The sequence below is a fragment of the Zobellia barbeyronii genome (assembly GCF_018603515.1).
In the GTDB taxonomy this organism is placed as follows: domain Bacteria; phylum Bacteroidota; class Bacteroidia; order Flavobacteriales; family Flavobacteriaceae; genus Zobellia; species Zobellia barbeyronii.
Genome location: NZ_JACATN010000005.1, coordinates 230,686 through 288,356 on the forward strand (window position 1 = coordinate 230,686; position 57,671 = coordinate 288,356).

Here is a 57,671-nt window from a genome sequence, read left to right on the forward strand (position 1 = left end):
TCCTTGTAAAACTTATATTATAGAAGGTACTTTAAAGGATAAAGAAGCTGTTCTAAGAATTAAAAACTGCAGAGAAAAAGCTCTTATAGAATCCATTACTTATTAAAAAAAAACGCCCAAAACAGTTGTTCCGGGCGTCATTTATATTAAATTTTTCTTCGCTGTCTTTCCTTTTTCAATAAAGACAACTCTCTTGTCGTTTGCCCTGCTACGGATGTATTCTCTTCTGCACGACGTATTAAATAAGGCATTACATCCCTTACCGGACCAAAAGGCAAATACTTAGCAACATTATAACCTTTATCTGCAAGATTAAACGAAATATGGTCGCTCATACCAAATAATTGCCCAAACCAAACACGATTGTCATTATTAGCTATTCCTTTCTCCGTCATAAGGTCCATTAACTTATAAGAACTATCCTCATTATGAGTTCCCGAGAATATTGAAACTGTATCTAAATGATTCACTATATAAGTTACAGCATTATCAAAGTTTTCGTCGGTTTCTTGTTTTGAAACACAAATAGGTGACTTATACCCATTTTCTTCGGCTCTATCATTTTCCTTTTCCATATAAGCGCCGCGAACAACTTTCATTCCAATCCTAAAATCGTCTTTATTGGCACGTACCTGCAGTTCTTTTAGATAATCTAGCCTGTCCCAACGGTACATTTGCAATGTATTAAATACAATTGCTTTTTTCTTGTTATACTTTCGCATCATGTCTTCAACGAGTTGATCAGCAGCACCCTGCATCCAACTTTCTTCCGCATCAATTAGCAACGAAACATCTAAATCATGTGCTTTTTTGCAAGTTTTATCAAAACGAGCTACTACTCTTTGCCACTCCTCCTGTTCCTTTTCTGTCAATGATTTTCCTTCACTCAGCTTTTGAAAAAGCGAAAATCTACCATAACCAGTAGGTTTGAAGACCGCAAAAGGAATAGCATCCTTTTCCTTAACAAAGTCTAGCACTTTTAAAATCATAGCCATTGCATCATCAAAAGGGTCTTCTGTATCTTTCCCTTCCACTGAATAATCCAAAACAGAGCATACGTTTTTAGTATACATGCGATCAACAACTGGCATACAATCTTTCTCATTTACGCCACCACAGAAATGATCAAACACGGTTGCCCTAATTAACCCTTCCACAGGAAGATGCGCCTTAATAGCAAAATTCGTCATTGCTGTGCCAATTCTTACGAGAGGTTCATTCGCAATCATTCGGAATAAAAAATAAGCTCGCTCAAGTTCTGAGTCGGTTTTCAAGGCAAAAGCCGTTGCGGTATCTTCAAAAATTCGTTTCATTTAATGTGATTTCTAGTGGTACCAAATATAAAGACACAAATTCTATTCTTTAGAAAAAAAATATGCTTTATTTTGTGGCTAGTCGTTAAAAAACATTCCGCGCAAGCGAAACCAAAATAATCTATTAATGCAGTCTATAACAACTTCTTCTTACGCCGTACATTTTAACCAAAGAGCTTACGATGCTTTAAACGTTCATTTATCCAACAAGGCGTATTCCAAAATTTTTATTCTCGTAGACGAAAACACTCATGAAAATTGTCTGCCGGCATTTATGTCTCAAATACAAGGTGACTATGATTTTGAGATTATTGAAATAGAATCTGGAGAAGAAAATAAAAATATAGAAACCTGTACAGGCGTTTGGAGTGCATTATCTGAACTTGATGGTGACCGCAAGAGCATTGTTCTTAACCTAGGTGGTGGCGTTCTTACAGATCTAGGAGGATTTGTAGCTTCAACCTTTAAAAGAGGCATAGACTTCATAAACGTACCCACTACCCTATTATCTATGGTAGATGCTTCCGTAGGAGGGAAAACTGGCGTAGATCTTGGACCTTTAAAAAATCAGATTGGTGTTATTAACCAACCAGAAATGGTTCTTATTGTTACTAGCTTCTTAAAAACATTAGAAGAAAGACAATTGCGCAGTGGTTTTGCCGAGATGCTAAAACACGGCCTCATACAAAGTAATACATACTGGGAAACCCTAAAAAAAGTTACAGAGTTTTTACATATTGATGATTTAATCTATGACTCCGTTGTTATTAAAAACGAAGTGGTACGCCAAGACCCAACGGAACAACACTTAAGGAAAATATTGAATTACGGTCACACTTTAGGCCACGCTATTGAATCTTATTTTCTTGAAAGCAAAATACACAAAACCTTGCTACATGGTGAAGCCATTGGCATAGGAATGATTCTTGAAGCATACTTATCTAAAGAACTTCTTGGTTTATCAGATGTTGAATTGGCAGATATAAAAACCACGTTCCTTTCTTACTACGAAAAGGTAAGTTTCACAAAAGAGGACATTATTACTATTCTATCTTTATTGAAGTTCGATAAGAAAAACTCTCACGGCAACATCAACTTTGTCCTCATTTCAGCTATTGGCAAACCAGAAATAGACATTCAAATTCCCGATGAAATGTATCAAGATGCTTTTGCATACTACGCTGAACAATAGTTACAGATACTAATTTCTCTAGTTTGACAACTCTTTAGAGTATTTGATCGCAAAAAATACATAGTTTAGGTAAAAGATTTCTAACCCAAATCAATAACCTACCCATATCTAATGGGGCTAAAACCAACCTACTATGTTACGTAAATTAGTCGATTACAAAAAGTTAGACCACAAACTTGGTGCATTATTAATTGAAACGTATTCCGATGGCTACGGAGATGATGACATCATCGTTTTCAAAAATCTTAAGGGAGAAACTATTGAGGCCGTTGAGCTAAAAACGGAGGATACCATCTACCTCGTAAAAATTAGCAAGAGCCTTTCTAATTTCATCGCCAATTTTGAAGAAAACATTGAAAAGGAATTAGAAAAGGTACCACAACCTGTAGATGCAGAAAATCCAAATTACCAAACAGATGACGAACGGAAGTTTGATTCTGAAGACCAGGACTAATACTGCATATTTCTAAATAATAAATTTTACAAAAGATAACGTTCTCGCAATATATTGCGGTGATGCTTTTGGTGTCCACAAATAACAAAACCCAATATAGCTGCATTCCAAGGCAAATTACTGGCTACACCCTCTTTTTGTAGAGTTTCTACATTAAAGCTTTTGTAGAGTGTAATAGTTGAATGCCTTACTGCTTTGTATTCATCTATAATACTCTGTTTTGAGCGTGTTTCAGCTCTGGAGTTTGGAGCATACAAATCTTGTTCAAATCCCGGTAAAGGAGTTTTGTCACCTCTTGAAAATCGTAATGAACGGTATTGAAAAACACGTTCAGAGTCTATAATATGAAGGAGCACCTGAGCAATAGTCCACTTTCCTGGTTCATAGCAATGTCCTAGCTTGTTTTCAGGAATACTCTCTATAAAATTAGGAAAATTCTTTATTTGGCTCTCTAGGATTTCCAACAATTCAACATCACCTAAAACATCTATATAGGCTTTATAAAAAGGAATAGGTTCGGAAATAATAAGTTCTGAGGTTCTCATATGATTTAAAACAAAAAATCCTAAGCAGAATAACTACCCAGGATTTTATATTACTATTTAAAGGTTTTTTTTACAATTCGTTGAAAATTGTATGCATTAACCTCTTTTTATCATTAATGCTTTCCTCTAGTGAAATCATAGTTTCCGTACGGCTAATACCATCTATATCATCAATCCTAAAAATAATATTTTTAGCATGATTGGTATCTTTTGCTCTAATTTTACAGAAAATATTAAATTTTCCTGTTGTAATATGCGCTACAGTAACATTTGGAATTTGCTCCAAACGCTCTAAAACGAATTTTGTTTGGTGTGTCTTTTCTAAGAATATACCAACATAAGCAATAAAAGCGTAGCCAAGTTTTACATAATCTAATGTAAGTGATGATCCTTTTATAATACCAGCTTCTTCCATTTTCTTAACACGAACATGAACAGTTCCTGCAGAAATCAAGAGTTTCTTAGCTATATCAGTAAATGGAGTTCTGGTGTTATCAATTAACATATCCAGAATCTGGTGATCAATCTCGTCTAATTTTACTTTTCCCATTATGATTGTGTTTTCGGCAAAAATAAATAATTATAGCATAATATGCATTAAAAGTTGTATTTTTTTAACAAAAACGTAAGGATTCAATGATTTTAAAAAATAAAGCTCAAAGATTCAACCTTTAATCATCTGATAAAAAGACTGTTGCCTTAGTTCATTCAAATTGGCTTCATTAAGACAGTCATAAGTTATATGACCATAGCATTCGACAAGAGCACCCTTTTTATCGACTAAAGGTTCAAAAGCAATCACACCCGCTTTTAACGTCTCTTTATAAAGTACACCTATAGCCTCGCCATTTTTTAAACTTGAATCAATTACATGTGCATTTTTTATCAGCACATCAACAAAGAGTTTTCCGTTTTCAGGGATTTTAAAATAGTCATCCTGTTGAAAATTGTCTATTGTATTTTTAGCTATAACAGTTACTCCTTGTAAAATGGCATGAAAAATATACTCTCTGGTATACTCCCGTTCGTAATCTTCCGTATAGTGACCAGATTCAAATAATATAGTAGGCACATTAAGCATCTGAAAGCTATCACCTACACAATTAGCATTAAATCCATCATCATATCTACCTACTTGACCTGGAATCACCTCTTGTAAAACCTGATTCATAGCAACTATCAACTGCATACTAATACCTCTGGTTCTTGAGATACTCCTTTCTGGATCATGAGCAGGTGCCAAGAATGATACCGTTGCCGGTCTAGGAGTTCTGCCAACATTAAAAATAGTACGTTGGTCATGAAGGTTAAAACAATAATTGGGTTTAAACCCGTCAAAGACATTTTTCAACACTACACTTTCTGGCTGAGTCCTATTTTGAGCATCTCTGTTCAAATCTACCTCATTTGCATTAATTCTAGTATAAACCGCAGCACCATCAGGATTTAATATTGGAATGATTAAAAGTGTGCATTGTTCCAAAATAAGTTTCGCAGAAGCTGAACCAGCATTTAGAAAATTCACAAAATCCAAGACAGCCTTAGTGGTTGTAGATTCATTACCGTGCATTTGTGACCACATCAGAATTTTAATTGGTCCATTACCTAATTGCAGACTTTTTATCTCACGATCTTGAACAGATTTACCAACTGTTTTTATGAGGAGTTGCTCCTCGTTCTTTTCCAGAAATTCTAGAATTTGTTCATTAACTACATAACGTCCGCTAACGGATTTTTCCTTTATAGATCTATACTCAGATTGTGAAATACTCATTTGGTCATTATTTTGAGTTACAAAAATAACTCCTTAATAATTTACAATTGTAATCAACAAAATACACATTTGTAAACAATAAATTTAATAACTAATCATTGATTGGATACAATTGTAACCGTAAAATCATGTTAAAAACTGGTTAAATCTAAAAACCGAATTAATTGACTTTAAATCAGCGATTTATATAATTTTATTTAAACTTAAAAATGTAACAATTTGACCCGCAAATCATATTTTAAACAGAATATTCATGTCTTTTCACTACTTTTACTCTAATATTAATTACAATGGTAAACACATCGGATTTTATTAAGCGTCTGGAGCATCTTCTGCAGTATTATGGGCTATCAGCTTCTAGCTTTGCCGATAAAATTAACGTGCAGCGCTCAAGTATTTCGCACCTTCTATCTGGTAGAAATAAACCTAGCCTAGACTTTGTTCTTAAAGTAGTGAATGTGTTTCCTGATGTAAATCTGTATTGGCTATTGAACGGAAAAGGCTCGTTCCCTTCCGATGCCGAAAAAGCAACAACAAACACAACATCCCCGCCCATACCAAAAGCTGCTCTAGAAGAATCTCCCGTAAAAACGTTGCCAAAATCTAAAAAGACAATAGAGAAAATTATTATTTTTTATTCTGACGGAAGTTTTGAAGCTTATAACAATTAATAGGCTTTAATTTCTTTATTTTGTATTGATGATACAGAAAACACTCCCTATACTCACCGCATTAGTTTTGATGACTTCTTGCTATGAACCAGAAAGAAAGTGCACAGACTTTAAAGACGGCAAATTTGCTTTTACAACCACAATAGAGGACGAAGAAAAGACTACTATTTTTCTGCGTAAAGGCGACTTAGAGGTCGATTATTTTGACGGCAAGGCCGATTCTTCTTCTGTTCGATGGATTAACGACTGTGAATACGTGGTAAAAAAACTCAATCCAAAGAACAAGTCCGAAGAGAAGTCCGTTCACATGAAAATACTGTCTACAACAGCTGATTCTTATATTTTTGAATACAACATCGTAGGCGAAGCCAAACACGATAGAGGAACCGCTATTAGAACTAAATAATAGCACAAGACCCTTTTAGCACTATTGCTTTACAAAAGAATAAGTGACAACAAGCTGAAATTAGCCATTATGAGTTGATTTAAGCTTAAACGAAACACATTAAAAGCAATTACCCCACTACAGACAATAAAGTGCTTTATATACGTGATTTTAGAGAAAAAATCAAAACTCCTAAAACCAAAAGCCCGACTTAATTAAGTCGGGCTTTTTTATATAATTCTATATAAATCATCATTTAGTTAGGCCTGCTGAACGCGACATCAGGACTTTTCTCCTTGTGCTCCCTAGATAGACGCTGCTGTTGCTTGACCGTAAGCGTACTACCATCAGGACTCCATCCTGGAGGTCCAAAAATATAAATCAGTTTATGAGAAAACTTTTTAGCCTTTTTTACATCGGCCCAAATATCCTTGAACTCATGAGTTAAAATCACAATTGGATTATAAGATTTTGGCGCATGAATAACTCCAAACTTAACTTCAACATCATCATCCAACTCTTTCCAAGTCCCAAAAACCTTATCAAAGATATTTAAGAAACCACCGTGGTTCTTATCTAAATACTCCACATTCTGCGCATGATGCACTTGGTGCATGGTGTGCGTATTAAAAATCTTTTCTACCCATCCCATTTTAGGTACATACTGCGAATGCAGCTGAAACTGCCAGAAAGACTCAATAGCCAATGCGAAAATTACAACTTCAACAGGAAAACCTATTGCTGGCATCCACATGTAAAAGAAAGGCTTGTAAAGCAACGTGAACCAACCGTTACGGATAGCTGTACCTAGATTAAAATGATCTGATGAGTGATGTACAATATGAGCTGCCCAAAGTATTCTTACTTCATGGTTTGCTCTGTGAAACCAATAATACGTAAAATCATCCGCTAGTTGACATGCTACAAATACATACCATGCATAACCAAAAGATTCATAGCCCATAATGTTAGTTCTTACCCCATCTACAATAGGGTTAAAAAACTCATAGGTATAGGTGAAAACGGTAATTAGAACGGTGATTTTTATAAGCGGACCTAAAATTGCCGAACCCACACCCATTGCACCACTAGCAAAAAAGTCTTTCCACACATAGAGATCTTTATCTCCGTGAGTGTGGCTATAAGAGATTTCCAGCAATATAAATGCTAAAAAGCAAGGTACGCCATAAATTAGGGGGTTCGTCAAGTCCATATTTCAACAATTTTTTTTGCAAAGATAGCATTATTAAGACCTACATTTATACTAAGACCATTAATTAAGACTATTCTAACATAGCTAATACAGATACTATATTCTGAAGTAATTACATTTTTTTATCTCGAAGCAACGTGTTCTGCTCTTGCATTAACTTCTCTAAGCTAGCTAACAATTCAATATTCTTTGGTGTCTCAACTTCTTTGTTTTGAGGGTCTTCCGCCTTTGACTTAAAGCTATGAAACCCCTTTATAACCACGAATATTGTCAATGCTATAATGAGAAAATCGATTAACGCCTCTAGCATTTCACCATAACCTATTGCTACCTCCTGCGCAGTACCAAGTGCTTCGCGAAGCACATATTTCTTGCTACTAAGATTAACATCGTCCGTCATTAAGGATAAAGGTGGCATGATAATTTTCTTAACCAATGTATTGATGACATTGTTAAAAGCTGTACCAATAATAATACCGATTGCCATATCAATCATATTACCTTTTATGGCAAAATTCTTGAAATCTTGTATAAAGTTTTTCATAGTAGACTTTATGCTTTATTCGAACAATGAGGTCTGAGTTTCATCATCATCATCGTCGTCTATTTTTCCATTTTCACCATCCGCCCCGTCTGTTCCTTCGGTTTTTTGTGGTTCAGGCTCTTCATGAGGTAATGGCTCTAACATATTAATCTCCAATACTTTGTCTTTAGTCAACTGGTTACCCATTGCCCCTATTCCTTTTACAGAAATAAATTCCTCCAGGTTCAGCTCTAAGTTATCTTTTCGGTCTTGCCCACGCTTCTTACCAAAGACCAATTCAATCATTGGCCTGTAGTCTGTACTAATGATTTCTACATGCGATTTTGGGTGATCCGTAAGAACATTTTCCTCTTTGTCCGGATGATCTATCAAGAAACGTTTTACGTAAAACAATTCTTTCTCACCCTCCCAGTAAACTACCGATAGTGGTTTTTTAGGATTCCATTTTTCCAGAACCACCAAGTCTTCATCAAAATGAAGGGTAAGCTCAGGAATAACCGTTTTGACTAATCCATTTTGATTTATAATCAACAAACGATTTTCACTAGTGAATTCACCTAAAAACTCACCTCTGTTATCAATATTCAACCGTTGAACCGTATCGTCAAACCATAACTTCCTAGGTTTCAAGGTAGATAGCCCCTTTTCCTTTAAATCAATGCGCTTCACGGAATATTTGGTGACTACATTCCCTTTAGAAGAACGCCCTTTAATCATGATTTTAGCGAAATCAATATCCCACTTCAATTTTTTAATACTTCCTACCTGACGTAAGCTCACAGACACTACTTCTGCCTCTCCATTAGGATTTCCTGAGAAATAATGCACGAAGGTTCCAGGCAAACCACTACCCATATCATAATGCTTATCTCGAGTAATACTAGTTACGTTAAAACGCTTAATGTAAGTGGCTCCTCCTTTACCGTCCCTATAAATCATATTATAGACGGTACGTTTATCTTTTTTCTTGAAAACAGCCACATATATAATGCCTTTGCCCACAAAAGTTTTTGAATCGACTTTAAACACCATCATTTTACCGTCTTGGGTAAATGCGATAACATCATCAATATCACTACAATCCGTGATGTATTCATCACGTTTCAAAGACGTGCCTACAAAGCCTTCTTCACGGTTCACATATAACTTGGTGTTCCGTATAATAACTTTGGTAGCCTCTATATCATCAAAAAGACGTATTTCAGATTTACGCTCACGACCTTTACCATACGTATCTTTCAATCTTTGGAAATAAGCAATAGCATAATCAATAAGGTTTGCCAAATGATGCTTAACCTCTGCTATCTTTTCCTCTAGATTGTCAAGGTATTGCTGTGCTTTATCTAAATCGAATTTTGAAATACGCTTGATCCGTATCTCCGTAAGACGAACAATATCTTCTTCCGTAACCGCACGTCTTAAATGCTTGGTAAATGGAGCTAACCCCTTATCAATAGCAGCGATTACACCTTCCCAGGTTTCCTCATCTTCTATATCACGATAGATACGGTTTTCTATAAATATTCTTTCCAGCGAAGCAAAATGCCATTGCTCCTCAAGTTCTGCTAATTGAATCTCAAGTTCCTGACGAAGTAATTCTACCGTAGCATCCGTAGACCGGCGCAACATATCAATCACTCCAATAAAGAGCGGTTTGTTATCTTCAATAATGCAACCCAATGGTGAAATAGAAGATTCACAAGCTGTAAATGCATATAGTGCATCAATCGTTTTGTCTGGAGAAATACCCGCTGGCAGATGCACTAAAATCTCTACATCAGCAGCTGTATTATCTTCAATTTTTTTAATTTTTATCTTCCCTTTGTCGTTTGCTTTAAGGATAGAATCTATTAAAGAAGAAGTGTTAGTGCCATACGGTATCTCACTTATAATCAAGGTGGTCTTAGAATGTTGTGCTATTCTTGCGCGTACTCTAATTTTTCCTCCACGAAGTCCTTCATTATAATTAGACACATCAATAATTCCCGAAGTAGGGAAATCAGGAAACAACTTAAAACGCTGTCCTTTTAAATGCTTAATGGAAGCATCTATGACCTCAATAAAGTTGTGCGGCATTATCTTGGTAGAAAGACCAACCGCAATACCCTCTGCTCCTTGTGTTAAAAGCAACGGAAACTTAACAGGGAGATTAACCGGCTCCTTCTTACGACCATCATAAGACTGTTGCCACTCTGTAATTTTTGGACTAAAAACTACGTCTAAGGCAAATTTTGAAAGTCGCGCTTCAATATATCTTGAAGCCGCCGCACGGTCACCCGTTAATATGTTACCCCAGTTACCTTGGGTATCAATCAATAAATCTTTTTGACCAATTTGCACCATGGCATCCGCAATACTGGCATCACCATGTGGGTGATACTGCATGGTATGCCCAACAACATTCGCTACTTTATTATAACGCCCATCATCAAGATCTTTAAGCGAATGCATAATACGGCGTTGCACAGGCTTAAACCCATCCTCTATCGCAGGCACTGCTCGTTCCAAGATTACATAAGATGCATAATCAAGGAACCAGTCCTTATACATTCCCGTTACACGGGTTAACGCATCATCTGGTGCTTGTTCTTCGCCATCCGTCGCCTCAACACCTTCTTTTTGTTCTTGCTGCTCTTCAGCAGATTCCCCAGATTGGTCGTCAGGTGTATTCTGATTTTCCGCTTCGTTCAGTTCGTCATTTTCCTCCATTCAGAAAAATTCTGTATTTCTTTGGTTTATAATTTGTTTTCTTCTACCAAGTCTATCTCTACTTTAAGATTTTCTATGATAAATTTTTGGCGGTCTGGTGTATTCTTGCCCATATAAAAACTTAACAACGCCTCTATTGACATTGCCTTATCTAACATTACAGGTTCTAACCGAATATCAGCACCTATAAAATGTTGAAACTCATCTGGTGAAATTTCACCTAAACCTTTAAAGCGTGTTATCTCTGGTTTACCAGATAGTTTTTCCATCGCATTTCTTCGCTCCTCTTCACTATAACAGTAAATGGTTTCTTTTTTATTCCGCACCCGGAATAATGGCGTTTGCAAAATATATAAATGATTCTCTTTTATCAATTCAGGAAAGAATTGCAAGAAGAATGTAATCAACAACAACCTAATATGCATACCATCAACATCCGCATCAGTTGCAATTACTACATTGTTGTAACGCAAGTCTTCCATAGACTCTTCAATGTTCAAAGCCGCCTGGAGCAGGTTGAATTCTTCGTTTTCGTATACGATTTTTTTGGACATACCGTAAGAGTTCAACGGCTTTCCACGGAGACTAAATACAGCTTGCGTGTTCACATCACGTGACTTCGTAATAGAACCGGAAGCAGAATCTCCTTCAGTAATAAACAAAGTACTATCCAAACGACGGTCATGCTTCATATCACCTAAATGCACACGACAATCCCTCAATTTCTTATTATGAAGATTTGATTTCTTAGCGCGATCACGAGCGAGTTTACGAATACCGGAAAGATCTTTTCTTTCCCTTTCGGCCATCATAATTTTACGCTGTAACTTTTCTGCAGTTTCAGGATTCTTATGTAGATAATTATCTAAATACTTTCCTATAAAGTCGTTAATATATGTTCGTACTGTAGGGAACTTACCTCCCATTTCTGTAGAACCTAACTTGGTTTTAGTCTGACTTTCAAAAACAGGCTCCATCACCTTAATGGCAATCGCGGAAATAATAGATTTCCGAACATCCGAGGCATCGTAGTTCTTTCCGTAAAAATCACGGATAGTCTTAACCAAAGCTTCACGAAATGCCGCCTGGTGTGTACCACCGTGCGTAGTATGCTGTCCGTTTACAAAGGAGTGATATTCCTCACTATACTGCGTTTTACTGTGCGTAATAGCAACCTCAATATCATCACCTTTTAAATGGATGACTGGATAAAGAATATCTTCAGCGTTATTATTATCCTCCAATAAATCCTTTAATCCGTTCTCCGAATAAAACTTTTCGCCGTTAAAAACGATAGTCAATCCCGGATTTAGATATACATAGTTTTTGAGCATACGTTCCACATACTCGTTTCTATACTTAAATTTCTTAAAAATAGCTTCATCAGGGGTGAAACTAACTTTTGTCCCCCTACGCCTTGTAGTTTCATCAAGTAGCTCTTCTTTTTGAAGTTCACCAATTTGAAATTCGGCGGACTTAGATTTACCATCTCTGGTACTTTCCACACGGAAAAAGCTAGAAAGAGCATTCACGGCCTTGGTACCCACACCGTTTAAACCAACAGACTTCTTAAACGCACGCGAGTCATACTTACCTCCCGTGTTCATTTTTGAAACCACATCTACCACCTTTCCCAAAGGAATACCACGACCATAATCGCGCACAATGACACGGTCCCCATGAATTGAGATTTCAATGGTCTTACCAGCACCCATCACAAACTCATCAATACAGTTATCAATGGTTTCTTTTAACAAGATATAGATACCATCATCGGCCGAAGAACCATCACCCAACTTACCGATATACATACCGGGACGCAGCCGAATGTGCTCTTTCCAATCGAGTGAACGTATATTATCTTCTGTATATTGACTTTCCTCAGACATAAATCAGGGGTTTGGAACTAAACTAACGCTAAAGATAAGACGACAATTAAAAAGATGAAACCCCAAACTGTTAAAGTAATTAACAATGAATTTATCCATTTTGTTGATATATTCGCTTAATATGCTAAATTTTACCCTCATAACACACCAATTTCCACAAAAAAGCTAAAAATTTGTAATTCAGGTGATTTTTTCAGACCAAAGCATCGGTTTAAAATAATCTGAGGTCAGCATATTTACATCAATTAACACGCTACTTAATGAAAAAACTATTGTTATGTATTCTAATTTCCACTGGAAGCATTACTTCTATTCTAGCTCAAGATTTTGAAAAAGAGTACAAGGCTATTGAACCTAAAGTTATAGAATGGAGAAGGGAAATACATCAAAACCCAGAACTATCTAACCGTGAATTTAAAACAGCAGAAAAGATTGCCAAACACCTTACTTCTTTAGGAATAGAAGTCCAAACTGGTGTAGCCCATACAGGTGTGGTTGGGATTTTAAAAGGAAAAAAGCCCGGTAAGGTCATTGCTTTGCGAGCAGACATTGACGCATTGCCCGTTTTTGAACGAAACGACCTTCCGTTTAAATCTACAGTAGTAACAAATTACAAAGGAGAAGAAGTGCCCGTTATGCATGCTTGCGGACACGATACACATACCGCTATTCTTATGGGGGTTGCCGAGATTCTTTCTAAACACACCGATAAGATAAAAGGCACGGTAAAATTCATTTTTCAACCAGCTGAAGAAGGTCCTCCGGAAGGCGAAGAAGGCGGTGCACTACTCATGGTAAAAGAAGGTGTCCTCAAAAACCCTGACGTAGATGCTATTTTCGGGCTTCATATCAATTCACAGACACTAGTAGGTGTAATTCGTTACAAATCTGGCGGCACCATGGCCGCTGCCCAGAAATTTATCATCAACGTAAAAGGAAAACAAAGTCACGGCGCAAGACCTTGGTCCGGAGTTGACCCAATTTTAATTAGCGCTAAAATTATTGATGGCTTACAAACTATTATCAGTAGAGAGGTAGAATTGACTAATGAAGCCGCAGTGATTACCGTTGGAAAAATCACAAGTGGTGTGCGGTTTAACATCATACCGGAAAGTGCAGAAATGATTGGCACCATCCGTACTTTAGATTATGACATGAAGGCACTTATCAATAGGCGAATGGAGGAGATGGTTCCCGCCCTTGCTAAAGCTTATGGCGGTGAAGCTACAATTGAAATAAAAGACGCTACAGACATCACATATAACGACCCAGACTTGGTGACACAAATGCTACCTTCGTTAAACAAAGTCGCAGGAGAGAACAATGTGCAAACACAAAAAGCCGTTACAGGAGCGGAGGACTTCTCTTATTTTCAGAAAGAAGTACCCGGTTTTTTCTTCTTTTTAGGAGGAATGACACCCGGAAATACAGCGTCTTTTCCGCACCATACACCAGATTTCATTATAGATGATAGCGGTCTATTATTGGGCGTAAAAGCTTTAACGGAAATGAGCATTGATTACCTTAATAAATAGGTGATTAAAATAAATAACCTTAACAATTAGTTTAAATAGTTCTAAACATCTTTATGGACCAAATAATTTCAATTTTTCAGAGTATTTCGTGGTGGATTTGGGTTTTGATTTTTCTTTTAATCGTTGCCATAAGAGATATCTTTTTTCAACGGTCACATACCATATCACATAACTTCCCTCTAGTAGGTCACTTACGTTATTGGCTAGAAAGTATAGGCCCAGAAATGCGTCAGTATTTTGTAGCGAACAATCGTGAAGAACTCCCTTTTAACCGTATTGAAAGAGGTTGGATTTATGCTTCCGCTAAAAAGGAAAACAACTACGAAGGTTTTGGAACTGACCGAGACATTTATGCACATCAACACATATTTGTAAAGAATCAAATGATGGCATATAAGCTACCTGAAAATCACATTAATACAACGGATAAAACGTTTATTCCCTGTGCTAAAGTTATGGGCGCTTTTAATGAACGAAGAAAACCATTTCGCCCTAGTTCTATTATTAATGTATCTGCTATGAGTTTTGGCTCGTTATCAGCTGCGGCAGTAGAAGCTATGAATAAAGGGGTTGCTAAAGCAGACGCTTATCATAATACAGGTGAAGGTGGACTTTCTAAATACCACAAACAAGGAGGAGATGTCATTTTCCATTTTGGAACAGGTTATTTTGGAGTTCGCACGCCGGATGGGAATTTCTCCATGGAAAAAATGAAAAAGCTCGTTGAGGAAAACCCTACGGTAAAAGCAATAGAGATTAAATTATCACAAGGAGCAAAACCAGGAAAAGGAGGCGTTCTACCAGGAGCTAAAATAACCCCAGAACTAGCTGAAATACGTGGTGTTGAAGTGGGTAAAGATGTATTATCCCCAGCAACTCACAAAGCTTTTAACAATGTAAAGGAACTTTTAGAGCTTATAGAGAACATAGCTCAAGAAACTGGATTACCAGTAGGAATTAAAGGAGCAATTGGTAAATTAGACCAATGGGAAGAACTTGCTGATTTAATGGTTAAAACAGGTAAAGGTCCCGATTTTATTACCGTAGACGGTGGTGAAGGAGGTACTGGTGCTGCTCCCCCATCATTTGCAGATCATGTTTCATTACCATGGGTATATGGCTTCTCTAGCCTGTACAAAGTTTTTCTAGATAGAAAATTGACCGATCGCATTGTTTTTATAGGTAGCGGTAAATTAGGTTTTCCCGCAAAGGCAGCCATGGCTTTCGCTATGGGCGTTGACTGCATTAATGTTGCCCGTGAGGCAATGATGAGTATAGGATGTATTCAAGCCCAAGTTTGTCATACCAATCGTTGTCCTGCTGGAGTAGCTACACAAAATAAGTGGCTACAAAAAGGTATAGACGTCCCTTTAAAATCTGACCGCTTGGCACAGTATTTTATGACCTTTAGAAAAGAACTTTTAGAAATCACACATGCTTCCGGGTATGAACACCCTTGTCAGTACACTATGGATGATATCCAACTGAACGTGGATGACAACGACCTGAATCGTAGTTTAGCCTCTTCTTATGGCTACAACAAAGCCAAAGTGCCTTTTATAAATATGCAAAAACTGTATGATTGCATCCACTTGGGAGGAAAGCATTGTGAAAACAGCTAAGAATAATATACATTTGTTTAACGTTATTAGTAATTTCCAAATCATATAACAAGAATTTAATCTGAGTAATTTATGAAATACCCCATACTTACATTTGGTCTTATCCTTTTCGCTAGCTTATCTATGCAAGCCCAACGCAAAAGCGACCTTTTAGAAGAAATAGCCCAATTAAAAATGCAACTAGATTCAGTAAACGCTGAAGTTTTTGATGCAAGAAAGAATGAAAAAGTAGCCGTAACCAAAGCAGAATCTTACGGAACTCAAGTTACAGAGCTTCAAAGTGCTAACAATACTTTAATGAAGAACCTGAATAATTTCGCAGAGGTTTCCAATAAGAACTCCAGCATGGTATCTACTGCCATGGCCAATCTTGCTAACAAAGAAGATCAACTTAAAGCAATAAAAGGAGCCATCGCAACCAATGATTCGATTACCATAGCTGTTTTAACTAATGTGAAGCAGACCATGGGTGAGAATGCCAAAATAGGAGTTTCTGAAGGTGCCGTTGTTGTTTCTTCAGACTTGTCAAGTTTATACGGAAGTGATACTGGAACTACTCTTACTCCTGAAGCAGAAGCCTGGACAGAGAAAATTGCAAATATTTTAAATGCAAACCCTAGCACAGCTATTACCATAGAAGGTCTTAGCATGACTGGAGATTTAGAGACACCTGCAAAACAGGCTATGGCAATTGCCACAGTTCTACAAAACAAATTTACAATAGCTCCTGAACGCATTGCGGCCTTAGGAAGGGACGGAAACTTAAAAGAAGGTATTCAAGTGAACATTCACCCTGATTTTAATAAATTCTACCTCATGGTTAGAGAGCAAATGAAGAACTAAAAGTTATCCCATTTTTTGTATACTTTTTGATAAAATCCCCCGTTCTAGTATCCAAATAAACCAAATACCAAAAAAATGTCTGGAGAAGGAATTTTACAAATGTTCGGCTTTTTATTGCCTGCAGTAGTTACAGGAGTCGTTGCCTTTTACTTTTTTAAGTTACATACAAAAAACGAGGACGGGCGCAGACGTTTCCTGCTGCATAAAGACTCACAAAAGAATACCATACCGGTTCGTTTACAAGCCTACGAGCGCATGGCACTTTTTCTTGAGCGAATAGCCATACCTAGCCTAGTTGTTAGGGTAGCACCAAAATCTGCCGATAAAAACGCATATGAAAGTCTTTTGATAAAAAGTGTTGAAACAGAGTTTGAGCACAATCTCTCACAACAAATTTATATGACGGACGAATGTTGGAATGTTATAAAAGCGGCTAAGAGTGCTACCATTCAAATGATTCGCAAAGCAGCCATGAGTGAAACAGATTCTGCAGATAAATTACGTGAAGACATCCTAACGGAAACCATGGAGAAGCAATCGCCTTCATCAACAGCATTAACTTATATCAAAAGAGAAATAGGTTATCTCTGGCAGTAAATAAATAAAAGTATATATTAAACTTAACCAGTTTAGATAAACCGTGCCAACTTTAAATAGTTAGTGCGGTTTTTTATTTTATAGTACTTCGCCCTTTTCCGGTTCTATCTGGTTGAGTTCGGCATTTTTATATTTGGCAAAGTTATAACCACTCTCCCACCAGACCGTCATTTTTTCCTTATCAAAAATCAAGGAATTGGTAGTGAGGACCGTTGGTGTGTAATAAAAGTTAATAATAGCATCATTGTGTTTCGCTACATACTTACCAATTCTAATGTTTTGATGCTCTATACGATCTAACATATACTCAAACATAGTAGTGAGTAATGAGAAGGCATTTCGCGAAGGCAACCGGTTTAAATGGCTTACTTCGGTCTGTAAAACAATAACGTCTACTTCTGTAGCTCCTCGTTTTATAGCTTCCTCTATAGGTACCATGTTTCCTAACCCGCCATCTGCATATTCACAGCCGTTTTTGCGGACTAAACTCATAAAAGGTGTATAGTTGCATGAAATCCATATCCACTCACAAAACTCGTCATAAGTGCAATCGTTAATGCTTTTGTATTCTACCTGATTTAAGGATAGGTTTGAAACCGTTGCAATAATCTCTTTTGGTCCCTTTTTTAAATTTTCAAACTCTTCTACCGTTAACGTATTTCTTATCAATTTTAGAAGATTTCTGCTTTCACCAAAGGTCTTTCTTCCTTTGTAAAAATTCTTCAACACGTTCCAGTGGTCTATACCAATGGTATGAACGCCATGTTTCTTTTGTATGGTAAAAGGGCAATTACTGAAAATACTATGCTGATTCACATTCGTATAAACCTCTTTTATTTTTTCAATTTTAGCAAGAGCTAAGTGAGAAATAAGCAAACTACCTGTAGAGGTGCCAAGAAAAAAATCGTATTCATGATGGAGTTCTTCCATTAGGTATTGCGCAACGCCGCCTGCAAAAGCGCCTTTACTACCTCCACCTGATATGACTAATGCCCTCATTATTAATTAAGTTTTGTATTCATATAACGTGATTCGTCTTCGTTTAGTTTCTCAACCAGTTTCTGGATACGAATTTTATAATCTTCATCTTCTAAAAGTTCATCTATTAAACTTCTGGCGAATTTCTTAAACTGCCATGAATGGTGATTTGTAGCGTAGATAAGATTAAGGAGTCCACCATCTGTAAAACCTATTTCGCGCAAGTATTGAAATGCGGACATACGAACCTCCCATCCATATTCCGGAGAAGTGTACCCACTTAATTCCGCAAAATACTTTGTAGTATTTTCAGCTTCATAGTCATTAGTGGCAACCGCTAGCAACAACCACAATAACCGCACATTTTTGTTTGGTAAACCAATAACACCTTTAGTGGCATCTAAATACACCTTTTGACTTTCAGGAAAAGTTGACCATAGTTTATACAAAGCTAGTTCTTGAGTCACATAACTTTTATCTGTCAACAATTTCGCCACTACTTCCTTTTTATCAATTGGAATTTCATTAATAAGCTGAAGCCCTTTTTGACGGACTTCTAAATAAGGACTTTCGATGAGTGTCATTTGCAATCCACTTGCCACTATCCCTTTCTCAAGTTTATCTATTAATGCATCTTTATATTGTACGGGATGTTTTTCATGTAACCAAACACTAAGGTCTTTTTCAGAATGATTAGAAACAAAAAAGGTCTCGATAGATTCGTTTTCCGCCATTAGATAAGTTTTTACTTCTTCATATGGAAACTCGGTAGACAGCAACCACTTTATTTTAAAATCATCTAAATTTAAAGTTGACGCTAGTTCAATCTCTTTAATGAAATCATCAATCGTTACATTCTTAAACTGATGTTTTTTCAAATAAGCTGAAACTCCTTTTTTAAATGCCTCATCCCCCACTTTATCTTTTAGCATAACCAAGGCCCATGCCCCTTTTTCATAAAAAGTAGCACTACTAGCTTTGGGGTCTACCAAAGCTTGCCCTTTGCCTTCCTCAGATATTTCCTGAAGATCTTTTGCGGTTTCAAACAACTTCCAGTAGAAATGGTCGTCCCCAAAAATTTCTTTTTCTGCTAAATAAGCATAATAAGTTGCGAATCCTTCATGCAGCCAATGGTGGTTTCCATCTTTTTCAGTAACCAAATTACCAAACCACTGGTGCGCCAATTCATGGGCATTCACATTTACAAAGTTCTTATCCATGAAAGCAGTGGAGTCTATAACATATCCATCAGAAAAAATAGTAGTTCCCGTATTCTCCATTCCTGCGTATAAAAAGTCGCGAACGGGAATCTGTTTATAATTCTGCCATGGGTAAGAAATTCCAATTTCATCTTCTAGAAAATCAAAAATTTGTTGTGTATAACGGTACGTTGGCTCTACCCTTGCACTATCTTGAGGATAATAATAATTTTCAATGGGCACGCCACTAGAAGAAACTAATTCCTGTTTACTGTAATCACCAATAGTAAAAGCCAACAGATAACTGCTCATGGGCTTCTTCATATTAAATAGCCAAACTGGGTTATCATCTATCTGAGGAGGAGTCACAGCCAACTTACCATTTGCTATTACATCAAATTTTCTGCCGGCCTGAATAAATAAATCAAACTCAACTTTTTCGTTCATATCATCAAAGCTAGGTAACCAATGACTGGTATACTTGCCTTGACCTTGCGTCCAAATCTGTTCGTTTCCTTCTATATTATCACCCCAACCTAAGAAATAAACGGTTTGCTTTGGTTTGGCCAAATACTCAATAGTGAGTTTATGTGATTTGTCTTTTTTAAACTTTTTATAAATTGAAATGGTTTTATCCGTTTTAGTAAAGTCCACTTTCTTACCGTCCATTTCAACTTTTGTAAATGCCATATCTTTAGCATCAAGGAAAACGGAATCAACATTTTGAAGTACGTTAAACCGATAAATTACACCACCTTTTATCTCCTTATTTAAAGGAATAGGTTCAATAAATACATCGGCTTGAATAAAGTCGACTTTATCTTGATGTTGACCAAAAAAAGAACATATCGAAAAGAAAAAAAGGAGTGCAAAAAGGTTTCTCATGAAGTCTTAGGAACAAATAGTAGACCAAATTTAACGTTTTAGTTTGTGGCAATTGTACCTATCACCTAATTTAGTCCCATGAACGCTAATTCACTTCAGACTCCTATCGTATACTTAAAAGGTGTAGGACCCAACAGGGCCGAAACTTTACAGTCTGAACTAGGCATACATACATTTCAGGATTTACTAAACCTTTTCCCTAATAGATACATAGATAAAACCCAATATTATAAGATAGGGCAACTACAACGTAATTCTGCCGATGTGCAGATTGTAGGCAAAATAGTGCACCTTAAATCCGTGGAGCAAAAGAAAGGGAAGCGCCTTGTAGCTAGTTTTGTTGATGAAACAGGTGAAATGGAGCTGGTTTGGTTTAGAGGTCAAAAATGGATTCGCGAGAACATAAAGATTAATACGCCTTATGTAATTTTTAGTAAGTGTAATTGGTTCAATGGTAAGTTTTCAATGCCTCACCCAGAAATGGAACTCCAAAAAGACCACGAACAAGGCCTTAAAGTAGCCATGCAACCCGTTTACCCCTCCACGGAAAAACTCAGCAACAAAGGTATTTCTAATAGGGTGATAAGTAAATTGGTTCAGCAAATATTTATTGAAACTAAAGGCCGGTTCACAGAAACCCTTTCTGAAAAATTATTATTTGAATTAAAGTTACTGCCCAAAAGCGAGTCACTTTTCAACATACATTTCCCCAAAAATCAAGAGCTCTTAGCTAAAGCCCAATTCAGACTAAAATTTGAAGAACTCTTTTATATTCAAATGCAGCTGATTGCGAAGAACATGCTTCACAAGAAGAAAATTAAAGGATTTAATTTTGACCAAGTTGGCATACTCTTTAATGACTTCTATAAAAATCATTTGCCTTTCGAACTTACAGGCGCCCAAAAAAGGGTTATCAAAGAGATAAGGGGCGATTTGGGCAGTAATGCCCAAATGAACCGATTGCTTCAAGGCGATGTGGGTTCCGGAAAAACTATTGTTGCGGTTATGGCAATGCTGCTAGCTATTGATAATGGCTTCCAAGCTTGCTTAATGGCTCCTACAGAAATTTTAGCTAATCAACATTACACTGGAATTTCAGAACTTCTAGAAGGCACAGGTATTACCTGTTCTCTTTTAACCGGTTCTGTAAAAAAATCTGCTCGTCGCCCTATTCATGAACAACTGGAAAGCGGAGAACTTCAAATTCTAATAGGTACCCACGCACTTTTAGAAGATAAGGTGAAATTTAAAAATTTAGGCTTGGCCATAGTGGATGAGCAACACCGTTTTGGCGTAGCCCAGCGCTCTAAACTCTGGCACAAAAACGATATTCCTCCTCATATTTTGGTAATGACGGCAACGCCCATTCCGCGAACATTGGCAATGAGTTTATATGGCGATTTGGATGTTTCTACCATTGATGAGCTTCCTCCCGGAAGAAAACCAATTAAAACAGTACATAGGTTTGATAGCAACCGTTTAAAAGTATTTCAATTTATACGAGACGAAATAAAGAAAGGGCGACAGATTTACATTGTTTATCCTCTTATACAGGAATCAGAAGCATTAGATTATAAAGATTTAATGGACGGTTATGAAAGCATCTCTCGTGACTTTCCCTTACCGGACTTTCAGATATCCATTGTACATGGCCAGATGAAACCAGCAGACAAAGAATATGAAATGTCCCGGTTTGTAAAAGGAGAAACCCAAATAATGGTAGCCACAACGGTAATTGAAGTGGGCGTAAATGTCCCCAATGCATCTGTAATGATTATAGAAAGTGCGGAGCGTTTCGGCCTATCTCAACTGCATCAGCTTCGTGGGCGTGTAGGCCGTGGTGCCGACCAGAGTTTTTGTATATTAATGACAGGCAACAAACTCTCCACCGAAGCAAAAACCAGACTGCAAACCATGGTGCACACCAACGATGGTTTTGAAATTGCAGAAGTCGATTTAAAACTACGAGGCCCAGGTGATATTATGGGAACACAGCAAAGCGGTGTGCTTAACCTAAAGATCGCTGATATCGTGAAAGACAACGATATTCTAAAGACTGCGCGTTACCATGCCATGCAACTTTTAAAAGACGACCCTTCTCTTGAAAAACCAGAAAACTTGGTCATAAGACATGCTTATTCTCAACTTGTGAAGTATAAGAATATTTGGAATTACATAAGTTGAACGTCGTAATTTTCAACTGCAATAGTTTCTTAATAACGCCCACTTTCATTAGATTTGTGGGCTTAGAATTTAAATAAAATGAATACAAAAAAAACATTATTCGATAAAGTTTGGGATTCGCATGTGGTACAACACATAGAGAACGGACCAGACGTATTGTTTATAGACCGCCATTTAGTGCACGAAGTAACGAGTCCCGTTGCTTTTTTAGGTTTAAAAAGCAGAGGCATTAAAGTGCTGCACCCTGAAAAAACCTTTGCTACGGCAGATCATAACACCCCTACTATCAACCAACATTTACCTGTTGCTGATCCTCTTTCCGCAAATCAGTTGCGTATGTTAGAGGAGAACTCCAATGAATTTGGTATATCATATTGGGGTCTTGGACACGAAAAGAATGGTATTGTTCATGTTGTAGGTCCTGAATATGGTATTACCCAACCTGGCGCTACTATTGTTTGTGGTGACTCACACACTTCTACTCACGGTGCTTTCGGAGCTATTGCTTTCGGTATTGGTACTTCAGAAGTAGAAATGGTTTTGGCTACACAATGTATTATGCAGACCAAGCCAAAGAGTATGCGAATTAATGTTGAAGGTAGTTTAGGTAGAGGAGTTACACCTAAGGACGTTGCCTTATATATCATTTCTCAATTAACCACTTCTGGTGCTACAGGCTATTTTGTTGAGTATGCTGGTCAGGTTTTTCGAGACATGACAATGGAAGGTCGTATGACCGTTTGTAACCTTAGTATTGAAATGGGTGCTCGTGGAGGTATGATTGCTCCGGACGAGAAGACATTTGAATATGTAAAAGGAAGAGAGTTTACACCAGCTGGCGCAGCATGGGATAAGGCTATGGCGTACTGGGAAACACTACCTACAGAAGAAGGTGCAGAATTTGATAAAGAAATTACTTTTAACGCAGCCGATATAGAACCGATGATTACTTACGGTACTAACCCAGGTATGGGCATCGGAATTTCTAATGGTATTCCGCAAGCGGATGCTGTAGAAGGCGGTGTTGCTACATATAAAAAATCGTTGCAGTACATGAACTTCAGTGAAGGCGATAGTATGATGGGTAAGCCTATCGATTTTGTTTTCTTGGGAAGCTGTACAAACGGAAGAATTGAAGATTTTAGATTGTTTACATCCTTGGTAAAAGGACGTTCAAAAGCACCTAATGTTACGGCATGGTTGGTTCCTGGTTCTCACCAAGTTGAGAAAGCTATTAAGGACGAAGGTCTATTAGCTATTTTGAACGAAGCTGGCTTTGAACTTCGTGAGCCTGGTTGTTCTGCTTGTTTAGCAATGAACGATGATAAAGTGCCTGCCGGGAAATATGCGGTAAGTACTTCTAACAGAAACTTTGAAGGTAGACAAGGACCTGGTTCAAGAACTCTTTTAGCTAGTCCGCTAGTTGCAGCTGCAGCTGCCGTTACCGGAAAAGTTACGGATCCAAGGGAGTTAATGGAACTTGAAACTGCCTAACCTTATTTACATCTAAATTCAGCATTACAATTTGAAATTATGGCATACGATAAATTCAATACATTAAAATCATCGGCAGTACCTCTTCCTATAGAGAATGTGGACACCGATCAAATTATACCTGCAAGATTTTTAAAGGCCACTGAGCGTAAAGGTTTTGGCGATAATCTTTTTAGAGATTGGCGTTATAACAGTGATGGTACGGAAAAGAAAGACTTTGTTCTGAACAACCCTACCTACAACGGTAAAATTTTAGTTGGAGGAAAGAACTTTGGTTCTGGCTCTTCTCGTGAGCATGCTGCATGGGCTGTTTATGATTACGGATTCCGTGTTGTGGTATCTAGCTTCTTTGCTGATATTTTTAGAAACAACTGTTTGAACATTGGTGTTTTACCTGTTCAGGTAAGTGCCGAGTTTCTAGATAAAATCTTAAAAGCTATTGAAGCCGATCCAAAAGCTACTTTTGAAGTAAGCTTACCGGAGCAAACCATTACTATTGATGGAAGTGGAGAATCTGAGCCTTTTGACATTAACGTTTATAAAAAAGCGAACATGTTAAATGGGTTTGATGACATAGACTACCTATTGAATATTTCAGAGGAAATTAAAGAATTCGCTTCCGACAGACCTTTATAAGTCCAATTACAGGGAGTAAAAAAGAGATAACAATCTGTTGAATACTAACTTCGGCAGATTGTTTTCCCCTTTCATAATACGCTACAAAATCAATCTTAATATACAATTCTAAAGAAACTCTGGATCAAATGAAAAGAAAGCTGGAAATCATGGATACCACCCTTCGGGACGGGGAGCAGACCTCAGGAGTATCTTTTTCGGTTTCGGAAAAACTAACGTTGGCCAAACTTCTTGTAGAAGAATTAAAGGTAGACCGCATTGAAGTGGCTTCGGCAAGAGTATCTGATGGTGAATTAGAAGCCGTTAAGCAAATTGCAAAATGGGCTTCAGCAGAAAATTGTATCGACAAAGTAGAGGTACTTACCTTTGTAGATGGTGGTGTTTCTATAGAATGGATGAAAAAAGCAGGTGCTAAAGTCCAGAATTTGCTTACCAAAGGTTCACTGAACCATCTCACCCATCAACTTAAAAAAACACCCGAAGAACACTTTTCGGATATTGAAAGAACTATAGCACTTGCTTCAAAGAACAACATTGATACCAATGTTTATTTAGAAGACTGGAGTAATGGTATGCGGAATTCTAAAGAATACGTTTTTCAATACTTAGATTTTCTAACACAACAACCTATAAAGCGTGTTCTGCTTCCTGATACGTTAGGCATACTAACACACACAGAAACTTTCGATTACATTACGGAGATTGTTGCGCGTTACCCAAATACTCATTTTGACTTTCACGGCCATAATGATTATGACCTTGGCGTAGCAAATGTTATGGAAGCCGTAAAAGCCGGTTGTCATGGTCTTCACCTTACCGTTAATGGAATGGGTGAACGAGCAGGTAATGCTCCTATGGCGAGCGTGGTTGCCGTTATTCATGATTTTTTGACCGATGTAAAAATCAATGTAAGTGAATCTTCGCTATATAAAGTAAGTAAGTTGGTCTCTGCTTTTACTGGAGTTGGCATACCATACAACAAACCAATTGTTGGCGATAACGTATTTACGCAAACTGCAGGAATACATGCTGATGGAGATAGCAAAAACAACCTTTACTTTAATGATTTATTACCAGAGCGTTTTGGAAGAAAACGTAAATACGCACTAGGTAAAACATCTGGTAAAGCAAACATACAGAAGAATCTTCAAGAACTTGGGCTTACCTTAAATGATGATGAGCTTAAAAAAGTTACCCAACGAATTATTGAGTTAGGCGACAAAAAAGAAAGAGTTACCAAAGAAGATTTACCTTATATTATTTCCGATATTTTAGATAGCGGAAATCATCAACAAAAGGTTTTTATAAAATCATACGTACTCACCCACTCTATGGGATTACGACCGTCAACAACGGTTTCTTTAGAAATAAATGGTGAGCTTTTAGAAGCACATGCACAAGGAGATGGACAGTACGATGCCTTTATGAACGCACTTCGTAAACTTTATGTTTCTAAAAAAATAGAGTTACCCAATTTAATTGATTACGTTGTTAGAATACCCCCAGGAAGTAATTCTGATGCCCTTTGTGAAACCATTATTACATGGCAAAACAAAAGCGAGGAGTTTATTACCCGTGGTTTGGATTCCGATCAAACGGTATCTGCGATTAAAGCGACAGAAAAGATGCTCAATATTATTTAATAACGCTATTCGCACATCGCCAATCGCAGTGATTTACGATATTTGGAAGAAGAAAGTTTTGCTGAACTTAATGACAAAGTTGACAAAATCAGGAGAAGTTTAAATAATTTGATAAATAAAATTTAATTAACCTTACACACCAATTAGTATACAAAAAGCGTAAACCGATTGGCGTGCCGCGTAAAGCAAAAAAAATGAAATTAAACATTGCACTATTGGCCGGAGATGGAATCGGCCCCGAAGTTATTGACCAAGCCGTAAAAGTTTGCGATGCTATCGCAACAAAATATAAGCATGAAATTAGCTGGAAACCTGCATTAACAGGTGCTGCTGCTATTGATGCAGTTGGAGAGCCTTACCCAGATTCCACTCACGAAGTTTGCGTTAATGCAGATGCCGTTCTTTTTGGAGCTATTGGCCATCCAAGATTTGACAACGACCCTTCTGCAAAAGTTCGTCCTGAGCAAGGACTGTTGAAGATGAGACAAAAATTAGGTTTGTTCGCAAACGTACGTCCAACTTTTACATTCCCTTCTTTAATTGACAAGTCGCCTTTAAAGCGTGAGCGTATTGAAGGTACTGATTTGATTATTCTTCGTGAATTAACAGGTGGTGTATATTTTGGAGAACGTGGTAGAAAAGATAATGGCAACACTGCTTTTGACACTATGACCTATACTCGTGCTGAGATTCAACGTTTGGCCATAAAAGGATTTGAATTAGCAATGACTCGTTCAAAACGACTTTGTTGTGTTGATAAGGCTAACGTTTTAGAATCTTCCCGTTTATGGAGAGAGACTGTACAAGCAATGGAAAAAGATTATCCAGAAGTTGAAGTTTCTTATGAATTTGTTGATGCCGTAGCCATGAGATTGGTACAATGGCCTAAAGGATACGATGTAATCATTACTGAAAACCTTTTTGGAGATATTTTAACTGATGAAGCTTCTGTAATTTCAGGATCTATGGGCTTAATGCCTTCTGCTTCTGTTGGAGAGAAAACAAAATTATACGAGCCTATTCACGGTTCGTACCCACAAGCAGCAGGAAAAGACATTGCCAATCCGTTGGCAACCGTACTTTCTGCAGCTATGATGTTTGAAGATTTTGGTCTTCAACAAGAAGCGGATGATATCCGTCGTGTGGTAAACAAATCTTTAGCTGAAGGTATCGTAACCGAAGACCTTTCGGAAGATGCTAAAGCTTATAAGACAAGCGAAGTTGGCGATTGGTTGGCCAAGAACGTTTAATAACATATTCTTATCAGTAAAAAACCTCCCAAGTTAACTTGGGAGGTTTTTTTTATATCATTTAAACTGTGATTCAGCTTTCAGCCGCTAGGAGAATTTCTATTCTACATCTAGCTATTATAAGCCAATTTTCTATATTTATTTGCTCTTTGTCTTCTATACACCAGAATTGAGATTGCCATAACCACGCCAACACCTGCAAGGACAGCTCCTACAATTCCAGAGTACACTACCCCATAGCCATATGCTATTGGCAGTCCCGCCAAATAGGCTCCAGAAGCATTCCCCATATTAAATGCACTTTGATTCATTGATGACCCCAACATTTCATTTCCTTTAGATGTATTTATTATCGCCATCTGTATAGGTGTAGAAACCGTAAAAGAAGCCAACCCCATCAAGAAAGTCATAATTAATAATATCTGTGGGTTTGTTGCTACTACCGCATTGATAAGTAATAAAAGCACCATAAAACTCAAACTTATAGCTACTGCTTTTAAAGGCACAAACCACTCCGCCATTTTTGCTCCTAAGAAATTACCGACCACCATACCAAGACCGGCCAAAATCATAGCATAACTGACCATATTTTCTCCCATTCCGGCAATATCTGTTACTAGTGGCGCTATATAGCTGTACCAAGCAAAAAATCCTCCTGTTCCAATCGTTGTCAACGCAATAAGCGCCCATAACTCACCATTTTTCAACCCTTTGTTCTCATTTGATTTTGCCTTAGGAGGTTCTGGTGCTATTTTAGGCATCCAAAAAAGCACACTTAAAATCGCTAAAAACCCAACGATTCCCGCCATAAAGAAAGACAAACTCCAGTCATAGTGATGGCCTATATACGTTCCCGTTGGCACACCAATTACATTAGCTATAGTTAAGCCAGAGAACATTACGGCAATTGCTTGAGCAGATTTTCCTGCTTTAACCAATTTACCAGCAACTACAGCACCAATACCAAAAAAGGCACCATGTGGTAGGCCAGATAGAAACCGAGTAATTAATAAGGTAGTGTAACTATCCGAAAAACCGGAAAGTGTATTAAATACCGTAAACCACCCCATCAATAATAAGAGAACTGTTCGTGAATTTAATTTGGCTCCTATTTTGGTCAACAACGGAGCTCCCACTACCACACCTAATGCATAGGCTGCTATTGAATGACCTGCTTGTGGAATGGTAATATTCAATCCTTTGGCTACATCTGGAAGAATTCCCATGATAACGAATTCCGTTAACCCAATACCAAAACCTCCTATCGCTAAAGCTATTAGCGCTTTTCTGTTTGCTGTGTTTGTTTTCATAGCACACACCTTTTTAGTTAAACAATAATATTTGTAAGATTTGGAACTTACATTAAAAATTAACAAAAATTTTATCCAAAGGTATGCCGAGAAAATCAATTAAAAATATGCGCGATTATCAGATTTATGTTCATAATTACCCATAAAAAAGAATACCCCTATAAATAGGGGTAAAATCTTATACTTTGAACTTATGTTACCGTTTCAAGAGAAACCTTGAAAGATATACAAAGCTATGATAGAAACCTTTGTGCATTCGTAGTTTAACGGGATAGATTACAAAATATAATCCGTACTAACGAAGTTAGACAACTTAGCCTCCAACAACTGTTGAATGGTCTCATTGTTCAAATCATTATCCTTAAAGGCAACAAAAGTTCGAATAGAAAAAGAACGTAGTGCATCATGAACACTCAACGTAGCTTGAGCTGAATCCTTTCTTCCAGTAAACGGATACATATCCGGTCCACGTTGACAAGAACTATTCAAGTTTACGCGACAAACCAAGTTAACAAGCGTATCTATTAATGGTGAAAGCGCATAGACGTCTTTACCAAAAAGGCTTACCTGCTGACCATAATTACTTTCGGCCATATCATTTAATGGTTCTTCAATGTCAGAAAACGAAAGAACAGGCACAACCGGTCCAAATTGCTCTTCCTGATAAACTCTCATATTTTTATTTACAGGAAAAAGTACCGCTGGCCAGATATAATTATCGAATTTCTGCCCTCCTTTTTTATTTAATATTTTAGCTCCTTTTTCAATAGCATCATCTATTAACTCTTGTATATAGGCTGGTTTGCCCGGTTCTGGTAACGGCGTTAATTTAACTCCGTCTTCCCAAGGGTTTCCGAATTTCAATTCGTCTACACGTTTTGAGTAACGTTTTAAAAATTCATCTTTAATATCTTCATGTACATAAATCACTTTAAGTGCCGTACATCTTTGTCCGTTAAAGGACAATGTACCAGCAATACATTCATCTATTGTCAAATCCAAATCAGCATCCGGAAGAATAATTGCAGGATTTTTTGCTTCCAATCCTAAAACCAAACGCAAACGGTTACTTTTTGGGTGCTGCTCTTGTAGTGCATTCGCAGATTTACTATTTCCTATTAATGCAAGTACATCAATTTTACCGGTCTGCATTATTGGTGCAGCAACGGCTCTACCTCTACCAAAAATAATATTTACCACTCCTTTTGGAAAAGAAGACTGAAAAGCTTCCAACAACGGGGTAATCAATAAAACGCCATGCTTAGCAGGTTTAAAAATAACCGTGTTACCCATTATAATGGCAGGTATCAACAAAGCAAATGTTTCGTTAAGCGGATAATTATAAGGCCCTAGACATAATACAACACCTAATGATCCTCTTTTTATATGCGCGTAAACACCATCATGTTTTTGAAACTTGGCCGAATTACGATCTAGCTCTTTATATTCTTCAATAGTATCATTAATATAATCTACCGTACGGTCAAACTCCTTTTGACTATCCGGTAAAGATTTACCAATTTCCCACATCAAAAGTTTTACAACAATCTCGCGTTTGGTCTTCATTTGACGCACGAAATTTTCCATACACTCAATACGGTCTTTTACATGCATAGTGGGCCAAACCCCTTGCCCTCTTTTGTAGGCTCCCATAGCAGAATCCAACGCCTCAAGGGCTGCAGGCTCTCCCATGTCAGGAATGCTACCTAATAATGTCGGCTTATATTCTTCTGTTGAAGATATAGTAGAAAATACCTCAGTAGTATTGCCTTCCCATGTTTTCAGTTCGCCATTAACCAAATATTTTTTTTGATTTATTGTCTGGTCAATTTCGTATTCTTTAGGTATTGCTGTCATTTTAAGAAGGGTTTATTAAAATAGATATGATGGCTACAAATAGTAGCTACACGAAAATACATAATTAAGAAATCAGAGCTTATTTTTGAGAAAACTAAATATAGACGATTAGCTACAATTTCATAAAAGAGCTAGAAATTGTGAAACCTTAAACCAAATATTGAAAAAGGTCTGGCTTATCGTTCAAATAATCTCCATAAAAATTATTGGCTTTCATACGTTGAACTAAAGGCTGAAGGTCTTCAGGACTTTTTAATTCTATACCCACAATAGCAGGAGCATTCTCCCTACTCGATTTTTTAGAATATTCAAAATGGGTAATATCATCGTCAGGACCCAAAATCTCTGCCACAAACTCTTTCAAGGCACCTGGCCTTTGCGGGAATCTAACGATAAAATAGTGCTTCAGCTGACCGTAAAGTAAAGCACGTTCTTTAATCTCGGCTGTCCTAGTGATGTCGTTATTACTTCCACTAAGGATACAAACCACGTTTTTGCCTTTTATTTCTTCAGCAAATCCATCTAAAGCAGAAATAGTTAATGCACCTGCTGGCTCAACAACTATAGCATCTCTATTGTAAAGGTCCAAAATAGTCTGACATACCTTTCCTTCTGCAACTGTAACCATATCATGAAGTCCATTTTTACATATTTCAAAAGTTAGATCACCCACTTTTTGAACCGCAGCACCATCAATAAATTTATCGATTTTAGAAAGTTCTGTATTCCTATTGTTCTCTATGGAGGTCTTCATAGAAGGAGCGCCTTCCGGCTCTACTCCAATAATTTTGGTATTTGGCGATAGTTCTTTAAATACTCCGATTAGCCCTGAAGCTAATCCTCCGCCACCAATTGCCACAAATATGTAATCTATAGGCTCCTTGAATTGGCCTAACAATTCCAAGCCCACAGTGCCTTGCCCTTCTATTACCTTAGGGTCATCAAAAGGATGAATAAACGTTTTCTTATTGCTTTCACAGAACGCTCTAGCACTTTTTGACGAGTCATCAAAAGTATCTCCTTCCAAAACTATCGTTACCCATTCCCCTCCAAACAATCTAGTTTGCTCAATTTTCTGTTTAGGGGTTACGGATGGCATATATATCGTGCCAGGAATTTTTAAATGGTTACTAGCAAAAGCTACTCCTTGAGCATGATTACCTGCACTGGCACAAACAATTCCGTTTTCTCTTTCCTTTTCTGAAAGCGAGCTAATTTTGTTGAATGCCCCTCGTATTTTATACGAACGCACTCTATGTAAATCTTCTCTTTTGAGAAGTATATTGGAATCATACGCTTTTGATAAACGTATGCTGGACATTAACGGAGTAACCGTAGCAACCTCTGCGATGGTAGCAGCCGCCTTTTTTATATCCGATATTTTAGGAAAATATGTCATATTAAAAAACCCTGTCTAGATTCTCAACTTCCTTATATTCTGGAAGAGCAAAAAAACCGGACAGGGTTGTTTTATAAATTATACAATCGGCTTCATTGCCGTCATAGCACCACGAAGTCTTGCACCTACAATTTCTACATTGTGATCACGAAGTGCTTTGTTAACAGTAATAAGCTTAGCGTTATCAACACCATTACCTTTACCGGCAGCATATGCTTTACCAATAACGTCTATATCAATTTTCTTCATGAAGTCAGTCAATAGAGGCTTACAAGCATGATCAAATAAATAACAACCGTATTCAGCAGTATCAGAAATAACACGGTTCATTTCGAACAATTTCTTTCTTGCGATAGTGTTAGCGATAAGCGGAGTTTCGTGTAATGACTCATAGTAAGCAGACTCACCAATAATACCGGACTCTGTCATGCTTTCAAAAGCCAATTCAACACCAGCTCTAACCATAGCAATCATTAATACGCCATTGTCATAAAATTCTTGCTCAGAGATTTTATCATCACCTGCAGGAGTTTTTTCAAAAGCGGTTTCGCCAGTTTCTGCACGCCAAGTCAATAAGTTTTTATCGTCATTGGCCCAGTCTTCCATCATTGTTTTTGAGAAATGACCAGTCATAATATCATCCATATGCTTTTGGAAAAGTGGACGCATAATATCTTTCAATTCTTCTGAAAGTTCAAAAGCTTTGATTTTTGCAGGATTAGACAAACGATCCATCATGTTAGTGATACCACCGTACTTCATTCCTTCCGTAATGGTTTCCCATCCGTATTGAATCAATTTAGAAGCATAACCAGCATCAATACCTTTCTCGATCATCTTATCGAAACAAAGAATACTTCCAGTTTGCAACAATCCACAAAGGATAGTTTGCTCACCCATTAAATCTGATTTTACTTCAGCAACAAAAGAAGACTCAAGAACACCAGCTCTATGCCCACCTGTACCGGCTGCATATGCTTTAGCTTGCTCTAAACCTTTTCCTTCTGGATCATTCTCTGGGTGAACCGCAATTAAAGTTGGAACACCAAAACCTCTTTTATACTCTTCACGAACCTCAGAACCTGGGCTCTTTGGCGCTACCATTATTACTGTAAGATCTTCACGAACCTGAGTTCCTTCTTCAACGATGTTAAAACCGTGAGAATAAGATAACGTAGCTCCTTTTTTCATTAATGGCATTACAGCCTTAACTACAGCTGTATGCTGCTTGTCCGGAGTTAGGTTAATAACCATATCGGCACTAGGAATCAACTCTTGGTAAGTACCAACAGTAAATCCGTTTTCGCTAGCATTTAAAAACGATTGTCTTTTTTCTTTAATTGCAGCGTCACGCAAGGTATAAGCGATATCCAAACCTGAATCGCGCATGTTTAAACCTTGGTTCAAACCTTGGGCTCCACAACCAACAATAACTATTTTTTTTCCTTTTAAAGCTGATACACCATCGGCGAATTCTGAAGCTTCCATGAACCTACATTTGCCCAATTGCTTCAGTTGATCTCTCAACGATAATGTATTAAAGTAATTTGCCATTTTTCAATCGTGTTTTTAAATTCCATCCAAAACCATTTTTAATATAGACGATGACCGGAATTCCTTATTAAATTAATTATTAATTTCTATTATTTATCTTGGTAAAACTCATTAAGCAAAGCAGTAATCTGCATCTCTTCTTTTGAAACAGAAATACGACCTGTGCGTACAAATTGCATGATACCAAATGGCTTCAATTGATCGTACATCTCATTAATTTCATTTCTACGACCTGATTTTGCAATTACAAAAAAGTCGCGGGCAACAGTTACAATTTGCGAATTGTTGTCCTTAATAATGTTCTGAATCTGTCTTTCATCAAAAAGCAGGTTAGAAGCTATTTTGAAAAGAACCGATTCTTGATAAATGGTTTCTTCATCTGTGTGAAAAAAGGCTTTTATCACCTCTATTTGCTTTTCTATTTGTCCCACAATATTATGTGTCCATTTCTCTGTAGTATAGACAACTATAGTAAACTTAGATACGCCTTCAATTTCTGATTTAGAAACATTTAAACTCTCTATGTTAATGTGTCTCTTTAAGAATATCCCAGAGATTCTATTCAGTAAACCTACATTGTTTTCAGAATATACCGATATAGTAAACCATTCTTTTTCCATTGTTCAATTTAATATCGTTTCATCGAGCGCAGTCGATAAGAAACATTGTCATTCACTTAACCTCTCGACCGCACTCGAGAGCGAATTTCCCTTTAAAAGAGTAATCCATTATTTTTTTAACTCGCTAAAAAAAACTGCGACACTTAACTATTCTTAACTGCAATTATCAAACCTGTTGACCAATTTAACTTGGTCAAAGTAAAGTCTGATCTCTTCTCTAAATAAGCAACTAAACGCGTCACATTATCCTCATGTCCTTCCGGCCAATTAGGTTGAGCGGTCATATCATCAATTACATAAAAGCCACCGACTTTTACGAAATCTAAAACTTCATCTATCTCACTATATTTCCCAGGCCAAGCATCGGCAAAAATCAAATCGAATTTTTCACCAGAATAGTTTTTAATCCATTCAGAACCATCTTCACAGAACAACTTCACTCTTTTATCAGACTCAAAATAATCCTTGACAATGGCAATCAGCTTAGGGTCATTATCAACCGAAATCAATTCAGATTCCGCATCCATACCATCTACCATCCATGATAGGCTCAATCCTATACCGGTACCGAGTTCCAAAAACTTTCCTTTTGGCTTTGAAGCCATTAGTGTTTTTAGCAACGTACCTATATACACATCAGAAGGCATGGTAAAACCAATCTCTGCCGACTTCTGTTCTATTTGTTGATGGATTTTTGGCTTGTCCTGTATTTTGGAATCTATCACCTTTTTATATTTAAATACTATTTATGAAGTAAGTGTCTTATATTAAGAGATTATTTAAGACGAACTTCGGAAACCGAAGCTCCAGAAGGAATCATCGGAAACACGTTATCTTCTTTCTCAACTTTCACTTCTAAGAAATAAGCATCTTTTGAAGCAATCATTTCTTTAATGGCTACTTTTAGGTCTTCGCGAGTACTTACTCTTTTAGCCTCAATACTATACCCTTCGGCTATTTTTACGAAATCTGGATTTACCATAACCGTAGACGCGTATCTTCTATCAAAGAAAAGCTCTTGCCACTGGCGTACCATACCTAAATGATCATTATTCAAGACTACGATTTTCACAGGCACTTTATGTTGAAAAATTACACCCAACTCTTGGATAGTCATTTGATAACCACCATCTCCAATAATAGCTACCACTTCACGCTCCATAGCTCCCATTTTGGCGCCAATAGCTGCAGGAAGTGCAAACCCCATGGTACCAAGACCTCCAGAAGTAATATTACTCCTGCTCTGCTTAAACTTAGCATAGCGACAACCAATCATCTGGTGTTGTCCAACATCAGTAACAATTACTGCTTTTTGTCCAGATTCAACATTTATCTGCTCTATAACCTCACCCATAGTCAACCCTTCTTTAGTAGGGTGAATATCGTTATTGACTACCTGATCAAATTCAACTTTGTACATCTCCTTGAACTTACCGTGCCAAGCCTCATGCTTATTTTCTTTAATCATTGGTAGCAATAACCCCAAAGTATCTTTAGAATTACCCAGAACAGCTACATCTGCATGTACGTTTTTATTGATTTCCGCTTTGTCTATTTCAAAGTGAATAACTTTAGCCTGCTTGGCATAAGTATCCAAACTACCAGTTACACGGTCATCAAAACGCATACCGATAGCAATTAGCACATCGCATTCGTTCGTTAGCACGTTGGGCGCATAATTACCATGCATACCAACCATACCTACATTTAAAGGGTGCTCGCTATCCAAAGCAGAAGTACCCATTATAGTCCATGCTGCAGGAACTCCAGACTTCTCTATTAAAGCTTTAAGCTCTTCTTCTGCTTTACCTAAAATAACACCTTGACCCCAAACTATCAATGGCTTTTTGGCATTATTTATAAGTTGAGCGGCAGCTTCTATTGCTTGAACATCCGGTTTAGGTATAGGATTGTAACTACGTACAGCAGTGCATTTTTCGTAACTAAAATCAAACTCATCTATCTGAGCGTTCTTAGTGATATCGATTAAAACTGGACCTGGTCTCCCTGACTTGGCAATATAAAATGCCTTCGCCATTATTTCAGGAATTTCAGCAGCTTCAGTAATCTGATAGTTCCACTTTGTAACCGGTGTAGAAATTCCGATAATATCAGTTTCCTGAAAAGCATCGGATCCTAACAAATGACGTGTAACTTGACCAGTAATACACACCAAAGGTGTTGAATCTATCTGAGCATCTGCCAAACCTGTTACAAGATTAGTAGCTCCAGGACCAGATGTTGCCATAGCAACACCTACTCTACCAGAAACTCTAGCATACCCTTGAGCGGCGTGAGTAGCACCTTGCTCGTGACGCGTTAAAATATGAGTCAGTTTATCTTGAAATTTATATAATTCATCATAAACTGGCATAATAGCACCACCTGGGTAACCATATAGCAAATCCACACCCTCAGCCAACAAGCAATGTATGATAGCTTCTGCACCGCTAATTTTAAGCTTTGTTTTCTTTGGGTTCACTTCCGTTTTTATTTTAACTGTTTCCATAGGTCTTTATTCCTTATAATAGCTAATTCGCAGAGACCTCTCTGCTTTTGATTTCTCATCGTATTTTGAGAAACCCTTTCATATTCATTAAAACTCATCGGTTACACAACCTTGCGCGGCAGATGATACTGATCGTGCGTATTTGTATAACACTCCTTTTTTAAACTTCAACTCAGGCTGAACCCAAGATTCCTTTCTTTTTGCTAATACCTCATCTGAAACCTCAACATTAATTGAATTGGTTTCAGCATCGATTGTAATGATATCTCCATCTTCTATTAAAGCGATATTACCACCCTCTTGAGCTTCTGGAGAAATATGCCCAACAACAAAACCGTGTGTACCCCCTGAGAAGCGACCATCTGTTATTAAAGCTACATCTTTACCAAGTCCCGCGCCCATAATGGCAGCAGTAGGCTTGAGCATTTCTGGCATACCTGGACCTCCTTTTGGTCCTTCATAACGAATAACTACAACATCACCTTTCTTCACCAAACCTTTACCAATACCATCATTTGCAGCATATTCTCCATCAAAGACTTTTGCTGTTCCTTTAAATAACAACCCTTCTTTACCAGTAATTTTTGCTACAGAACCATTTTCAGCAAGGTTTCCGTATAACATACGCAAGTGTCCCGTTGCTTTAATAGGATTCTCCAAAGGCATGATTACATCCTGACCTTCTTCCAAATCCGGAAGATTTTCTAAGTTTTCCGCTAATGTTTTTCCTGTTACGGTCAAACAATCGCCATGTAGCAATCCATTTTTCAATAAATATTTCAATACCGCTGGAATTCCACCAACACGGTGAACATCTTCCATAAGATATTTTCCACTTGGCTTTAAATCCGCTATAAACGGAGTAGTATCACTAATATGTTGGAAATCTTTTAATGTAAAGTCGATATCTGCAGCTCTTGCAATTGCTAAGAAATGTAAAACAGCATTAGTAGAACCTCCCATTATAGTCACCAAACGAATAGCGTTCTCTAAAGATTTACGCGTTACGATATCTAAAGGCTTAATATCTTTTTCTATAAGTAAGCGCATCTGCTTACCTGCAGCTATAGATTCTGCCTTTTTCTCATCACTAATTGCAGGATTTGAAGAGTTATAAGGCAAGGACATCCCTAAAGCTTCAATTGCAGAAGCCATAGTGTTAGCAGTATACATACCACCACAAGCACCAGCACCTGGAATTGATTTTTTAATAATACTTCTGTATTCAGGCTCTTCCATAGTGCCCGCAACTTTCTCGCCCCATGCTTCAAAAGCAGAAACGATATCTAATTTTTTATGATTGTGACATCCTGAAGCCGTAGTACCACCATAAACTAATATTGCAGGACGGTTAAGACGCAACATTGCCATAAGAGCGCCAGGCATGTTTTTATCACAACCAACTACAGTAACAAGACCGTCATATGACATTCCTTGAACCACAGTCTCCATTGAATCTGCAATAATATCTCTAGATGGAAGCGAGAAACGCATTCCAGGAGTTCCCATAGAAATACCATCACTTACACCAATTGTATTGAAAATAAGACCAAGCGTCTCTTTAGAATTAACACCTTCTTTTACCATTTTGGCCAAATCGTTCAAGTGCATGTTACAAGGGTTTCCCTCATAACCGGTACTTGCGATGCCAATTAACGGTTTACTAAAATCTTCATCCTTGAAACCTATGGCATAAAGCATTGCTTGTGCAGCAGGTTGTGTTGAATCTTGTGTTACGTTCTTACTGTATTTATTCAGTTCCATTAAGCGCTATATAATTGGTTGTTCTATTTACAATATGTACTCTCTCTATTCAAAGGTATTCTTTTCTTTATTTCAGCATTTTAGGTGTGGCTTTCCTATCTAAATCCAATAGTTAAAAAATTTATATAAAAATCTAATTTACAGATACTTAACTATTAAATTTTATCATATTCAATTCGTCATTTTTCACCTATTTACCGTCATATTTGAGCCTTAAACAAGGTATATCCTTATCATAAAGCCTATAAAAACATAAAAAGGCCTGTATCAAATGAATTAGATACAGGCCTTTCTAAACAATGAAAATCTGCATCACTCTCTTCTGAGAATGACATCAATTACCACGATTGTATGAGCTTTGATTTTCATTAGAACAATATTAGACAAATTGTAACAGTAGAGCAAAGAATTATTCGTAGAAATACACCACTTTAATTATTAATTTAATTTGAATTGAACCTCATCGCCATATTTTTTCTGGGCAAGTACGGATATAGCCCTATCGGAAAGTTGTAATATACGTGGATACCCTCCTGTAGTTTGGCCATCCTTCATTAGAATTATCAGTTTACCAGATGGAGTTAACTGCACCGTACCGGGAAGAGTGGCCGATGTAATCATAGAAGTTTTAAGGCCTTCTATCTTTTCTTCAAGCTTGTAAGCCATCCTATTATTTTCATTGGAAATACTGAATTTTTTTCCAAACAACATTTCTAATTGCTTATCGGAAAGGCTTTCAAACTCGGGACCTTTAGTAACCTTCAATTCTTTTTCATCCAAGAAAGAATCTACTATTATCTTACTTATTTTAGGCTCAAAAAATGAACAAGCATCATATTCCAATTCACTACCATCTGCGAGATGGTTTTTCTTAGTTACCGAAGAAAAGAATGAGCGACTCCCTAAAACCAAAGGTGCCTTAAATCCTCCTTTTACAGCTAAGTAATTCCGGAAGCCTTTTTCTAGCTTTCCATAAGAGAGGATGTCCCCTTTTTTAACCTTTATTACTTCATAATTATTTACAGGTTCGTTATTGAGCGTAGCGGAAAGTAATGCGCCACCCATACTTATGTAAGTTTCCTGTTCGAAAAATAAAGTTGGACCGGTCATGGTTATTTCCAAAACTGCCGCATGCATATCATTATCTAAAAGTTGATTCACTTTTTTTGCCGAAAACCCATCCATATAACCAGCAACGGGTACTCCTTTATTCAAATAGCCATACCTACCAATATCCTGTACCGCAGTAAACAAACCAGATTTGAGGACTTTAAGCATCTAATATGATTTTTTCAAGTTTGTAAATACCGACTTCACTCTCAATCTTATGCAAGTTATACTCGGCCCGTGTTATTTTATAAAATTGAACTTGATCCCCTACGCTTATAAAGCAAGGTTCTTTTGCTTTAGGGTCAAACATGGGTACGGAACAGTTTCCAATTATATTCCATCCTCCGGGTGAATCTTGTGGATAAATACCTGTTTGCTTACCTGCCAGACCAACAGAACCACTTAAAACCTTAGAACGTGGCTCTTCCCTCCTATCAAACTGTAAAACCTCAGGCACGCCTCCTAAATAGGTAAATCCCGGAAGGAATCCAATCCCAAAGACGGTATATACATTAGAGGTATGTAATGAAACTATTTCATCTACAGTCTTCCCTGATTTTTGAGAGATTTCCTTTAAGTCTATTCCAAAGTCTTCATCGTAGCATACAGGTAAACGCCATAAAATCTTTTCACGCTTTACTACTTTTATATCTTCCTTATACCAATTAAGCAGTTTTACCTTCAACTGATCAAAATCAATTGGCTCTTCTCTATATATAAGGGTGACGGAATTATAAGCAGGTACAATCTCCCATTCCTCTTCCTTTAAACAACACTCTTTGAGATATTGAGTAAATTGTAATATATCTTCAAGAATAGCTACATCCACTCTACCGGGCCACTCTAGTAGAATAGCATGAATGCCAAAAGGTCGTATTGAAATTGGATAACTGTTCACTTTTTAATATACATATTATGGTTTGGTAATTCTTGAGTAAGATACAATACTATTTCTAATGCAGGTGGCGTATCTCCATGAATACAAAAGGTATCTACGAAGATTGGCATTTCTTTTCCGTCAATGGTTTTTACCTTTTTATTTTTTGCCATTTCTAAGATATGCTTCAAAACCTCTTTCTTATCCGTTATTAAAGCTTTTGGCAGCTTTCTAGATACCAGACTTAAATCTACCTCATAGTTACGGTCTGCAAAACCTTCATACTTTATCCGGAATCCTTCTTTTAAGGCTTCTTTAGCTATTTCGGAGCCATAGGGAGCATACAAACAAGCATCATTCTTATATTCTTTTATTGCTTCTAAAAACAAAACTGCCAAAGTCGCATCCTTAACAATATCATTATATAGTGCTCCATGTGGCTTTATATGATGCAGCTTCACCCCATGTTCGTCCAAAACCTCAACAAGACTATTTACTTGGCTCCTAATACTATCAATAAGTTCTTTTGCTCCTATTTCTATAGAGAGGCGGCCAAAGTTGGATATATCCGGGTATGACGGGTGGGCACCTACCAAAACACTATTCGCTTTAGCTAAGCTAACTACCTTAGTCATGCTTTCCTTATTTCCCGCATGACCTCCGCAGGCTATATTACAAGAAGAAATCATAGGCAATAGTTCTTTTTCATTGCCAACACCTTCACCAACATCACAGTTCAAATCTATATAGTTACGCGTCATTTTGAAATTTGGAATTTCTAAAATACTCATAATCTTTTAGACCTCCTGTAAGAAAACATCTTATCTTAACAAAGAATTTGTACACCAAACCATCTCTCGCAAGCCCTCGTTTCACCACAGTTTTAACATTTTTTAGTACCGTTTATCTAAAAAAATGCAGTTTATCTAAAACTAGGGTGCCGTATGTCGAATCGATATAATATCCGCAAAAATTACAGGTTATTATTATCCCAAATCGAACTTCCCCCTCATTTTTACCGGGGCCAAATTGACCTACTGAAATGAATTGTTTAGAATGTAATAAAACACTTGGTTACACCGATCACAGACAGTCTATGGACACTTTAGGTGTTGAATTATGTGATGAGCATATGCCAAGAATGTCAAAATTGATTGAAATCAATAGTACACCTCGCGAGGCCATACAATTATATTATGGTCTAAAAGAAGCCGGCGTGTCCTCCATGTTAGAATGGTGGGACGGCTCTAAGTCAATAGATATAGCCATTTCCAGAGTAAAACTCAATATTGAAATAGATACGGAGTACCATATGATGACTCACGAACAGGCCATAAATGACCTAGAAGAAGCTATGCATTCTTTTAAAAATGGTTTTACCACAATACGAATACCTCATGTTCTTATAAAATATTATCTTAAAGAAACCGTTACAAATATTCTAGGGATAATGGAAGGCTTGCGTGTACATATCAAAGCGATATAAACTTAAAACCTTATTACCATGTCAAATACTACAAAGATTCTAAAGACTCCGTTGAGAATTTCAATCGCAATTTTGTTATTGGGCATGCTATCGCGCATTTTTCATTGGCCATATGCATCAGAGACTATTTTGGTTGCATTTTCGGCTATTCTCCTACTCTATAGTGTTCGTTTTTGGAAAAAAGAAACAAAACTATTCATTGATATCGTTAAGCTGGTAATGGTAGTTAGCTGGGCCCTTAATGGGGTTTTCAGAGTATTAGATTTGCCATTCACTTTACTATTTCAAGTTCTTATTGCTATTTCTTTTATTACTTGGTTCATTATGGAAGGAACCGCTTACTTTTTAGATGAAGACCGCAGACAAAAAAACAACATGGCAAGAGTACTATGGAATTTTGCCATGGTTATAGGAGCTTTGTCCATCATTGCCGGTAGCCTTTTAAACATGCTCAATGAAGCATATGCCATTCCACTTCTTGCCGTGGGTATTACCATTATTGTTGCTTACATTTTGAAAGATGTTTTTGCTACAACTACTAAAGGTGAAGAAGATCACGGAAACGGCGAGTTTCAGTTGTAACTAACCATTTACCTATACATTAGCCTGAAAAGGTTCTATCCTGCTTTTAGATTTAGAAGTCCTACAACAACTCAAAACAAGGAGAACTACATTGTAAGAGGCTATAAATTAAACAATAAATTCAGCTCAACAGGGCTTAATAAGGACTTACCCACCCCTTCTATCTACATTCTTATATTTTTTTTTGGTGATTCACCACAAAGAAGACAATAATCCTAAATATTGTAGGATAAATTGTTAGATGAGTGGTTTTAAAAAAAGGATTAGGTGTTTTTAGCGCTTTTCCGTTTATGGAATTTAATCTACTCCTTACCGATATTCCGGTTTTCAATCGAATTTAATGCCCTTTGCACGAAACAGAAGAGTGTAAACAGCGTAGGACTACGTTTTATATGTAAACCATTTACTATGAAAGAAAAAACTACTCTAAACGATTACCTTGTTTATGCTTTTTGTGCCTTTTGCTTCCTATGGTCACTATATGTGATATTCTTTGCGACCGTGTACTAACATCAATAAGAATCAATGCTCCCATACTAAACATATTAGCATAGGAGCATTTTATATAACTATTATTATAAGCTTCAGAATAGGTTGATTTATAAAAAACCACAAATTTAACCAATATACAACCCAAAAAATGTGGGGTTTTTCTCTGTTTACTATGCGTGCATACTTTTAAATTTGTGCAAGGAACAATACAGAGATAATTATGAAGATAAGAGACAAACTAACCTATGCCTATGTTGCGTTTAATGTGATTTTTATAATTGTAATGGCAGTTTTCCTATATAGGAATTCTCCTTTTTAGAAGTCTATTAAAAATTCAAACTTAGATCACCAAGCTCCTGTCTCCCTTAAAAGATAGGAGCTTTTTTAATGTACTATCCTAACCAACCTTCTCTATCCAAACTACGATATTGTATGGCCTCAGCTATATGCGTCCCGTTTACGGTCTCCACTCCCTCTAAATCTGCAATAGTACGCCCAACCTTTAAAATACGGTCATAGGCACGCGCCGAAAGATTTAAACGCTCCATAGCGTTCTTTAGTAATTCTTTGGAAGGCTCATCCAATCTACAGAACTCTCTAATCTGTTTGGTATTCATTTGAGCATTGTAGTGTACATTAGGAAATTCAGCAAAACGTTTGGTCTGAATTTCTCTTGCTGCCGTTACCCGTTTTCTAATTTCCACACTACTTTCTCCTTTACGGTCTTCCGATAATTTCTCAAAAGGGACCGGTGTAACTTCAATATGAATGTCTATGCGGTCTAATAAAGGACCCGATATTTTACTCAGGTAACGTTGCATTTCTGCAGGCGAGGATGTCACTGGTGCATCTGGGTCATTAAAATAACCTCCAGGACTAGGATTCATACTTGCCACTAACATAAAACTACTTGGGTAGGTAACCGTAAAGCGAGCTCTAGCAATGGTCACCTCTCTGTCTTCCATAGGTTGGCGCATCACTTCAAGTACCCTACGTTCAAATTCTGGAAGCTCATCTAAAAACAAAACTCCATTATGAGATAATGATATTTCTCCCGGTTGCGGGTAACTACCGCCACCTACTAATGCAGCAGAACTAATTGTATGATGTGGATTTCTGAAAGGACGTTGACTCATTAATCCCATATTCTTTATTTTCCCTACTACACTATGGATTTTTGTAGTTTCTAATGCCTCATGTAAAGTCATTGGCGGCAATATGGAAGGTAGCCGTTTCGCGAGCATGGTTTTACCTGCTCCCGGAGGACCAACTAAAATAATATTATGACCACCAGCTGCACCAATTTCCATACATCGTTTTATACTCTCTTGTCCTCTTACATCGGAAAAATCGAATTCAGGAAAATCTAAGGTTTTGTAAAATTCCTCTCTTGTATTTATAATAGTCTGTTCTAACGGAGTTCCTTTATCAAAGAATTCTATGACCTCACTTATATTCTCTACTCCAAATACTTTTAAACCAGATACAATTGCGGCTTCTCTTGCATTTTCTTTAGGCAAAATAAAACCTTCAAAGCCTTCTTCTTGAGCTTTAATAGCGATAGGTAATGCTCCTTTTATAGGATGCAAACCACCATCTAAAGAAAGTTCTCCCATGATAATATACTTATCAATCTTATCCGATTTTATCTGTCCAGAAGCGGTCAATATTCCAATAGCTAAAGTTAAGTCATAAGCTGACCCTTCTTTGCGAAGATCCGCTGGTGCCAAGTTCAAGGTTATTTTCTTACCTGGAATTTTGTAACCGTTATTTAGAAGGGCTGCCGCGATACGGTAGTTACTTTCTTTTATAGCATTATCAGGCAGGCCTACCAAGTGGTAACCAACTCCCTTATCTACATTTACTTCTACTGTGATCGTTGTCGCGTCCACTCCAAAAACGGCACTTCCAAAAACTTTGGTGAGCATATTGGTTTGTTATTTAGTATTCTATGGTTAGATTCTTCTTAATTATTAAATCAAAATAAAGTATTAATCTTTCTTAATTTTCTGGCTTGAATGTAAGTACTGATTTTGATGTAGATATTATCTCTTCCTTATTGAGCATCATCTTACGAAACTCACCATTTACATACATTTCCGCCTGGTCTTTATAATGTATACTAAAAGGGTTTCCAGACTGCCCTGTAGGCAGAATACTCATGCTATTTTCTACATCTGAGAAATCAACTACCCTTCTGGTTGATGGTCCAGAGCTAACTTTATAAACGCCATCTTCCGTATACGGAAAAAACATATTATTAATTACCTCCCGCGTTCCATTCACAGAAAAAGGACCCACATTAAAAAAAGAACGTAGTGCATCTATTTGACCAATAGGATGTCCATGCTCTATGGTATGAACGCGTCCCCAAATCCAACTGGAGCTATCACTACCCAAAGTCTGCTCCAAAGCTTGTAGTGCTTCCTGAAAGGAAACATTAACAATATCAGCTTGACTTTCTGTTATATCCTGGGTACTGGCATCATCCCACCAAATGGAGCCTTCATTTGCCACTATAGGTGCTATTGTCCGCTTAATTAAATGTGTGTTTTGTATTTCCTCAAAAAGTGTATCCCCTAATTCATCTTTAAAAGTATTACGTAATATGAAATACATCCATCTATGATATACCGTGGCCTCCGTGCTTTCTGTTGGGTAATCACCTTTCCATTGCTTTAAACCGTCCAAAATCTTTAAATGAGTAGCGCTAAGACTATCTACTTCAACTTTTTTAAGCAACATCCTAACAATCTCAACATTCACTGGCGATGTATCATCCGTAATCATATCGCCCACAGTCTCCTTATCCCAATCATTCTTACTTTCTAGCAATTGAACAATTCTTCTTGCTCTATTTTCTGGCAGGTAATAGCCCGGATACAGCATTCCCGCAATGGAGTCTGGTTGGTTGTTTGCAGAATATACATACTCCCATGGCGGATTTATAGCATGTGGATTCTTGCTAAAATCCAAATACTCTTTTTCAACAGGTAGGCCTTTTCCGTTCTCGGCAACGAATTTGGTATTCACGCTATCCGGTATCTTGTAAAGTTTAGCTGCTGCCCACCAAGCTACATTATCTTCAGCATCGCCATAAACGATACCTAAACCTGGTGCATGAAGGTCTTCTAAAGCATGTTGAAAATCATCTAATGTTGTTGCATAAGACATATTATATAGAGAATTGAGCAGTTTGTTTTCTACTTTGGTAAATATCCACCACATAGAAATAGGGCGTTCTCCCGTTACCTGATCTGCAATTCCGTTTAAGATTGGACCATGCTGTGTTTTTTTATAGGAAAAATGAACATCGTCAGAATCCTTTACTTTAATTGTTTTAGCTATAATTTCATAATCCTTCCACTCATTTCCGCTTCTATACTTTCTTGTATCCGTAGGGTGTGTTTTCTCATAATAAAAATCAACATCGTCATTTTCGAACATTGTCATCCCGTAAGCCAACTTTCGGTTGTGCCCTAATAGCGGATAAGGCACACCAGCCAAATGATAACCATACTTCTCATAAGTAGGCGTACTCACATGAGCTTCGTACCACACCGAGGGTTGAGAAAACCCAATGTGGGGATCATTCGAAAAAATCACTTTTCCATTTTTTGTTTTCTCTGGAGCAATTGCCCATCCATTACTTCCTTCAAAAAGAGGAATAGACAGCTTTTTTAAAGAAGCCATTACATCTGAAATGGACTTGTGTATGGAATCGGTTTTATTTCGGGGGTAGTTTTTTATCCATTGCGTTGTTGTATCACTATCAATTTCTAAATCCTTTAAATATTCAAATCCTAGCTTATCTTTTATCTTGCTTAATAATGGATCTGTTTTATGGGCCATAGCAAAACTGAAAGCCATATAACCAATGGTATTATAGACATCCTTTAGAATAAATGGTTTTTTATCAATCCCGGTAAGATAAAATTCAACCGGAGTAGGTCCTTCTTCCACAAACTGATTCACACCGTCTAAATAGGCCTGAGACATCTGTACCGCAGCATCTGATGTATTCAGTTTAGCTATGGTTTCTGAAGAATAATCGTCTATGCCCAGCGCCAAAAAGAACTTATCTGTTCCTAATAAGTCTTTCCCAAAAACTTCTGAAAGTCCACCTTTACCTATCCTACGAAGTAGCTCCATTTGCCACAACCTATCCTGAGCATGCACATAGCCAAGGGCCTTAAATGCATCTGCATCGTTTTTAGCATAAATATGTGGAATCCCGTAAGTATCATAATACACATCTACTTCTTCAGAAAGATTCTGAAGCTTCTTTTCGCCATCGTAATCAGGCTTTAGGTGATATGTTAAACTGCCAATTACAACCGCTAGCACACCAACAAGAGCAAGTAAACCCCACCCTAATCGCTTAAATTTTCTCATTCAAGTCAAAGTTTTGACCTAATATAAGAATTATTTATAAGGAGTTTAAAACTGATGGATGAACTACTATTAAGTCCTTCCAGACGTGGTTATTACGCTTATAGACAATACTGAAAATAGTAAAATACATAATTCTCAACTGTATAAATCTGGCGACATTAGAACATAATACGGCTGAGAGGCCGCATTGAAATTAACCGTCTGAAAAGTACCCCACTTCTGCCCTATGGTTTCAATATGTTTTACGCGGCCTGTATCATATTTATAATCTGTTCAATCAAACTCGTACTAATTGTAATATTTATTTACCATTGACATAGCTATTCATTTCGTAGATTTCATTTTTTGTAAGAAAAAACAATATTTTTAGTAGTTAATTAAATATTATTATTACTATTTTTAGTTAAAATAATCACAAAAACACCTATATGAAAAACGCTTATCCAAAAATTGCTGGGATTATCTTTAGCGCAAGTCTCTTTCTTGTCTCCTGTACTAAAGACGAATTTCAGCCAAGTAATGAAGACAGCTTAACCCCGTTCACCTCAAAAATGCCCCTTCCTATTGCAACTATGTCTTCTGAGGCCCCGCCAACTTTAACTAGAAGACTGCCAGAGAAATCAATGTTTCACGACGTTCCCTTTAATTTGGCTTCCATAGTTGAACCTAGTAAATGTACCCTCACACCTTTAGATGACGTGATAGCTGCATCAGTTTCAAGCAACCTTGATTCTATTGGACTTGACTGGTACGATCTCTATGCTGAAATGAATTTCTATTCTACTATAATTGATGATAGTGAACAGTATTTTGGTGCGGATGGAGAAGACACTCAAAAGGTGAAGAACATAACAAGAAGCCTAGAAAGGTTTTGGTTTATGCCACACGAAATAGAGGTACGTGGGCAACATAAAAGCACCTTAGAAGATTACGATAAAATAGTTGACATCTTAATGTTCTGGTATGAATTACCTGCTCAAGATGCTAATGCCTTTGCTTATTATTTTACGAATTTCGTTAACAAGGAAAGCACATTTCTTACTGAAACACCATTGATAGCCGCAGATGGATTTGCCATTGCTTTAGATGGTCTTTTTGGCCAAAACGATCTTATTGTTATTGGTGATGGTATAGTAGACCTTTTAGAGCAGACAGGTATCAGAAGAGGCGTAATTTGGAATGGTATTATGGCTCATGAGTGGGCACACCAAATCCAATTTAACAACCAAGATAAGTGGTACCCTAATGGCGCTGCGGATAACGCCCCTGAAGCCACTAGAACTACGGAACTTGAAGCAGATTTTTTCACCGGTTATTATGTGACCCACAAAAAAGGTGGTACCCAAAATTGGAGAAGAACGCAACAGTTTCTTGAGCTTTTCTTTAATATTGGCGACTGTAGTTTTACAAGTGACGGACACCACGGAACACCTTTACAGCGTATGGAAGCAGCAAGAAAAGGCTACTTATTAGCTAGAAATATGCAAAGAAAGGGTCTGGTTTTAAATGCTAACCAAGTACATAAAAGGTTTTTAAATAAGCTAGATAAAATTTTAGGTGAAGAACCATTAAGAGATATTCCGTCTACTGATGAGGAAATTGAAGATGAATTTCAATTAGATGTTCAACCGGATGCCCTTCAATAGATATTAGAAATTATACATGTAAAAAAAAAGGGGGAACTCCAAAAAATTGGAATTCCCTTTTTCTTTTCTAAGATATGACTTAGTTACTTTTAAAGTTCTTTAATCCAGATTCTAACCATTCCAGATACACATCGCTATCCGTGTATTGAACGGCATTATTCAAGATTTTCAAATCTGGCGACATTAGAACATAATACGGCTGAGAGGCCGCATTGAAATTAACCGTCTGAAAAGTACCCCACTTCTGCCCTATTGTTTCAATATGTTTTACACGGCCGGTATCATATTTAAAATCGAATTGCTCAGACTCTGGCAACTCCTTTCGGTCATCTACGTAAAGTGAAATAAGAACATAGTCTTCTTTTAAAATCTCATACACATCAGGCTCACTCCAAACGTTTTCCTCCATTTTTCTACAGTTGACACATGCCCAACCCGTAAAATCCAAAAGAATTGGCTTATTGACCTCCTTTGCATACGCTACGCCTTCTTCAAAATCTTTAAAACAGTTGATTCCCAAAGGACAATCACTTTCGGTTTCAAAAACACTGTAGAATGCCGGCGGAGGAAAACCACTTAATAATTTTAGGTTGGAAACTCCTAAAAGTCCCAATATAATATAGATTGAAAAGCCAGCGCTAAGGAAACCTGTTGCTTTTCGCCCTAAAGAAAGTTTCTTTTTAGGACCATCATGAGGAAATTTAAAAACCCCAAAAAGATACAGCGTTAACAAAACAAACAGCACTATCCATATTCCCAAGAATATTTCACGTTTTAAAATGCCCCAATTACCAACCAAATCCGCATTAGAAAGGAACTTAAGTGCCAATGCTAATTCCAAAAATCCTAACACCACTTTAACGGTTGTCATCCATCCACCGGACTTTGGCAATGAATTCAACCAAGCAGGAAACAAGGCAAAAAGAGCAAACGGTAGCGCTAATGCCACACCAAAACCGGTCATGCCTGCAGAAAGGTTCATCGCAACATCTCCTTCTTCCAAAACGGTACTCCCTAAAAGTCCTCCTAAAATAGGCCCGGTACATGAGAAAGAAACGATTGCCAAGGTAACTGCCATAAAGAAAATACCCATAACCCCTCCTATTTTAGAAGAAGCAGCATCCATCTTATTGGCCCAAGAACTAGGTAATGTCAATTCATAATAGCCAAAAAAGGAAAACGAAAAGAAAACGAAAATCAAGAAAAATGCTATGTTCAGCCAAATATTAGTAGCTATAGTATTCAATATTTGAGAATCTACCGAATCGAAAATATGAAAAGGCAAACTGAGCAAAAAGTATATTAAAACAATAAAAAAGCCATACAAAAGGGCATTTATAACACCTTTTGATTTCTGTTGTGAATGTTTGGTAAAGAAAGATACCGTAAGCGGAATCATTGGAAAAACACATGGTGTTAGCAAGGCTATTAATCCGCCTAAAAAACCTAAGCCAAAAATCATCCAAAGACTGGAGCCTGTCTCAACCCCATCATGGGAATTTCCTAAAAGCTCTTTTTTCTTTAGGTCTAGCTTTAACGCCGCTCCCAGAGTTTTACTGTGTTCATCTATAGTTTTTTCTTCCTTTACAGCTGCACCTCCGTCAAGAACAAAGCTGAAATCTTGATCTACCGGAATACAAACCTCCTTACATACCTGATAGAAAAGGTTGATGTCAATCTGGTTTACACTAGAATCTAACAACCGTATTTTTTGAGTAAAAATGGCTGTTTCTTTGAAAAAAATCTCATCTACTTCAAAAATATCACTGTATTCAATCACTGTCTCACTCTCAACAGTTTTACCTAAAAGTTCATAACCTTCACCAACTTTCTTATAATCAAACTCACTTGGTAACGAACCACCTTCTGAGGTGAATTGCGAAAAGATATGCCAACCTTCAGCAATGTTTCCCTTAAGTACCAACTCATAATCTGTGTCGCTAATTTTCTTCACTTCTTGCGACCATTTCACCGGATTATCATCATCCTGAGAAAAAACACTTAAAATACTAAAAAACAATGCGGTAAATACTATTATATGCTTCATCAATTTAATGTGAATTTTAAAATTTCACTTGTATTTTTTGTTACTTTAAAACGTTCGTCTGCACGTCTACCTATTACCCATACCACCTCTTCTCCACTACAAAGCAGCCATTGTTGCTCTTTAGCAACAACATCTACTTTTTCATCCTTAAAAAACTTAGAAAGCTTTTTTCTTCCCTTCATTCCTAATGGATAAAAGTAGTCGCCATTTTTCCATTTCCTTATCGTTAAAGGATACTTTAACGCTTTTTTATCAATGTAGAGTGTGTGCTTATTTTTTATAGAAAGGTTATGTACTGTTTCAATTTTAAGTTGAATAGGTTCTAAAACCTCGGTTTGCTCTTCTTTTAACTGGTATTGAACGTTTGTCTCGTCCTTAATCTCCGCTAACAAAAGGAATTCCCTATCCTTGAGCAAACGATGTGTTTTAGAATGAATTTCCTTACCGCTCATAGCCGATAAAAGATTTTCTACATCATTCCACTCCGTAAAGCCGTAATTCTTAAATAAAGCATGTATGTAAGCAGAAATAGGTTCTAACTTCAACAGTTCTGCAATAGAAATACTAACAACATCATTGTCTTCCTTAAATAAACGGGATTTTAGTTCTTTTACTTGAGAATCAATTAAAGCTGCGCTTTCAGAAAGGTAATCTTGGGTTTTTGTAAAGTTCTTTAAAAAAGAGGGATTCAAATCTTTTAGTAAAGGAACGATTTCATGTCTGATTTTATTTCTCAGATATTTAGTATCTGCATTACTGGCATCTTCCCGCCACTGCAATTTTTGAGACTGCGCATATTCCAAAATTTGACTTCTTGAAAAGCGAAGAAGCGGCCTTGACAACGTATCCGTTTTTTCTGGAATTCCGGTTAAACCATCTATACCTGTACCCCTAGAAAGATTGATTAAAAAAGTTTCAAGACTATCATCTACATGATGTGCGGTAACCAAGATTTTGATATGGTTTTTACGCATAATTTCTGCAAACCAACGGTACCGGAGCTCCCTTGCTCCTATTTGAATAGATACTTTATTCTCTTCAACATAACCAATTGTATCAAAATTAGTTACTAAAAAATTTTTATCATTATGAGCAGCTAGATTTTGAACAAAATCTTCGTCAGCATTACTAGCTTCTCCCCTTAGGTTAAAATTGCAATGCGCTACAGTAAAATCTAATTTAGACTTAGTACAAAGGTCTACTAAAACGGTACTATCCAAACCCCCACTACAAGCAAGTAAAAACTTGTCTTTGATAAGGTTTTGAAAATTGATTTCAATATGTTTTTGGAATTCTTCTAACACGGCATAAAGGTAATCAAGAATTACAATTTAGAAGTAACGGGAGTCAATCTTTACGCAAGTTCATTCCTCAAGAACTTCGCGCATGGCTTTTGCTTTTAATAAGCACTCTTCATATTCTTTTTCAGGAATAGCCTTTGCAGTAATGGCACCTCCTACGGAATACGAAACGTATTTTTTGGTTGCATTATAGAGAATGCTACGGATCACCACATTAAAATCAAAATCGCCCTCTGGTGTAAAATAACCTACTGCACCACTATACAGGCCACGCTTAAAAGCCTCTAGCTCTTCAATTATTTTCATAGCAGATACTTTGGGTGCGCCCGTCATACTGCCCATTGGAAAAGATTGCCGGATAATATCTACAGGATTAGTATTCGGCGCTACCTGAGCCACAATGGTAGAAATCATTTGGTGCACCTGCTCAAAAGTGTACACTTTACAAAGCTCCTCAACGACAACACTGCCTTTCAAGGCACCTTTAGACAGGTCATTACGAACCAAATCTACAATCATTATATTTTCCGCACGTTCTTTCGGGTCCGCTTTAAGCCCTGCAATCAGTTTTTCATCTTCCTCAACCTGAGATGCTCTTTTTGCTGTTCCTTTTATAGGTTGAGAAATTATCTTACCGCCCTCTTTGCGCAAATAACGCTCTGGAGAAGCCGAAAGCAGATAATTGTCATACACCCTGAGAAATGAAGCGAAAGGCGCTTCTGATATCTTATTTAGCTTCTGATAGGTCTTAAATGGATTGATTTGTGTGTCTTCTGCATAAAATTCTTGACAAAAATTAGCTTCATAGATGTCGCCTCGGTGAATATGGGATAACATTTTTCTAACCTGTCGGAAATATTCATCCTTAAAAATGCGAAGTTTTATTTTAATGTTTTCAGTAACCGCAACTTTCTCTTCTTTTAAATCGACTTCACTTGAAATCAGGTCAAAATCTGGTTGGATTTCATCGTCGACCATCATTAAATACTCGAAAACTACTGTGTTTCCGGTTATTTTAATGATTTTCTTAGGCTGAAAAAAGAACAACTCAGCAAAACCTAATCCATCGTGATTCTTAGAAGACAATCGTTCTACATCGTTCTTCAGGTCATAAGAAAGGTATCCAAAAATATAGTCTTTAGCCTGACCTTGAAATTCTCTTAGTTTTTCAAAAGCCTGATAACTATCCGTTTTAATGGTCGTTAGAGCATCAACTGCCAACAAAGCATCAAACGAACTGTATGTGTTAGCATGCCCGTTACCATCTAGCCACACAATCTCTTCAAACTGTTGAGCCCATAGCAGTAGCTTCTCTTTAAATTTTCCAATATTAGAAACGGTGAACGAAGCAGAAATACGCAATTGACGGTTGCTTTAAAGTTTACTTAAAAATTGGTCCAAGGCAGCGCGATGAGCCTTAGCAAGCTCTTTATCGGTTATTCCTTCTCCTTCTGTAAAGTTCTCTTGAAAATAAGGCAAAGAAAATGTTGCGGCTACTTGAGCACCAAACCTAGGAATTACATTTTTTGTAATCTCCAAGGCTGTCATTCCTCCTCTTTGACCTCCAGAAGTAGACATTAAAAACACAGGCTTCTCATCTAAGAACTTACGTTCAACACGTGATAGCCAATCAGTTAAATTTTTGAAATACGCCGAAGGCCCACTATTATGCTCATTAACAGAAATAATAATACCATCTGCTTTAACTATATCGTTTTTGAGCTCTATTAAAGAATTAGAATATCCATTCTCTTTCTCATAATCTTCACTAAACATCGGGAAAGGAAAATTAACCATATTCAACAGCTGAATTTCATTACCCTCAATAAGAGAAACTGTATATTTTACGAGTTGATAATTAATTGATTTAGAAGAGTTACTCCCAGCAAATGCCAATATTGAAGCCATAGTACAATGTGTTTTAGCGAAAATATAGCAAATAGAGTTGAATTGCGAGTATTTTGGCTAATTTTGCACCGCAAACATCCAAACTGACTGTATTACAAGTATATAAGACAGTTAATTTTGTGAAGCACACTAAAAAGGTTGTAGGATATACGTACTAAAGTGTGAAGTTTTGAGTTTTAATGATGCTTTTGCCAACTTTTGATAAAATCACCAGTGGAAAATAAGACAACGAGACTATATTTTATAGATGCCATGCGAGCATGGGCCATTCTTATGATGCTTCAAGGGCATTTTATAGACGGGCTTCTAGATACTGCATTTAGAGATGGCAGCAGTGTAACTTTCTCCATTTGGAAATACTTTAGAGGCATTACAGCTCCAGTATTCTTTACGGTTTCTGGCTTTATATTCACCTTTCTTTTAATTAAAGGAGACAAAACCGGACTTCAAAACCCAAGAGTTAAAAAAGGTATAAAAAGAGGACTTGAACTTCTTTTCATTGGCTACTTGCTAAGAATGGATCTCTTTGGCCTATTACAAGGCAAAATTTACGATTCTTTCTACCTGGTAGATGTACTACATTGTATTGGCCTTTCTTTGCTAGGCATCATTGGTGTATACTTACTTTCCCAAAAGCGAAAGAAATATATTTTTCCAACAGCGCTCGTAAGCATAACTGTGTTGCTATTTATTTTTGAGCCTACTTATAAGACTTGGAGCTTCTCATTTTTACCCGATGCATTTGCCAATTATCTAACAAAGAGTAATGGTTCTGTTTTCACTATTCTACCATGGTTTGGTTATGCTGCATTTGGCGCATTTCTATCGGTTGTTTTTACGAAGTTTAAAAATTTCAAACACCTATACTCCGTTGCCATTCCACTCTTCGCCATAACCGGAGCAGCACTTATCGCGTATTCTTCTGATTTGTTTTTACATCTTTCACAATCAACAGACTTACAGTTGTTTGCAAATGTTTACTTTAACAATTACTTATTTATAAGACTAGGAGATGTACTGCTTGTTTTTAGTGTGTTTATGCTACTAAGAGGCTTATTAAAACACAGCACAGTACTTAAATTAGGGCAGAGTACTCTATCTATTTACATCGTCCATTTTATAATCCTATACGGCTCATTTACCGGGCTAGGATTGTATCGGTTTTTTCATCATTCCCTTACTCCTTCGGTTGCCATTTCAGGCGCTTTAGTGTTCATGATTGTATGTACCTTTTCTGCGCTTAAATATGAAGACAACAAGGAACTCATAAAACTAAGAATTACAACTATCCTTAAATTTGCATTGGTTAAAATAGAGGCATTCTCTCTAGGTGTTTTTCAACTTGGAAAAAGTCGCTTTTTTAGATTACTCAGAAAAGTTAGTCGGGCCAAAAACTAATCCAATAATCGATTATAAAATAATATCGCATAAAAAATCCTTTCTACAGAATATGGATTGTTTATACTTGGTGAAATTAGTAATCACTAAAATTTGAATAAAAACTATAAATACAAGCTTCACCTATGTTTTTAGGTTGTAATAAATAAATGGTTTGATGTGTTCTTGTTATTAGGATTGAGTCAAAATAGACATCAAAATACAAACTATACACAGGATTCATTTATTTTTAGGGTTTTCAACTAAAATTAAGATGATTACTAAATGAGTGATAAAAAATTTACCCCCGTTAAAATAGCCTTAGAAAAAGATAAGAGATACGCATGGTGCACCTGTGGACACTCGGAAACAAACGTTTTTTGTGACGGTTCCCACAAACAGTATGGCAAACCAGGTTCTTTAGTTTTTCAGGTAGATGAAGACAAAGAGGCCAGAATCTGCACTTGCAAACTAACAAGCAATCCTCCCTATTGCGACGGAAGCCATAACAACTAAAACAAAAAAAATCCCGTCTAAATTAGACGGGATTTTTTTATCATATTATTTTTAAACCTAGATATGCAACGCACGATCATCCGTAGCAGCAAGAGCAGCTTCTTTTACCGCTTCGGCAAAAGTAGGATGTGCATGACTCATTCTTGATATATCTTCAGCAGATGCACGGAATTCCATTGCAGTAACCGCTTCTGCGATTAAATCTGCACTACGGGCTCCAATCATGTGAACTCCAAGAACTTCATCTGTTTTCTTATCGGCCAACATTTTTACAAACCCGTCTAAATCCATACTCGCACGAGAACGACCTAAAGCACGCATTGGAAATTGACCCACTTTATATTCAATTCCAGCCTCTTTCAATTCTTCTTCCGTTTTACCAACAGAAGCAACCTCTGGCCATGTGTAAACTACACCTGGAATCAAGTTATAATCAATATGAGGTTTCTGACCCGCTAATTGCTCAGCAACCATAGTCCCTTCTTCTTCCGCTTTGTGAGCCAACATAGCACCACGAATAACATCTCCAATAGCGTAGATGTTAGAAGCCGAAGTTTGCAAATGGTCATTAACCTCTACTTTACCTCTTGAATCTAACTTAACCCCGGCAGCTTCAACATTCAAACCATCCGTGTAAGGCTTTCTACCTACAGCTACTAGACAGTAATCGCCTTTAAGCTCTATTTCCTTACCTTTTTTATCATCGGCCTTAACAATAACCTCATTACCTTTTCTTTCTACAGATTTTACTTTGCTAGAAAGATTGAATTTCACTTTTTGCTTCTTTAAAACCTTAGTCAATTCCTTAGAAAGCGAAGCATCCATAGTAGGAATGATACGATCCATATACTCAACCACAGTAACTTCCGCACCAAGGCGTTTGTAAACCTGACCAAGCTCTAAGCCAATAACTCCACCACCAATAACAATCAGATGCTTTGGAATCTCTTTTAAAGTCAAAGCTTCGGTAGAAGTTATAATACGCTCTTTATCGATTTTAATGAATGGCAGCGTAGAAGGTTTACTTCCTGTAGCGATTATAGCATTCTTAGCTTCAATCGTTTCTACACTTCCATCGTTCTTTTTGATGTTGATATGTGTAGCATCTTTAAAACTACCCAGCCCTTCAAAAACCTCGATTTTATTTTTGTCCATCAAGAACTTAACTCCATCACACGTCTGCTTTACAACAGCCGCTTTTCTTGCGATCATTTGTTCAAGATTCACTTTTATCTCACCTGGAATATCAATTCCGTGCTCCGCAAAATGCTTGATAGCATCTTCATAATGATGGGAAGAATCCAATAAAGCCTTAGAAGGTATACAACCAACATTAAGACAGGTTCCGCCCAAAGTACTGTACTTT

At 37.1% G+C, this 57,671-nt stretch carries 47 protein-coding genes (2 of these 47 only partly in view); 19 read left to right on the forward strand and 28 right to left on the reverse strand.

The features are described from left to right. A protein-coding gene (locus HW347_RS17195) for a DUF4258 domain-containing protein (protein ID WP_155596595.1) crosses the window boundary here: on the forward strand, positions 1 to 106 show its 3' end. The gene continues 275 nt to the left of window position 1, outside the view; 106 of the gene's 381 nt are visible here — the last part of the coding sequence; its start codon lies beyond the left edge, outside the window; it ends in the stop codon at positions 104 to 106. Positions 107 to 146: 40 nt separating this feature from the next. On the opposite strand, the gene HW347_RS17200 is transcribed toward HW347_RS17195, so the two are convergent. Then, on the reverse strand, positions 147 to 1,313 hold the full coding sequence (locus HW347_RS17200) for a proline dehydrogenase family protein (protein ID WP_214612980.1): 1,167 nt from the start codon (positions 1,311 to 1,313) through the stop codon (positions 147 to 149). A 127-nt stretch (positions 1,314 to 1,440) separates the two neighbouring features. On the opposite strand from HW347_RS17200, the gene aroB reads away from it, so the two are divergent. Both aroB and HW347_RS17210 read left to right on the forward strand, forming a co-directional pair. Further along, on the forward strand, positions 1,441 to 2,505 hold the full coding sequence (gene aroB / locus HW347_RS17205; protein ID WP_214612981.1) for a 3-dehydroquinate synthase: 1,065 nt from the start codon (positions 1,441 to 1,443) through the stop codon (positions 2,503 to 2,505). 133 nt (positions 2,506 to 2,638) lie between these two features. Then, positions 2,639 to 2,959, forward strand: a complete 321-nt coding sequence (locus HW347_RS17210; RefSeq protein WP_214612982.1) for a hypothetical protein — start codon at positions 2,639 to 2,641, stop codon at positions 2,957 to 2,959. A 26-nt stretch (positions 2,960 to 2,985) separates the two neighbouring features. Here HW347_RS17210 and HW347_RS17215 read toward each other — a convergent pair whose 3' ends face one another. From HW347_RS17215 to HW347_RS17225, 3 genes are all read right to left on the reverse strand, one after another. Then, on the reverse strand, positions 2,986 to 3,504 hold the full coding sequence (locus HW347_RS17215) for a DinB family protein (protein WP_214612983.1): 519 nt from the start codon (positions 3,502 to 3,504) through the stop codon (positions 2,986 to 2,988). A 70-nt stretch (positions 3,505 to 3,574) separates the two neighbouring features. After that, positions 3,575 to 4,054, reverse strand: coding sequence for an Lrp/AsnC family transcriptional regulator (locus tag HW347_RS17220; protein WP_013995861.1), 480 nt, complete (start codon positions 4,052 to 4,054; stop codon positions 3,575 to 3,577). Between the two features lie 114 nt (positions 4,055 to 4,168). Next, on the reverse strand, positions 4,169 to 5,278 hold the full coding sequence (locus HW347_RS17225) for a M14 family metallopeptidase (protein ID WP_214612984.1): 1,110 nt from the start codon (positions 5,276 to 5,278) through the stop codon (positions 4,169 to 4,171). A 290-nt stretch (positions 5,279 to 5,568) separates the two neighbouring features. On the opposite strand from HW347_RS17225, the gene HW347_RS17230 reads away from it, so the two are divergent. Both HW347_RS17230 and HW347_RS17235 read left to right on the forward strand, forming a co-directional pair. Further along, a complete protein-coding gene (locus HW347_RS17230) occupies positions 5,569 to 5,949 on the forward strand; it encodes a helix-turn-helix domain-containing protein (protein WP_214612985.1) in 381 nt (126 codons plus the stop codon). Positions 5,950 to 5,977: 28 nt separating this feature from the next. After that, on the forward strand, positions 5,978 to 6,355 hold the full coding sequence (locus HW347_RS17235) for a DNA topoisomerase IV (RefSeq protein WP_214612986.1): 378 nt from the start codon (positions 5,978 to 5,980) through the stop codon (positions 6,353 to 6,355). Between the two features lie 235 nt (positions 6,356 to 6,590). On the opposite strand, the gene HW347_RS17240 is transcribed toward HW347_RS17235, so the two are convergent. The 4 genes from HW347_RS17240 to HW347_RS17255 all read right to left on the reverse strand — a co-directional run bounded on the left by HW347_RS17240 (position 6,591) and on the right by HW347_RS17255 (position 12,689). Next, entirely contained in the window at positions 6,591 to 7,547 is a 957-nt protein-coding gene (locus HW347_RS17240; protein ID WP_214612987.1) for a sterol desaturase family protein, read from the reverse strand. A gap of 112 nt (positions 7,548 to 7,659) precedes the next feature. Continuing rightward, positions 7,660 to 8,091: a large conductance mechanosensitive channel protein MscL gene (gene mscL / locus HW347_RS17245; protein ID WP_214612988.1), complete on the reverse strand. Its 432-nt coding sequence runs from the start codon at positions 8,089 to 8,091 to the stop codon at positions 7,660 to 7,662. 15 nt (positions 8,092 to 8,106) lie between these two features. After that, positions 8,107 to 10,800 carry a DNA gyrase/topoisomerase IV subunit A gene (locus tag HW347_RS17250; RefSeq protein ID WP_214612989.1) on the reverse strand — a complete coding sequence of 898 codons (2,694 nt, stop codon included), beginning with the start codon at positions 10,798 to 10,800 and terminating at the stop codon, positions 8,107 to 8,109. A 26-nt stretch (positions 10,801 to 10,826) separates the two neighbouring features. Further along, positions 10,827 to 12,689, reverse strand: a complete 1,863-nt coding sequence (locus HW347_RS17255; protein WP_214612990.1) for a DNA topoisomerase IV subunit B — start codon at positions 12,687 to 12,689, stop codon at positions 10,827 to 10,829. Positions 12,690 to 12,949: 260 nt separating this feature from the next. Between HW347_RS17255 and HW347_RS17260 the strand changes: the two genes are divergently transcribed. From HW347_RS17260 to HW347_RS17275, 4 genes are all read left to right on the forward strand, one after another. Continuing rightward, positions 12,950 to 14,224: an amidohydrolase gene (locus tag HW347_RS17260; RefSeq protein ID WP_214612991.1), complete on the forward strand. Its 1,275-nt coding sequence runs from the start codon at positions 12,950 to 12,952 to the stop codon at positions 14,222 to 14,224. Between the two features lie 53 nt (positions 14,225 to 14,277). Further along, positions 14,278 to 15,846: an FMN-binding glutamate synthase family protein gene (locus tag HW347_RS17265; RefSeq protein ID WP_214612992.1), complete on the forward strand. Its 1,569-nt coding sequence runs from the start codon at positions 14,278 to 14,280 to the stop codon at positions 15,844 to 15,846. A 72-nt stretch (positions 15,847 to 15,918) separates the two neighbouring features. Next, positions 15,919 to 16,689 (forward strand): OmpA family protein, encoded by a 771-nt coding sequence (locus HW347_RS17270; RefSeq protein WP_214612993.1) that lies wholly within the window; start codon positions 15,919 to 15,921, stop codon positions 16,687 to 16,689. Between the two features lie 75 nt (positions 16,690 to 16,764). Then, entirely contained in the window at positions 16,765 to 17,286 is a 522-nt protein-coding gene (locus HW347_RS17275) for a DUF7935 family protein (protein WP_155596610.1), read from the forward strand. A gap of 78 nt (positions 17,287 to 17,364) precedes the next feature. Here the strand turns inward: HW347_RS17275 and HW347_RS17280 are convergent, their stop codons facing one another. Together HW347_RS17280 and HW347_RS17285 are read right to left on the reverse strand one after the other, a co-directional pair. Beyond that, positions 17,365 to 18,285, reverse strand: coding sequence for a patatin-like phospholipase family protein (locus HW347_RS17280; protein WP_194534754.1), 921 nt, complete (start codon positions 18,283 to 18,285; stop codon positions 17,365 to 17,367). A gap of 2 nt (positions 18,286 to 18,287) precedes the next feature. After that, positions 18,288 to 20,348 (reverse strand): M1 family metallopeptidase, encoded by a 2,061-nt coding sequence (locus HW347_RS17285; RefSeq protein WP_214612994.1) that lies wholly within the window; start codon positions 20,346 to 20,348, stop codon positions 18,288 to 18,290. 78 nt (positions 20,349 to 20,426) lie between these two features. Here HW347_RS17285 and recG point away from each other — a divergent pair, with 78 nt between their 5' ends. The 5 genes from recG (at position 20,427) to leuB (ending at position 27,555) form a co-directional block, all read left to right on the forward strand. Further along, positions 20,427 to 22,532, forward strand: coding sequence for an ATP-dependent DNA helicase RecG (gene recG, locus HW347_RS17290; RefSeq protein WP_214612995.1), 2,106 nt, complete (start codon positions 20,427 to 20,429; stop codon positions 22,530 to 22,532). Positions 22,533 to 22,610: 78 nt separating this feature from the next. Then, positions 22,611 to 24,026 (forward strand): 3-isopropylmalate dehydratase large subunit, encoded by a 1,416-nt coding sequence (gene leuC / locus HW347_RS17295; RefSeq protein WP_214612996.1) that lies wholly within the window; start codon positions 22,611 to 22,613, stop codon positions 24,024 to 24,026. A gap of 39 nt (positions 24,027 to 24,065) precedes the next feature. After that, a complete protein-coding gene (gene leuD, locus HW347_RS17300) occupies positions 24,066 to 24,662 on the forward strand; it encodes a 3-isopropylmalate dehydratase small subunit (protein ID WP_214612997.1) in 597 nt (198 codons plus the stop codon). 128 nt (positions 24,663 to 24,790) lie between these two features. After that, positions 24,791 to 26,305 (forward strand): alpha-isopropylmalate synthase regulatory domain-containing protein, encoded by a 1,515-nt coding sequence (locus tag HW347_RS17305; protein WP_214612998.1) that lies wholly within the window; start codon positions 24,791 to 24,793, stop codon positions 26,303 to 26,305. A 194-nt stretch (positions 26,306 to 26,499) separates the two neighbouring features. Beyond that, positions 26,500 to 27,555, forward strand: a complete 1,056-nt coding sequence (gene leuB / locus HW347_RS17310; RefSeq protein ID WP_214612999.1) for a 3-isopropylmalate dehydrogenase — start codon at positions 26,500 to 26,502, stop codon at positions 27,553 to 27,555. Positions 27,556 to 27,665: 110 nt separating this feature from the next. Here leuB and HW347_RS17315 read toward each other — a convergent pair whose 3' ends face one another. From HW347_RS17315 to pxpA, 11 genes are all read right to left on the reverse strand, one after another. Next, positions 27,666 to 28,865 carry an MFS transporter gene (locus HW347_RS17315; RefSeq protein ID WP_214613000.1) on the reverse strand — a complete coding sequence of 400 codons (1,200 nt, stop codon included), beginning with the start codon at positions 28,863 to 28,865 and terminating at the stop codon, positions 27,666 to 27,668. Between the two features lie 276 nt (positions 28,866 to 29,141). After that, positions 29,142 to 30,722: an NADP-dependent glyceraldehyde-3-phosphate dehydrogenase gene (locus HW347_RS17320; RefSeq protein WP_214613001.1), complete on the reverse strand. Its 1,581-nt coding sequence runs from the start codon at positions 30,720 to 30,722 to the stop codon at positions 29,142 to 29,144. A 148-nt stretch (positions 30,723 to 30,870) separates the two neighbouring features. Next, complete coding sequence (ilvA, locus tag HW347_RS17325) at positions 30,871 to 32,121, reverse strand: threonine ammonia-lyase IlvA (RefSeq protein WP_214613002.1); 1,251 nt, start codon at positions 32,119 to 32,121, stop codon at positions 30,871 to 30,873. A 78-nt stretch (positions 32,122 to 32,199) separates the two neighbouring features. Next, positions 32,200 to 33,675: a ketol-acid reductoisomerase gene (gene ilvC / locus HW347_RS17330; protein ID WP_214613003.1), complete on the reverse strand. Its 1,476-nt coding sequence runs from the start codon at positions 33,673 to 33,675 to the stop codon at positions 32,200 to 32,202. 89 nt (positions 33,676 to 33,764) lie between these two features. Further along, on the reverse strand, positions 33,765 to 34,295 hold the full coding sequence (gene ilvN, locus HW347_RS17335; protein WP_155596623.1) for an acetolactate synthase small subunit: 531 nt from the start codon (positions 34,293 to 34,295) through the stop codon (positions 33,765 to 33,767). A 143-nt stretch (positions 34,296 to 34,438) separates the two neighbouring features. Further along, complete coding sequence (locus tag HW347_RS17340; RefSeq protein ID WP_214613004.1) at positions 34,439 to 35,020, reverse strand: O-methyltransferase; 582 nt, start codon at positions 35,018 to 35,020, stop codon at positions 34,439 to 34,441. A gap of 50 nt (positions 35,021 to 35,070) precedes the next feature. Then, a complete protein-coding gene (gene ilvB, locus HW347_RS17345; RefSeq protein ID WP_214613005.1) occupies positions 35,071 to 36,804 on the reverse strand; it encodes a biosynthetic-type acetolactate synthase large subunit in 1,734 nt (577 codons plus the stop codon). 87 nt (positions 36,805 to 36,891) lie between these two features. Beyond that, positions 36,892 to 38,568: a dihydroxy-acid dehydratase gene (gene ilvD / locus HW347_RS17350; protein WP_214613006.1), complete on the reverse strand. Its 1,677-nt coding sequence runs from the start codon at positions 38,566 to 38,568 to the stop codon at positions 36,892 to 36,894. Positions 38,569 to 39,006: 438 nt separating this feature from the next. Further along, positions 39,007 to 39,846, reverse strand: a complete 840-nt coding sequence (locus HW347_RS17355; RefSeq protein ID WP_214613007.1) for a 5-oxoprolinase subunit C family protein — start codon at positions 39,844 to 39,846, stop codon at positions 39,007 to 39,009. Continuing rightward, positions 39,839 to 40,576 carry a 5-oxoprolinase subunit PxpB gene (gene pxpB, locus HW347_RS17360; RefSeq protein ID WP_214613008.1) on the reverse strand — a complete coding sequence of 246 codons (738 nt, stop codon included), beginning with the start codon at positions 40,574 to 40,576 and terminating at the stop codon, positions 39,839 to 39,841. The genes HW347_RS17355 and pxpB overlap by 8 nt, the downstream gene beginning before the upstream one ends. Next, positions 40,573 to 41,346, reverse strand: coding sequence for a 5-oxoprolinase subunit PxpA (gene pxpA, locus HW347_RS17365; RefSeq protein WP_225901964.1), 774 nt, complete (start codon positions 41,344 to 41,346; stop codon positions 40,573 to 40,575). The genes pxpB and pxpA overlap by 4 nt, the downstream gene beginning before the upstream one ends. A 251-nt stretch (positions 41,347 to 41,597) precedes the next feature. Here pxpA and HW347_RS17370 point away from each other — a divergent pair, with 251 nt between their 5' ends. Then, positions 41,598 to 42,041 carry a hypothetical protein gene (locus HW347_RS17370; RefSeq protein WP_155596627.1) on the forward strand — a complete coding sequence of 148 codons (444 nt, stop codon included), beginning with the start codon at positions 41,598 to 41,600 and terminating at the stop codon, positions 42,039 to 42,041. An 18-nt stretch (positions 42,042 to 42,059) separates the two neighbouring features. After that, on the forward strand, positions 42,060 to 42,623 hold the full coding sequence (locus HW347_RS17375) for a hypothetical protein (protein ID WP_214613009.1): 564 nt from the start codon (positions 42,060 to 42,062) through the stop codon (positions 42,621 to 42,623). Positions 42,624 to 43,507: 884 nt separating this feature from the next. Here the strand turns inward: HW347_RS17375 and HW347_RS17380 are convergent. Both HW347_RS17380 and HW347_RS17385 read right to left on the reverse strand, forming a co-directional pair. Next, positions 43,508 to 45,043: a YifB family Mg chelatase-like AAA ATPase gene (locus HW347_RS17380; protein ID WP_214613010.1), complete on the reverse strand. Its 1,536-nt coding sequence runs from the start codon at positions 45,041 to 45,043 to the stop codon at positions 43,508 to 43,510. Between the two features lie 73 nt (positions 45,044 to 45,116). Next, positions 45,117 to 47,510, reverse strand: coding sequence for a penicillin acylase family protein (locus HW347_RS17385; protein ID WP_214613011.1), 2,394 nt, complete (start codon positions 47,508 to 47,510; stop codon positions 45,117 to 45,119). Positions 47,511 to 47,938: 428 nt separating this feature from the next. Here HW347_RS17385 and HW347_RS17390 point away from each other — a divergent pair, with 428 nt between their 5' ends. Next, the gene (locus tag HW347_RS17390; RefSeq protein WP_214613012.1) at positions 47,939 to 49,156 is read left to right on the forward strand and encodes a hypothetical protein; all 1,218 of its coding nucleotides are present in this window, start codon (positions 47,939 to 47,941) and stop codon (positions 49,154 to 49,156) included. Positions 49,157 to 49,235: 79 nt separating this feature from the next. Here the strand turns inward: HW347_RS17390 and HW347_RS17395 are convergent, their stop codons facing one another. From HW347_RS17395 to HW347_RS17410, 4 genes are read right to left on the reverse strand one after another with little or no spacing between them, the layout of a single operon-like run. Further along, positions 49,236 to 51,203 (reverse strand): protein-disulfide reductase DsbD family protein, encoded by a 1,968-nt coding sequence (locus HW347_RS17395; protein WP_214613013.1) that lies wholly within the window; start codon positions 51,201 to 51,203, stop codon positions 49,236 to 49,238. Next, positions 51,203 to 52,507, reverse strand: coding sequence for a tRNA lysidine(34) synthetase TilS (tilS, locus tag HW347_RS17400; protein WP_214613014.1), 1,305 nt, complete (start codon positions 52,505 to 52,507; stop codon positions 51,203 to 51,205). The genes HW347_RS17395 and tilS overlap by 1 nt, the downstream gene beginning before the upstream one ends. A 60-nt stretch (positions 52,508 to 52,567) precedes the next feature. Continuing rightward, complete coding sequence (locus HW347_RS17405) at positions 52,568 to 53,866, reverse strand: anthranilate synthase component I family protein (RefSeq protein ID WP_214613015.1); 1,299 nt, start codon at positions 53,864 to 53,866, stop codon at positions 52,568 to 52,570. 12 nt (positions 53,867 to 53,878) lie between these two features. Beyond that, complete coding sequence (locus tag HW347_RS17410) at positions 53,879 to 54,412, reverse strand: NADPH-dependent FMN reductase (RefSeq protein ID WP_214613016.1); 534 nt, start codon at positions 54,410 to 54,412, stop codon at positions 53,879 to 53,881. A gap of 213 nt (positions 54,413 to 54,625) precedes the next feature. Between HW347_RS17410 and HW347_RS17415 the strand changes: the two genes are divergently transcribed. Further along, complete coding sequence (locus HW347_RS17415) at positions 54,626 to 55,810, forward strand: heparan-alpha-glucosaminide N-acetyltransferase domain-containing protein (RefSeq protein WP_214613017.1); 1,185 nt, start codon at positions 54,626 to 54,628, stop codon at positions 55,808 to 55,810. A 264-nt stretch (positions 55,811 to 56,074) separates the two neighbouring features. Beyond that, positions 56,075 to 56,305 (forward strand): CDGSH iron-sulfur domain-containing protein, encoded by a 231-nt coding sequence (locus HW347_RS17420; protein WP_214613018.1) that lies wholly within the window; start codon positions 56,075 to 56,077, stop codon positions 56,303 to 56,305. A gap of 57 nt (positions 56,306 to 56,362) precedes the next feature. On the opposite strand, the gene lpdA is transcribed toward HW347_RS17420, so the two are convergent. Continuing rightward, a protein-coding gene (lpdA, locus tag HW347_RS17425; RefSeq protein WP_214613019.1) for a dihydrolipoyl dehydrogenase crosses the window boundary here: on the reverse strand, positions 56,363 to 57,671 show its 3' portion. The gene runs 98 nt beyond the window's last position; the window shows 1,309 of its 1,407 coding nt (coding positions 99–1,407); its start codon lies beyond the right edge, outside the window; it ends in the stop codon at positions 56,363 to 56,365.

Coding starts and splice junctions, on each gene's coding strand:
- HW347_RS17200 (WP_214612980.1), bottom strand. CDS start 1,313: ATGAAACGAATTTTTGAAGATACCGCAACGGCTTTTGCCTTGAAAACC.
- aroB (WP_214612981.1), top strand. CDS start 1,441: ATGCAGTCTATAACAACTTCTTCTTACGCCGTACATTTTAACCAAAGA.
- HW347_RS17210 (WP_214612982.1), top strand. CDS start 2,639: ATGTTACGTAAATTAGTCGATTACAAAAAGTTAGACCACAAACTTGGT.
- HW347_RS17215 (WP_214612983.1), bottom strand. CDS start 3,504: ATGAGAACCTCAGAACTTATTATTTCCGAACCTATTCCTTTTTATAAA.
- HW347_RS17220 (WP_013995861.1), bottom strand. CDS start 4,054: ATGGGAAAAGTAAAATTAGACGAGATTGATCACCAGATTCTGGATATG.
- HW347_RS17225 (WP_214612984.1), bottom strand. CDS start 5,278: ATGAGTATTTCACAATCTGAGTATAGATCTATAAAGGAAAAATCCGTT.
- HW347_RS17230 (WP_214612985.1), top strand. CDS start 5,569: ATGGTAAACACATCGGATTTTATTAAGCGTCTGGAGCATCTTCTGCAG.
- HW347_RS17235 (WP_214612986.1), top strand. CDS start 5,978: ATGATACAGAAAACACTCCCTATACTCACCGCATTAGTTTTGATGACT.
- HW347_RS17240 (WP_214612987.1), bottom strand. CDS start 7,547: ATGGACTTGACGAACCCCCTAATTTATGGCGTACCTTGCTTTTTAGCA.
- mscL (WP_214612988.1), bottom strand. CDS start 8,091: ATGAAAAACTTTATACAAGATTTCAAGAATTTTGCCATAAAAGGTAAT.
- HW347_RS17250 (WP_214612989.1), bottom strand. CDS start 10,800: ATGGAGGAAAATGACGAACTGAACGAAGCGGAAAATCAGAATACACCT.
- HW347_RS17255 (WP_214612990.1), bottom strand. CDS start 12,689: ATGTCTGAGGAAAGTCAATATACAGAAGATAATATACGTTCACTCGAT.
- HW347_RS17260 (WP_214612991.1), top strand. CDS start 12,950: ATGAAAAAACTATTGTTATGTATTCTAATTTCCACTGGAAGCATTACT.
- HW347_RS17265 (WP_214612992.1), top strand. CDS start 14,278: ATGGACCAAATAATTTCAATTTTTCAGAGTATTTCGTGGTGGATTTGG.
- HW347_RS17270 (WP_214612993.1), top strand. CDS start 15,919: ATGAAATACCCCATACTTACATTTGGTCTTATCCTTTTCGCTAGCTTA.
- HW347_RS17275 (WP_155596610.1), top strand. CDS start 16,765: ATGTCTGGAGAAGGAATTTTACAAATGTTCGGCTTTTTATTGCCTGCA.
- HW347_RS17280 (WP_194534754.1), bottom strand. CDS start 18,285: ATGAGGGCATTAGTCATATCAGGTGGAGGTAGTAAAGGCGCTTTTGCA.
- HW347_RS17285 (WP_214612994.1), bottom strand. CDS start 20,348: ATGAGAAACCTTTTTGCACTCCTTTTTTTCTTTTCGATATGTTCTTTT.
- recG (WP_214612995.1), top strand. CDS start 20,427: ATGAACGCTAATTCACTTCAGACTCCTATCGTATACTTAAAAGGTGTA.
- leuC (WP_214612996.1), top strand. CDS start 22,611: ATGAATACAAAAAAAACATTATTCGATAAAGTTTGGGATTCGCATGTG.
- leuD (WP_214612997.1), top strand. CDS start 24,066: ATGGCATACGATAAATTCAATACATTAAAATCATCGGCAGTACCTCTT.
- HW347_RS17305 (WP_214612998.1), top strand. CDS start 24,791: ATGAAAAGAAAGCTGGAAATCATGGATACCACCCTTCGGGACGGGGAG.
- leuB (WP_214612999.1), top strand. CDS start 26,500: ATGAAATTAAACATTGCACTATTGGCCGGAGATGGAATCGGCCCCGAA.
- HW347_RS17315 (WP_214613000.1), bottom strand. CDS start 28,865: ATGAAAACAAACACAGCAAACAGAAAAGCGCTAATAGCTTTAGCGATA.
- HW347_RS17320 (WP_214613001.1), bottom strand. CDS start 30,722: ATGACAGCAATACCTAAAGAATACGAAATTGACCAGACAATAAATCAA.
- ilvA (WP_214613002.1), bottom strand. CDS start 32,121: ATGACATATTTTCCTAAAATATCGGATATAAAAAAGGCGGCTGCTACC.
- ilvC (WP_214613003.1), bottom strand. CDS start 33,675: ATGGCAAATTACTTTAATACATTATCGTTGAGAGATCAACTGAAGCAA.
- ilvN (WP_155596623.1), bottom strand. CDS start 34,295: ATGGAAAAAGAATGGTTTACTATATCGGTATATTCTGAAAACAATGTA.
- ilvB (WP_214613005.1), bottom strand. CDS start 36,804: ATGGAAACAGTTAAAATAAAAACGGAAGTGAACCCAAAGAAAACAAAG.
- ilvD (WP_214613006.1), bottom strand. CDS start 38,568: ATGGAACTGAATAAATACAGTAAGAACGTAACACAAGATTCAACACAA.
- HW347_RS17355 (WP_214613007.1), bottom strand. CDS start 39,846: ATGCTTAAAGTCCTCAAATCTGGTTTGTTTACTGCGGTACAGGATATT.
- pxpA (WP_225901964.1), bottom strand. CDS start 41,346: ATGAGTATTTTAGAAATTCCAAATTTCAAAATGACGCGTAACTATATA.
- HW347_RS17370 (WP_155596627.1), top strand. CDS start 41,598: ATGAATTGTTTAGAATGTAATAAAACACTTGGTTACACCGATCACAGA.
- HW347_RS17375 (WP_214613009.1), top strand. CDS start 42,060: ATGTCAAATACTACAAAGATTCTAAAGACTCCGTTGAGAATTTCAATC.
- HW347_RS17380 (WP_214613010.1), bottom strand. CDS start 45,043: ATGCTCACCAAAGTTTTTGGAAGTGCCGTTTTTGGAGTGGACGCGACA.
- HW347_RS17385 (WP_214613011.1), bottom strand. CDS start 47,510: ATGAGAAAATTTAAGCGATTAGGGTGGGGTTTACTTGCTCTTGTTGGT.
- HW347_RS17390 (WP_214613012.1), top strand. CDS start 47,939: ATGAAAAACGCTTATCCAAAAATTGCTGGGATTATCTTTAGCGCAAGT.
- HW347_RS17395 (WP_214613013.1), bottom strand. CDS start 51,203: ATGAAGCATATAATAGTATTTACCGCATTGTTTTTTAGTATTTTAAGT.
- HW347_RS17410 (WP_214613016.1), bottom strand. CDS start 54,412: ATGGCTTCAATATTGGCATTTGCTGGGAGTAACTCTTCTAAATCAATT.
- HW347_RS17420 (WP_214613018.1), top strand. CDS start 56,075: ATGAGTGATAAAAAATTTACCCCCGTTAAAATAGCCTTAGAAAAAGAT.